The organism is Agromyces sp. Y558, assembly GCF_059445415.1.
Map to the genome: position 1 here is coordinate 268,185 of NZ_JCAIUH010000004.1, position 57,671 is coordinate 325,855.

Here is a 57,671-nt window from a genome sequence, read left to right on the forward strand (position 1 = left end):
TCGCGAACTGGCCGGAACCACCGGTCTGCTTCTTGTGGGTGAAGTCGTGCTTCTCGACCGCGCGCTTGATCGTCTCGCGGTACGCGACCTGGGGCTTGCCCACGTTGGCCTCGACGTTGAATTCGCGCTTCATGCGGTCGACCAGGATGTCGAGGTGAAGCTCGCCCATGCCCTTGATGACCGTCTGGCCCGTCTCGGAGTTCTGCTCGGTACGGAACGTCGGGTCTTCTTCGGCGAGCTTCTGGATCGCAGTGCCGAGCTTCTCCTGGTCGGCCTTGGTCTTCGGCTCGATCGCGACCTCGATCACAGGGTCGGGGAAGGTCATCGACTCGAGCACGACCTGGTTGTTCGGGTCGCACAACGTGTCACCGGTCGTGGTGTCTTTCAGACCGATGACGGCGTAGATGTTGCCGGCGGTCACCGAGTCGACGGGGATCTCCTTGTTGGCGTGCATCTGGAAGATCTTGCCGATGCGCTCCTTCTTGCCCTTGGTCGAGTTGACGACCTGGGCACCCGAGTCGAGACGACCCGAGTAGACGCGCACATAGGTGAGGCGACCGAAGAACGGGTGCACGGCGACCTTGAACGCGAGGGCCGTGAACGGCTCGGAGGCATCCGCGTGACGCATGACGACCTTCTCCTCGTCGCGAGCGTCGTGCGCCTCGATGGCGGGTACGTCGAGCGGCGACGGGAGGTAGTCGATGACGGCGTCGAGCATCGGCTGCACACCGCGGTTCTTGAAGGCCGAACCGCAGAGCACCGGGTAGATCTCGCTCTTGACCGTGAGGCCGCGGATGGCCGTTTTGATCTCGGCGACGGTCAGCTCTTCGCCACCGAAGTAGCGCTCCATCAGGGCGTCGTCGGTCTCGGCGACAGCCTCGAGCAGCAGCGTGCGGTACTCGGCAGCCTTCTCGACGAGGTCGGCGGGGATCTCCTCGATGGCGTACTTGGCGCCCATCTCGACGTCACCCTTCGCGTCGCCGCGCCAGGTGAGCGCACGCATCTCGACGAGGTCGACGACGCCCTCGAAGGAGGACTCCGCACCGATCGGCAGCTGCAGCACGAGCGGCTTGGCGCCGAGGCGGTTGATGATGGTGTCGACCGTGAAGTAGAAGTCGGCGCCGAGCTTGTCCATCTTGTTGACGAAGCAGATGCGCGGCACGTTGTACTTGTCGGCCTGACGCCAGACCGTCTCGGACTGGGGCTCGACGCCCTCCTTGCCATCGAAGACGGCAACGGCGCCATCGAGCACGCGAAGCGAGCGCTCGACCTCGACCGTGAAGTCGACGTGACCGGGGGTGTCGATGATGTTGATCTGGTTGTTGTTCCAGAAGCAGGTCACGGCGGCAGACGTGATCGTGATGCCGCGTTCCTTCTCCTGCTCCATCCAGTCGGTCGTCGAGGCGCCGTCGTGGGTCTCGCCGATCTTGTGGTTGACGCCCGTGTAGAACAGGATGCGCTCGGTCGTGGTGGTCTTACCGGCATCGATGTGCGCCATGATGCCGATGTTGCGGACCTTGTTCAGGTCGGTGAGCACGTCTTGTGCCACGGGTGTTCCTCCGGAGATTCAGGAAGGGGAAAGGGAGTGGGAGCGGATGCCGCGAGCGGCCCTCCGACGAGCGCAGGGCCCGCCACGCGGCATCCGCTCGCCTACAACCAGCGGGAGTGGGCCCGATCGGATGCCGGTCGCGGTACGCGATGACATCCGACTGGCCTGCTACCAGCGGCAGTGGGCCGATCGGATGCCGGTCGCGGTACGCGATGGCATCCGACTGGCCTGCTACCAGCGGTAGTGGGCGAAGGCGCGGTTCGACTCGGCCATCTTGTGGGTGTCTTCACGGCGCTTGACCGCGGCACCCAGGCCGTTCGAGGCGTCGAGGATCTCGTTGGTGAGACGCTCGGTCATGGTCTTCTCGCGACGAGCCTTGGCGTAGCTGGTGAGCCAGCGGAGAGCCAGGGTGTTGGCGCGGTGAGGCTTGACCTCGACGGGGACCTGGTAGGTCGAGCCGCCGACGCGGCGCGAACGCACCTCGAGGGTCGGGCGCACGTTGTCGAGCGCCTTCTTGAGGGTGGCGACGGCATCTTGGCCGTTCTTCTCGGCAACGGTCTCGAGGGCGTCGTAGACGATGCGCTGGGCGAGGTCTTTCTTGCCGTCGATGAGGATCTTGTTGACGAGCTGGCTGACGACGGGCGAGCCGTAGACCGGATCGGCGACGACGGGGCGCTTCGGAGCTGGTCCTTTGCGAGGCATTACTTCTTCTCCATCTTCGCGCCGTACTTGCTGCGACCCTGCTTGCGGTTCTTCACGGCCTGCGTGTCGAGCGCGCCGCGGACGATCTTGTAGCGCACACCCGGAAGGTCTTTCACACGACCGCCGCGGATGAGCACCATCGAGTGCTCCTGAAGGTTGTGGCCCTCGCCGGGGATGTAGGCGGTGACCTCACTGCCGTTGGAGAGCTTCACACGAGCGACCTTGCGGAGCGCGGAGTTCGGCTTCTTCGGGGTGGTGGTGTACACACGCGTGCATACGCCGCGCTGCTGGGGGTTGGCCTTCAGGGCGGGAGCCTTGGTCTTGGTGACCTTCGGCGAGCGACCCTTGCGGACCAACTGCTGAATGGTTGGCACTGCTTCTCCTTGTTGGTGCTGCACGGTGACAGCGTTTGATGGAATTCACATCAGACCCACCGGCACTGCAGAGCGCAGCGCCGTTTCAGTGGTGGGTATGCCGTGGGGGCGACCCGTGAGGGTGCCCATGACGTGGTCGACCTGCCGCTGCCTGCCTCGAGCGCCTTGTTCTTCGCAGAATGTCGGGGCACGATTCAAGCGCGCGTCAAAGCGCACACTCGATCTATGGTAATGCCACGTAACCTTGCGGTCAAATGGGGACGGATGCCGCAGGCCCGCGTTCGCTGTCGGCAAACCGTCAGCTCGGCCACCCGGGCGAATCGAGCTCCCGTTCGAGGTCGGCGAGGAGGTCTTCGACCTGCGGCTCGACGAACTCGATCACGGCGTCGCCGATGCGCCCGCGGTGCTGGGCGAGTTCGACGCAGATGCGCCGACCGAGCTGCTTGGCGAAGTCATCGGCGAGACGCACCTCTTCGCGGAGCGCCTCCTTCTCCTCCATCGTGAACGGGCGCGGCGCCGGCTCGAGCGCGTCAGCCGCAGCGTCGGCCTCGAGTCCGCTGAGCGTGAAGAGGAACGGCTGGTCGGGCACCGGCTCGGGGTCGAGGTCGAGACCGAGGAATTCCGGCTCGAGGCCCTCGCCCGCACGATACGGGCGCCGCGCCTTGCGCTCTTCGGCGAGCCGGATCTCACGGTGCAGCATCGGCAGGTTGCGCGCCGTGTAGTCGTCGACCGCAAGGTCGATGATGCCCTTCATGCGCATCGAGAAGGAATGCTGCACGGGGTGCGGCACATCGACGTCGAGCCCTGCGGCGGTGAGGATCGGCGACCCGAAGCACCGAGTGCAGAGCCGCACGCGGGCGCGGTGGGTGCCAGGTCGCCACCGGGGCAGCCACGCCAGCCACCGGTCGACCTCGTGGCTCACCCGCGCCTCGATCGAACCCTGCATCAGCTTCACGATAGCGCCGAGCCCCTGCCGCAAACCGATACGGCCGCCGAGTGGCGCGCCGCGGCCCCTTCGACGGGCTCGGGGAACGCCGTCACTCGTTGTCTTCGTCGCGCTCCCACGGCCACAGTGGCCGCTCCATGCCGGCGCCGCGCCCGCGCGCGACGAGCACGGCGAGTGATGCCGTCAGTACGGCCAGCGCCGGGATGAGCAACCCGAACCACCCGATGCCGAAGCCGAGGCCGAACAGGAGCGCCGCCAGCATCGTGTTCGACGTGCTCGCGAGCGCATAGCCGATGACTGCGACCACGACCGCGGCGAGCCAGCTCCACACCGCCGAGAACGCGAGGCTCGGCAGCATCCGGTCAGGCCGACGAAGGGTCAGGGCGAGGGTGAGCAGCACGGCGACGACGGATGCCCCGACCGCCGCCGGGGCGACGAAGCGACCGGCCTCGGGGTCGGTGATCACCTCGATGCCGCCGAGGAGACTCACGAACCCGTAGGCGCATACGATGAACGCGAGATCGAGTGCCGCGGCGAACGCGGCGACGATCCAGGCGGTGCGGCGCGGGTCCATGACTTCGAGACTACGCCGCGTGCTCCCCGATCAATCCGCAGCGGAGGTTCCGGCCGGATCCCAACCGGGGTAGCCGGCGCAGCCGACCGTGAGACGGATGAACCCGTCGGTCTTGTCGGTGAGGATCGCGTAGGACTTCGCCGCGTCGCCCGCGTCGACGGCCTCTTTCATGCTGTCGAGATTGCGCAGCGCCGTCGGCAGCCAGGCGAGGAACGGCCCGTCGGGCAGACCCGACGGGTCTTCGGCGAGGATGCCTCGCACGCTCGCGATCGCCTTCAGCAGCTCCGGGAGGTCTTGAGTGCGATACGCCGCCGACATGCTGGTCGCGACGAGTTCGGTGACGGGCTGACGCAGCCGATCGCACCGCTGCTCGAGGGTGTCGGCCATCAGGCGCCGCGCCCGTTCTTGTCGAGCTCGAACTTCTCGAGCGGGGTCCGCACCCCTTCGCGGAACGTCTGGAGGCCGGCGTCGAAGTCGACCGCCGAGCTGACGAACAGCACCGTCTCATCGGGCGCGACGAAGATCGTGCCGCCGCCGCGAACCGCGTGCACGACGCAGACACCGAGCCCGTCGGGCAGATCGATGATGTTCAGTTTCGGGCTGTCGGTGAGCTTGTCGAACAGCGCTCGCGCGACCGCGACGAGCCGGTCCTCGTCTGAGGCATCCATGGTCGCCTCTGCTGCGCTGTGCTCGGCCGCTGCCGTCTGCAGGTGCTGACGCACCGACGGTTGGCCGACGAGCTGCGCGATCGTCGCCAAGTGCTCGTAGAGGCCGACGAGCTGAAGGTTGCCCGGGTCGGGCGAACCGCCGAGGCCGAGCAGCGGTACGTAGCCGTAGCACTGCTCGAAACCGGGCACGCCGTCGCGATCGCGTGCCTCAGGATAGGGCTGCCATTCCCAGGCGACGTCGCGCTCTGCCGTGTCTTCGATCAACGCGACGAGCTGGTCGACGTCGACGCCCTCGATGAGGTCGATCACGCCCCAGCGCGCCTTGTAGACGAGGTAGAGCCCATTGACGTGCACGACGAGGTCGCCGAGAGCCGTGGCGAACAGCACCGTCGAGCCCTCGGGTAGTTCGAACACGTCGGCGAGCATCTGCGCGGCACGCGACGGGTCGAGGAACCGGAAGTACCCGTCACCGACCAGAACCGCGCCGTATGTACGCCAGAGATCGGCGACCTCGGTCGGGACCGCGCCGGCGAATGCGGCGATCGTGTCGTCGGAGATGGGGGCGACCGGATCAAAGCTCCGGAACCTCGTCATGCGTGACCCTTCGTCTGGCGGGAGCCGTTCGGCCCACTGTTGAAACGGATCGGCTCGATGCGGCAGGCGACGCCGAGCCGCCTCGGAGAGTCTACCGAGGCGTGAGGCGAACGACATGGGGAGGAGTCCCCATGTGCGTGATGGTCAGCCTTCGTGAGCAGGAATGTCGAGGCCGAGTTCGACAAACGGTGTGACGAGTACCGTGAACTGCTCGGGGGTGAGCCGCCGGCGCGTCTGGATCGCGCGCGCCGCCGTGGAGATCACCGTCCGGGCATCCGAGTGGAGCCCGAGGAGATGGTCGTCGAGTTCGTCGGCACGGGGAAGCAGCGCTGCTCGAATCCGATGATCGAGCTCGGCATTCGCACTCGCGGACGGACCCGCGGCATCGCTCGCTTCCTGACCGCCTTCACCCCAGAAATCGAGCTGGCGTTCGAACGCCGCTTCGAGGGTCGCCGCGGGCAGGGCCGTCGCTGCGTCGACGAACCGTGTCGTCTCCGGATCCAGCATCAAATCAGCCCTGTCTCGGTCATACGTGCACCGGCGCGATGCCGCATGCCTGCACGTTCGACGGCCAGGTGGATGCTTCGAGCATGATCATCCTCATTCCGTCGCGGGGACCGGAGTCATGCTGCTGATCTTCTCGAAGTTCGGGGTGTGGAACTCCTGACGAACAGCGCCCGTGCGCTTGTCGATGAAGATCACGACGTTGTCCCAGCGCCCATACGCCTGGTCTCCGTCGAGGTAGTACTGACGCGCCCCCCAGACCGGCAGGTAGTCCTGTTCGTCCTCGAACCACTCGTCGGCGATGTAGAGGTCCCCTGAGATCGCGGGCGGGCGTTCGGCGAAATACCGTTCGAGCGCGTGGCGTGCTTCATTCATCGTCACCATGCTTCTAGTCTCCATCCTTCAGCCCACCGGGACCGCGGCGTTCTCGTATTCCTCGTCGTCGTCTTCCTCGTAGTCGTCGCCGGGGCCATTGGTCGCGAAGTCACGCGTGATGCGCTGCCCGTTCTGGCCAGCACCCTGAGGAGCCGAGGTCTCGGGACTCTGCGGAACGAAAGTATCAGGAGCAGCATCTGGAACGTCAGGAGCCAGGGCTTCGGGACTCGCGGGAGCCGAGCCATCGGGACTCTGAGGCTGTGAGGTTTCGTGCCGGACATACGTGGCCCCAGCCTTCAACCGATCGACCTGAGCTCGAAGAGTGTCGATCTCACCCAGTAGACGGCTCGCCTCCGAAGCGCTCGTCGCCGGGTCGTGCAAGGTGACGAGCGCTTCGGCGATCAGTTCCTCGTTTCTCGCCTGCCAGCGTTCGTTGGCAGCCAACTCTCTGGCGACCAACACTCGCGGCCGATCAGACGGGGTCGGGGCGGCCTGCCAGTCGCGCAGAAGCTGCTTCTCATCGGAATTCAGAGGCGTAGCCGTCGTCACGACATCGATCGTCGGCACGAGATCGTCAACCCGGAGCACCCGGATATCACCCATGCGATCCAAATAGCGGGAAACGTCGGTGTTGTTGATCTGGCCGTCGTAGAGCTTGATGCCGTCAGCCTCCTTCACGACGGTGAAGACGTGACCACCACCGGTCTGCCACATACCGCCGATGAAGCCGCGACCGCCCACCGGCCACGAAGCAGTGAACGAATCCAGTGCATCGCGCTGCGTCGAGTGCCCGGTCAGGTCGAGCGCGCCGAAGTCACGACGGCTGCCGTCCGCCTGCACCCAGTCAGCTGCAATGGACGAAGGGAGACGCCATTCGCCGCCTGCCGGGACCACAGCGCCTGAGCTGTCGACCGTCGCCCCCAGCACGGTCGGGCTCGCCATGACGTCATAACCACGGAACCGCAGCTCCAAAGCATTCACCACGTAGTGGCAGTTGTTCATGAATCGCGTCGCGTCGGCATCCTTCCCTGTCGTGTTTACCGCTTGAACGGCATCTGCAGAGGTCTCGGGCGACGCGAGGTGAGGGAAAGCTGCATCGAGAACGGGATGGTGGGGGGCGGCCGGAACCGCGGTTGCACCCGCCGTGCCCTCAGAATCATTCGCACTGTCCGCAGGCGCATCGCTCACGGATGCTGCTTCGTCAGCAGACTCAGCAGAATCAGTACCCGACTCGGCAGGATCGGCATCAGTCGCAGTAGGGTCGGCATCGACTTGTGCAGGATCAGTACCCGACTCAGCAGGATCAGTACCCGACTCAGCAGGATCAGTACCCGACTCAGCAGGATCAGTGCCCGAGTGCGGCTCTGGAATCGAAGCAGCGTCTGCTCCTGCGCGCGTGGGCGCTCCGTTCCCTGTGCCTGCAGGCGGGCTCGCGGGGGTCGGCGACGACGAGGCCGACCCCGGAGCGGGTGCCGCAGGAGGGGCGGATGGACTCGCGGTCGAGCCTGTCCCCGATCCGGTGCCCGGTGTCGAGCCCGCGGGTGTTCCCGACGGCGAGGCGGAGCCCGTTCCCGACGGCGAGGCGGAGCCCGTTCCCGACGGCGAGGCGGAGCCGGTCACCGGCTTCGCCGAGGTGAGCGTCGCCTGAGTGGCGTTCGGGTTAACACCGGTCGAGTCGGTGGCGCCGAGGTGTACGTTCAGCCTGATGTGCGCGAGAAGGTGCGGCGGCTTGATCGTCCGTGCTACGCCGGCGACACTCGAGCTCAGACCCTGGATGCGCTTGCCCACCCACCCCGGGCCGAGCGAGCTGTTGATCGGCGAGTGACCGACGCCGTCGAAGCGGTCCGCGCGCCCTCCCGCGCTCTGGTCGGGCCCGTGAAGCACGGCAGGCTTCGAGAAGATGCTCCTGACGCCCTTGGCCGTCATCGCGTCCAGCGCGGATTGCTGCAGGGTCTTCGCCACCCGATTCCACTTGTCGTAGAACCTGATGTTGTGCCGGAACTCGGCGATCGTCAGGTCGTTCAGACCTTGCTGCTGAAGGCCGACTTGGCGCTGGAACTCAGCCCAGTCGTGATCGGAGTTCGACCGGTTGAAGGCGGTGACCGTGATCGGAACGCGGAGCGAATAGGACTTCTTATCAGGGTTGAGCTGGATCGGCGAGTCCTTCTGCTTTGCGAGCGCGTCGAGCTCCTTCCGGATCTCAGGTGTCAGCTCGGGGATGTCGTAAGCGTTGTACGTCGTTCCGGCCCCGGCGGAGCCGTCGGAGGCGAATGAGGGGTCCTTACGGTGCGCGGGCGGAGTCCACTTCGGCCTCGAGGCGCCGCGGTCGCTGCCGTCGGAGGAGTCGTTGCCGTCACTCGAATCCGTGGTCGACGAACCGTCAGTGCCGTCGACCGTGGTGGACGAACCGTCAGTGCCGTCAACCGCCGGGCTCGACCCGTCGACCGTCGGGCTCGACCCGTCGACCGTCGGGCTCGACCCGTCGACCGTCGGGCTCGACCCGTCGACCGTGGCCGGTGTCGAAGGCGTGCCTGGAGTGGAGGCCGTGCTCGGCGACGTCGGAGATGACGGGGTCGTGGCCGTTGACGGCGAGTTGGGCGCGCTGTGCGTCGGCGAGGTCGTCGTCGATGCAGGCGACGACGGGGTCGTCGGTGACGACGGGGAAGTCGGCGACGCAGGAGACGACGGAGTCGTCGTCGATACGGGCGACGACGGAGTCGTCGTCGTGGGCGACTGCCCGTCGGTGTTCGGCGCGTCGACGTTCGTCCCATCGGCCGCCGGCGTCTCGGGCTTCACGGCGTTCGGCTTCGTGCCGTCGGGGTTGGTGACGCGCTCGGGCTGGATGGAGGCGTCCCAGTTGGTCGCGCGCGGCTCGTGGGGCGGCCACGGCGAGCGAGTGCCGTTCTGCGCATCGAGCGACCACACGGTGTCGCCGTCGAAGAAGGCGTTGAACCAGTGACCTGCTACGAGACCCCGGTCGACACCGACCACGCAATGCGAGCCCGCACCCATGTCGCGCAGGGTCGCCTCGACCTGCTCTGGAGTCATCGGGGTCTGCGGGTTGCCGGTCCGCACCTCCATCTCGGGCATGTCGAGGGTTCCGATGGGTGCCTCGGAGTGGGGGTTGCCGTTCAGGAAGTCGTTGAGGTTGGCCGAAGTGTTGCCGCAGTTGTTCGAGTAGTCGCTGGCAGGGTCATTCGGGTCAAAGTTCGGATTGATCTCCGCGAGCGCCTTGTCGATCTCGTCGAGCGTGCGATCGCTGTCGTTCGATCCGCCCTCGTCGGCCTCTGGAGCCTCGGGCTGATCTTTGGCGTTGTTCTCGGGCGTTCCACCGTTCTCGGGATCCGATCCGGAGTCGGCCGTGTTCGCGTCGTTCGAATCGGCGTCGATGCCGGAGCCGTCGGCACCCGAACCATCGGCGCCGGTGTTCGGCGAACCTGCCGAGCCGTCTGCGTTCGGGCCGGCCGGCTTGGGCGCAGTCGGGGTCGAACCGCCGGGAGTGTGCGTCGGCAGGAAGCCGGGCTTGCCGATCATGACGGCCGCAGCACCGGCCGCAACCGCAGCGCCGGCCACGTCTTCCGGGGCCATCAGGCCATCGACATCGGATCCCTCGGGCGAAGTGCCCTCGCCGCCGTCACCGGACACGTCGGTCGAATCGGTCGAATCGGCGTCGCTCGAGTCGGTATCAGCGTCGTTCGAATCGGTCGAGCTGCTGTCAGCGTCGCCGTTCGAGCCATCGCCCTTCGAGCCAGTCGACGAAGCGCCACCCGCCGCACCCGCAGTCGGCGCCTCTGAGCCGTTCGAGCCGTCGCCGTCCACTGCCGGTGCCTCGATATCAGGCGTCCCGCCATTGTCAGCAGGCGTCCCACCGTTGTCGGCAGGAGTCCCACCATTGTCAGCCGGAGTCCCACCATTGTCAGCCGGAGTCCCACCATTGTCAGCAGGAGTCCCACCATTGTCAGCCGGAGTCCCACCATTGTCAGCCGGCGTCCCACCATTGTCAGCCGGCGTCCCACCGTTGTCGGCAGGCGTCCCACCATTGTCAGCCGGAGTCCCACCGTTGTCGGCAGGCGTCCCACCATTGTCAGCCGGCGTCCCACCATTGTCAGCCGGCGTCCCACCATTGTCCGCAGGCGTCCCACCGTTATCCGCCGGCGCGCTGCCGTTGTCCGCAGGAGTCCCACCGTTATCCGCCGGCGTGCTGCCGTTGTCGGCAGGAGTCCCACCATTGTCAGCAGGAGTCCCGCTGCCGTCGCCGGCACCGGCGCCACTGCCGTCGCCACTACTCGGGATGTCGACCGATCCCCCGCCGTCGCCGGCACCGCCGTCACCGCCACCGCCCATCGGGGCATCCGTCGGAATATCGACCGATCCCCCGCCGTCGCCGGCACCGGCACCGCCATCACCGCCGCCGCCCGTCGGGGCATCCGTCGGAATATCGACCGAACCGCCACCGTCTCCGACGCTGGTGCCCGCATCCCCCGCGCCCGGCTGCGGCGCGTCGTTCGAGATGTCGACCGAGCCGCCACCGCCCTGGTTCGACGAACCATCGCCGGAGCCTCCGGGCGTCGGAATGCCGTCTGGAGTGGTCACACCCGAGCCCGCACCTGCGTTCGACCCCGGCTTGAGTGCGCTGAGGCCACGGCCGCCGGCTGTCATGCCGCCACCGAGCAGGGCGCCCAGCACCATGCCCGAGATCGGATTGAACGCGGTGTCGTTCATGCCTGCTTCGACCCCGGAGCTCACGAGACCGTCGGCCGCGCCGCCGACCGATTCTGCGCCGACCTCACGCATAGCGGCCTTGAAGCCGGGCCCACCTGAACCGCCGAGACTTCGCGAAACAGGTGAGGCGATCGCACCACCCGCGAACGCGGACACGAACGCCGTGCCGACGTTCTGCTGCTGGTAGCCCTCTTCGTCGGCTCGAGCGGAGTTGACGTAGGTGACCGAGATGGTCGAGGCGAGACCCGCCTGCAGGCCCTCCTTCGCGGCGCGCAGGCCACCGCGCACCAGAATGCCCTTGACACCGCGGATACCCCTGAGAAACGTCTTCAGCCTCTGGATGAGCTGGGCGATCTTGATGCACCAGCGGACGACGGTGTGGCCGACCTTCGCGGCCGTCGCGAGCGCACCGATACCCACGGTGACGATGCTGAGCAGGCCGCCGATGGCGAGCTCCGCGGCAATCTCGATCGCCATCTGCTTCAGGAACCAGCCGAGCTCTTCGCGCATCTGACCCAGCTGGGTGCGGAAGTTTCGAATCCACTGCTCCATCGCGTCGGCGCTCTGTCGGAGCTCACCGAGGCCGGTCGACATGCTCGTGCGGCAGGCTAGCATCGAGGCCTTCTGCGGGCCGGGCAGCGTCACCGAACCGGCGTTCGTGAAGCTCGAGGCGACACTGGTGCGGGCCGAGGTGATGCTGGTGGAGAAGTCGCCCCAGGCGTCGGCCGCGGTCTGCAGCTTGTCTTCGTCGCCGGTGGGGATGACGACGCCGACCTGGGCGAGACCCCACTCGAGGAGCTCCTGGAACTCTCCGAGCGGACCGGGCCACCCCGGACCGAGTGCGTCTGCCGGGTTCGCCTTCTTCTTGTTGTCGATGCGTGCGGTCGCCTCTGCCGGCCGCGCTGTGTCGGGGTCGAGCCCGGCACCCGGCTTCTGCGCCGCGTCGTAAGCGCGTGCCGTGTTCGAGAGCGCAGCGTCGAGGATGCGCAAGGCCTTGCCCTGCGAGGTGACCGCGTCGATCGTCGGACCGGCGAGCTGGTCGTATCCATCAGGACCCTCGCAGAATTCCTCTGCGGCGTTGTCGTCGCCCGCCATGCCGCCGCAACCACTGAGCTGCGAGAGCAGTGTGTCCACCGCGCTGTCGAGCGTCGCGGCGATGCTGTAGAGGTCATCACCATCTTGCACGAGACGTGCAGGATCCAGCTTCACCTGGGTCATCAGGAGTCCTATCCGAGTGTCGGTTCTGATACGAGAAGGCGCGAGCAGGCGGTTGGCCTCGGCGCTACGCCTCGAAGTTCGATTGGATCGACGCCCACGAGGAGTCGAGTTTCTCAATGGTGGAGGAGTACGCCTTGGACGAGGCCTCCGCCTGGTTCTTGAGCGCCAGGGCGTTCGCCTCGATGGCTGAAGCGCCGACCGTCCAAGCGCTGAACGAGCCGAGGAACGCCTGCATCGCGGGGCCTTGCCACTCGGTGGGCAGCATGTAGGCGAACCCGCTCGCTCCCTGCTTGAGTGCCGAGGCATAGCCGATGAGTTCGTTCATCGTCTGCACGAGCTCGCTGAGCTCAGTGGTGTCGGCCTGCTGCTCAGCCATTCGCGCCGCCTCCCTGGAACTGTTCGAACGCCTCGACCACGGGGCCGAAGTCGGGCAGGTCGATGTCGACCTCGACGTACCCGTTCACATCAGGCTCGCCGTCGGCACTGAGGCGGAAGACGCCTTTGCCGATCGAATCGTCATCGCCGTCGCCGTCGGTGTCTCCTGAACCACCGCCTGTAGCCTGGCCGCTCGTCTTGCGCGAGCCGAGCGCGCCACCGCCGAACTGCTCGACCTCGTCGTCGCCTGCGTAGTCGCGACCGAAGAACTCGGCCATGTCCTCCGCTTTGTCCTCGCCCTTCGCCACGCGCGTGCTGAGGTTGCCCGAGGCACTGCGCACGCTGACGAGGCCCTGCTGGCGCTGGCGGAAGCCGGTGCCGATGCCCGTCTCGGTACGGGTGTAGCTGCCGTCGGCGGCGATCAGGCCCTGCTGCAAGCCCGTGAGGGCGAGCCGGACCTGCGAGGCCAAGGTCATGAATGCGCCCCAGTTCTCACTGAACTTCTCGGCGTCATCACCGACCCACGTCGTACCTGCCATGCGGCTGACGACGCTGTCGGCTGACGCGAGGTTCGCGTCGAACGTCACGATGACGTTGCCGATGAGCGCCGCGACCTCGCTCAGCGAATCGGCGCGTACTTTGAAGAAGACCATCCATGACCCCTAGCCGTGAACCGATGCCGGCGTGCGTCGCCGCACGCCGGCATCTGTTGTCCTTACGTCAGCCGTTGAACGTGCCGGCGATCGCGTTCTCGCTGTCTTCGTACGACAGCGCAGCCTGGTTGAGCAGGTCGCTGATGCCCTGAAGAGACTCCTTCAGTTGGAGACCGGCCTGGTCCCACTGCGAGTACAGCTCGTTGAAGCTCTGCGACGCGGTGCCGCCCCAGTCGCCCGAGATGAGTCCCTCGACCAGCGACTTCAGGTTCGACAGCTGCGACTCGATCGACTGCGAGCCGCTCGAGAGCTGGCCGGCGACACCGGCGAGAGAGTCGGATGTGACGCGGATCTCCGCCATGATTTCCTCCGTTGAATTGGATGCCTCGGTAGGCACCGCGCAGGAGCTTTCGCTCCGAATTGTCTGTGCTTCGAATACGCTACCTGCAAGCACCGGAAATGCCGATGGGGAGGACTCCCCTACTGGTCCCCGTCGGCTCCACGCGGCCGCCCGCCCCCGAATGCGCGACACGCTGGAGGCCGGGTAGGCTGACGGCGCGCGCGATACACCTCGTCCGCGGCAAGACATTGAGGATGCTGTGCAGGCGGACTACCGGGCCCACGTCGACCGGGCGAAGGTTGACACGACCGAGCGTCTGAATCGTCGCCTCCTCGTGGCCGGCCTCGTCACTGCGGCCGTCTTCGCCGCCCTTGTCGTCGTCGCGATCATGAAGGGCTTCGGCTGGTTCACGGTGGTCATCGCCGCAATCGCGATGCTCGCCGGCCTCGCGTCCGCGATGCTCGCACATCGACGCCGACGCGCCCTCGGGCTGCTCATCTCCGACGACGACATCGCGATCGCCGTCGGATCCACCGGTGTGCAACTCGCGTCTGCCCCGCTCATCCCATGGTCCGAGATCGTCTTCGTCGGGGTGCTCGACGACCGGCAGCGCACCGGCAGGCTGCAACGCCTGCCGGTCATCGGCTTCTTCGCGAACACCGCGGTGCGTGCCGGCAGCGGCACCCTGCTGTGCGAGCTCGGAGTGCGCGACGCGGTGGCGCTGCGCGACGCGTTCGCGGGCGCACCCGGCGGTGAACGCGTCACCGTGTTCGATGAATTCGACGGTCGGCGTCGCGGCCTCGTGCCACTCCTACTCGATGCGGTGCTCGACGACGCCAGCGCGCACCAGGCGGCACAGCTCGTCATCCGCGAGGCCGAGCGCCGAGGCATCCCGGCCCGCGCCTTCGACCGCATCTTCGACTACTTCGAATGGAAGGGGCCGATGATCGATCACAAGTGGCCCGTTCAGAAGGGAACCCAGTGACCACCGAACCTCAGGAGCAGCCGCTGCACGCGAGCCCGACCGAGGTGCGCCGCGTGCGCTCGCACGGGCAGATGATCGCCGCGGTCGTCATGCTCGTGCTCGGGCTGGCCCTCTTGATGCTCAGCATCGTCATGTACGACTCCCTCGTCGAACTGTCGAGCACATACCGCGGCCGTCGAGGCGGCCTGCGCGACGCGGTCGCCCCCGGCGCGGTGCTGCTCAGCGCCGGAGCCGCGCTGGGCGGACTCGTCTGGCTGCTCGCCTGGTCGTACCGCTGGGAGCGCGTCGCCACCGGAACGGTGCTGAAGCAGCAAGCGAGCTCGTATCTGGCGCTGCCCTCGCACGAAGCCTCCGCCGTGCTCGGCCGACTGGCCGGCGGCGACCCGCGGGTCTACCTGCCGCTGCCCCTCACGAACAAGGGAGACGTCGTCTTCAGCATCTGGCTCGCCAGGGCCGACCGCGTCGCCTACGCCGCCGTCGCCGGCCGCAACGGGCGTGACTGGCAGGCCCTGCCGCTCGTGCGACTCGAGGGGTCCTCGTACGAGGCGATCAGCCGCCTCACGGTCGACCACTACGGCGCCCGCGCCAGCCAGACGATCGTGAACGGCTTCGTCTCGGGTCTCTTCAGCGACTGACGACCGAGCGAGTGCACGCGACCCGCTGCCGCGTCAGGCAGCGTGCAGCACGAAGCTCAGATCGCCGAGCCAGATCGTATCGGCGATCTCGACCGCGACACGGGTGCCCGCGCTCTCGAGCGGCACCACCTGACCGGCGCGCTCGATCCGCGAGCCGTTCGCCGATCCGGCGTCACCCACGGTGATCTGACCGCCCTGCACCTCGAAGAAGAGGTGTACCCGTGAGACCGAGCGCGTGTCGTCGACGACTTCGACGGCCCGGGCGCCCATGGCGAGCGCGGTGTCGGCGGGCTTGCGACCGATGACCGCGGACCCCTCGACGACGATTCGCTGACCGGTCGAGAACAGCAGCTCGACCCGCTCGATCGGCGCGACGGCGGCGGGCTCTGGCGCAGGCGCCTCGATGCGTGCGCCCGGCTGCTGCCAGGGCAGCGAGCGCGGCAGCGGAACGGGCTCGAGCGGGGCGGCCGCGGCCGGAGCCGGGGTGTCGTTGCGCGGCGCCGGCTTCGGCTTCGCGACCTGGAACTGAGCGGGCACGGGCGGCGTGCTCGACTGCGGGATCAGCTGACCGCACGAGATGCAGTACATGCTGTTCGGCTGCAACGTGGCGTCACAATACACGCAACGGGCAGAAGCCACTCGGATCATCCCTTCTCGACGGGCGCGCCAACCGGTCACTCCCGGTGTCGCCCGGCTCAGTCTACGTGCGCGAGGCACTCCTTCATTGTCGGATATCGGGCACCCGCACCGGCAGCCAGCCGCTCGGCGTCGTGAGTACAGCAGAACCGGGCGTGGCGCGACCGAGCATGAACTTCGGAATCGGTGAGCCGACCGCCTGAGTGCCCATGATCGTCGACTCCGGGCGCAGGACGAGGGCACGCCTGGCGCGCTTCGCCTCGACGACCGGACCACCGAACAGCGTCGACAGCGACTCGGAATCGGCGGCCACGATGAAGACCGCACGATGCTTCGCCCCCGCGAGCGCGTGCTCGATGGGCGCGTTCTTGAGCTGCTCGGCGTCGTCGACGACGACGGTGACGAACTCACCGGCGGCGTCGAGGATCGGGTCGAGCTCTGCCGGACCGATGTCGCCACCCCTGAGGACGTGGATTCCGTGAGCGGCCGCCACTTCGGTCAGGATCGACTCGCGACCCGCGACCACGACGACCGGGGCCTTGCGCCAGGCGAGCTGGTGCACGATCGCCGCGAGCGCCGAGGAGCGACCCGACTTGCGGGGGCCGGTGACGACGAACCCGCCGTCGGCCGGCCAATCGAGCGTGAACCGCGACAGCAGGTCACCGCCGACCGCGACGACCGGGCCGTCGTCTGGCCCGGACTCGCCGAGCGGGAGGTCGTAGGAGGCCGTCAGCGCGAAGTGACCGGGCAGCGGATCGACGCGGAACGGCGAGGGCAGCGCTGCGAGCTGCGGGAACTGGTCGAAGTGGTCGCGCACCTGCTCGACGATGCGGCGCAGCGCAGTCGTCTGCGCCTCGCCGCTGGTGTCGTGCACGAGCACCGCGAGCTGGGCCTCGGCGGCGTTCGCACCGAAGAGCACGCGACCCGGCCCGAGGTTCAGCGGGACCTCACGGGCGAGGATGCCGGCCGTGCGGTAGTCGGCGATGTCACGCAGCGGCAGCACGTACTGCTCGTCGATGAACGAGATGATCTTGTCGCCCGTGATGCCACGGTCGCCGGTGATGATCACGCGCACACCCACCGCGGGTCCCTCGCGCAGGATCCGCATGAACTGGTCGCGGAAGGTGACGAGCTGGTCGGGGTTCATCGTCGAGAGCATGCGCTCCCAGCCGTCGACCGCGACGATCGCGAACGGCAGCCGCGTCTCGGGGGTCGACTGGGCCCGCTGCTCGGAGATGTGCCCGACACCGGCGCCCGAGAGCACCGACTGGCGGCGGCCGAGCTCTTCGAGTAGGCGCTGCACGAGGCGCGGCAGCCGATCGGAGTCGAGCTGGGTGACGACCGCACCGGTGTGCGGGGCGTCGACGAGCGGCAGCAGCGCACCGTTGCCGAAGTCGATGATGTACATGTGCAGGTCGGCCGGGGAGAACTCCTGCACGAGCTGCGCCAGCATCGTGCGCAGCGCCGTCGTGCGGCCCGAGAGGGCACCACCGAGGAAGAGCACGTGCGAACCCTCTGCGACGCCCCAGGTGAGGGTGCGCTGCGATTGTTCCCCGGGCACGTCTTCGAGGCCCAGCGCGATGTGGTGCTCGGGCACCCGCTGGTCCTGGAACTTCTCGAGCGGCAGCACGTTCGGCAGCGGCATGAGCCACGGCGAGGGGTTCTTCGGCACGCCGAGCTGCTGGGTGGCGGCCGTCACGAGGTTCACGAGCGCCCGCAGGTCGGTGTCGTCGTGGTCGGCGTTCTGCTGCTGGGTCGACACCGCCTTCGGATAGCGCACCGGGTAGCCGAGGTCCGCCCACTCGAGCGGCGCCTTGCGCGGCAGCACTTTCACCTGGCGCTGCGCTCCGGGACGGATGCCCGCAACTCGAGCGGTCTGGAAGGGTGCGGGCGCCGAAGCCGGCCCCGTGCGCACGAAGCCGCGGCCCGGAGTCGAAGGACTGATCATCGCCGCCTCGCCCGAGCCGAGGATGTCGGAGGAGTCGGTGCGGTCGGTGACACGCAGAGCGACGCGCAGGTTGATGTTCGACTGCATCTCGGGAGTGACGACACCAGCGGGCCGCTGGGTGGCGAGCACGAGGTTCACGCCGAGCGATCGACCGACGCGGGCGATGCGCACGAGTCCGTCGATGAACTCGGGCAGCTCGGTCTTGAGCTCGGCGAACTCGTCGATGACGATCATCAGGCGCGCGAGTCCGCGACGGGCGGCCGTGTCGGCGTCTTTCGCCCACGCGGAGTCGACGTCCTTCGCATTCATGTCGCGCAGCACCTTCTCGCGGCGCTTCAGTTCGGCGTCGAGCGAGGCGAGGGCGCGCTCGGTCTCGCGGGCGTCGAGGTTCGTCACCATGCCGACCGTGTGCGGCAGCCGCTCGCAGTCGGCGAATGCGGAGCCGCCCTTGTAGTCGACGAGCACGAAGTTCAGCGCGTCGGGCCGGTTGGCCATCGCGAGGCTGACGACGAGCGCCTGGAGGAACTCGGACTTGCCCGAACCGGTGGTGCCGGCCACGAGGGCGTGCGGGCCGTCGCGCGAGATGTCGATCGCGAACTCGCCTTCACCGGTCGCGCCGACCACGACGAAGGTGTTGCGCGGGTGGGTGGACCAGCGGCGCACGATCGGCTCGGGGTCGTCGAGGTCGATCTTCAGCAGCTCGGCGTAGCGCACGCTCATCGGCAGCATGGCGTCGTCGCCGACGCCGCTGACGTGCCGCAGCGAGCAGAGGCTGCGCGCGATCTGTTCGCAGCGCGTCACCGAGAGGCCGTCGAGCAGCACGATCGGGTAGTACTCCGAGCCGGTCTCGACGCGTGCCATGGCAGGGTCGTGGTCGTCGACGACGACGACGCTCTTGGCCTCCTCCGGCAGTCGCGCACGCTCGCTGTCGAGGGCGATGACGTGGATGCCGTGAGCCGCGCCATGCTCGAGCAACGGCACCATGCCCGGCAGCATGCGGTACTCGCGCGCACCGTCGACGACGACGAGGATGTCGTTCGACGGTGGGGCGCCGCGCTGGCCCGAGGCGCGTACGCGCTGCTCGAGCACGACGCCGAGCTCGCGCACGCGCTCGCGTCGGCTGTCGCCGGTGTTGCCGATGGCGGCCGCGGCCGAGCCGCTCTCGGTGTGGGGCAGCCATTGGGTCCACGCCCAGGCCCCGGCCGCGTCGTCGGGGCACACGATGACGATCTCGGAGTCCCGGGGCGAGCGCAGCGTCGCGAAGCTCGCGACGATCGAGCGCGAGACGCTGCGGACGGCTTCAGCTGGCCCGGCGATGCCGAGAGGCCCGCTGCGCAGCTCGGCCGCGATCGGCGCCGGCGCCACTCCGACGCGACGCGACTCACCGCGATCGCGGCCGCCACCCTCGAAGCGCACGTCGAGGGCGACCTCGGCCACGCCGACGCGCATCGACAGGGCGTCGACATCGGTACGACGCCGCTCCCAGAGGCGCGACAACGGCTTGGTCGCGATGTCGCCGATGACGACCGGGTCGGGCAGTCGATACCAGTTCTCGAGCCGCTGCACCTTGGCGAGGTCCTCGATGCGCCGCTCGGCGATGCGCACCTCCTCGATCCACTGCTGTTCGGTCTTCACGCCCTTCTTCTTCGCCAGCTTGCGGTTGGTGAGGAAGGAGCCGATGACCATGATGGGGCTCGCCGCCGCCATCAGCAGCATGATCGCGCGGCCGAACACCATCGCCATGGTCACCCCGAGCACGACCGGGATGATCGCCGAGAGCCACGGCAACGGCGACTGGTCGGGGTCGTCGGGGCGGTCACCGGGCAGCGGGATGGCCGGCTGCTCGGTCGCGGGGCGGATACGCGACGGGCGGTTGAAGCCGCGATCGCCGAGGGCGTCACGGGTGAGGTCGGCGTCGGCGGCCGGCGCGACACCGAGTCGCAGCACGCTGCTGCCCAGCTGCAACAGGTCGGCCGGCACTATCTCGCGCGCCTCTTCGAAGCGCTCGCCGTTGACCCAGACCTCCGCGTCCGGTGCCGGGGTGAGGGTCGCAACGAGGCGTGCCGGGCGACCGTCAGCGGTGGCGGCCTCGCTCAGCGCGAGGGTCGCGTGCATCGGCAGCAGCGCACCGTCGGCGACGACGATCGAGGCGCCTGATTCGCTGCCGACGGTCACGGTGGCGCCACGGGCGAGGGCGACTGCGTCGCCCGCGAATGGGCCGCCGACGAACTCGAGTCGCAGGGTGCCCGGCGGCAGCGACTGCTCGCCTCGGGTGGGCACGGATGCCCCGGACAGCAGCGTGCTCTCGGAGAGCGCGGCGGCGTCGCCGGCGAGCGGGTCGAGTACACCGCTGGGCAGGCCGAGCGTCTCGGCGACCTCGCCGACCGTCGTCGCCTCATCGACATCGAGCGCCCACGAGCCCGCGGCATCCCCACCGGTCGCCGGATCGATCGTCAGTCTCAAGCTCATCGGTCAGGCCCTCCGCCTTGGGTCATTCGTTCATCACTCATCGTTCGTCACGCGCCCACCCGATCGAACACGGACAGGAGCGGCCCGAGCAGTCCGCCGCCGGTCGTCCCGTCGTCTTCGACCGGCACCGCAGGCGGCACGAGCACGGGCACGCCCGTCTTCGGCTGCTTCGGCGGCGCTATGGGTGCCATGCCCGGTGCAGGCTCGGTCGTGCCGGCCGGCACGACCGTGACCGAACCGAAGCCGCGGCCGCCCTCGGCAGTGGCTACCTGGAACGAGAACTGATCGATGCCGCCGTCGCCGCGGTACTCGGCCGTGCCGTCGGCCGCGCAGCGCACCTGCCCGCGAATCGGATCGCCGCAGCCGACCACGATCAGCTCTCCCCCGCCGAGCGGAAAGGCGAGCGCGTTCAGATCGACGCTCGCCGCGCCCTCGGCCAGCTCGACGACGATGTCGGCGGTGGCCAGTGGTCGGACGGCCGGGTCGAGGATCGAGACGGCGAGTTTCGCATCGCCCGACCATGATCCGTAGTCGTCCGCGAAGCGGAAGACGAGTTCGACGGGGCCCCGCGCATCGGCGGCGGCCCGGAACACGAGGTGCGTGGGGGTCGCCCAGAGCGAGCCCGCGCTCTCGGGCTGCACGGCGACGGCGCGCAGGCTGCCGCCGGTGGTGCTGCACACCTGGCACTCGAGCCCGAGCTCGGAGATCGGGATCCGCAGCAGCGATCCGGCCGGCACGGGGCGCAGCTCGGTGCTCGGCATCGCCGTGGGCAGCGCCGGCGGCTCGAGCGCCACCCGGTACACCGTCGTCGTGCTGATGCGCCCGTCGCTGAGCGACAGTCGCAGGGCCACGGCCCCGGCATCGGGGTCGTACTCGGGTGCGGCGAGCGAGATCGTGTTCGCTTCGCACGCGATGACCAACGGGGTCGCGGCGAGCGGCGCCGCGCAATCGGTGATGAACCAAGGAGCCGGGATGTCGATGGACGCGGTGCCGAGGTACGGGATCTCCACGCGAGCGGGGTCGGCGTCGGGCGGTGCCTCTGCGGCATCGGCAGCGAACGGAGAGGACGCCAGGAACAGCGTCGCCAAGAGCATAGCGAAGAGCATGGCGAGCGCCGGGAGTCGTCGTCGCACGATGCCCACTCTCACCTCTCTTGCGCTCTGCCGTGGGCGCCGGGCCGAGCAGGCGCACCGATATAGCATGGTACGCGGTCGTGCGACCAGCTCTGCGCGACCGACCGAACACCGCACGTACCGAACCGCGCACCGAACACCGCGTGCACCGAAGGCAGGGAGCCGAGCGATGACCGACCGCCTGACCGGGATGCCGTCGACGGCGACGAGGACGGCGACGGTCGGTGGGGCCGCGGGCCAGCCGCAGCTCGGGGGCCGTGGCGGGGCCCGCGCACTCGGAAGCGGCGGTTCGGTGCTGCCCGAGCTCTCCGAGGCGCCCCCGCATGTGCGCCGCTGGTGGCTGCACCCCGCTTTCATCGTCTCGGTCAGCCTCACCTTCCTCGCGCTCGCCGGACTCGTCGTCTGGCTCATCGTCTCGGCCCTCACCGACTCGAGCGTGAAGGTCACCGCCCTCTCGGTGAGTACCGAGTCCGGCAACCTGCGCCTGGACTGGTCGGGTCCCGACGCCGACTACGCGCTCTTCGCCGTTTCCGGCGACGGCACCGCGAGCGACCTCACCGGCTTCGTGACCGGCACCGAAGCGTGGCTGCCCGCCGCAGCGGGGCTCTATGACGACCGCACCTGCTTCGTGGTGCGCCCCGCAGGCGATCAGGGCGAAGTCTCGCTCGAGGCCGCCACCGTCGCCGATCAGAAGGGCGCGAGCATCTGCGCGGCGGACGCCGCCTCGTGACCGCGCCCCGCAGCGCCGCGGGCCGCTCGGCGGGTGCAAGCGCGGCGAGCCGCCGAGGCATCCGGATCGCCGCCTTCGCCCTGGCCGCTCTCGCCGCTCCCGCCCTGCTCACCGCCTGCAGCGCGGCGGCCGAGCTCCCGGCCGCGCCGATCGGCATCGACGCCGAGTCCTTCGACGGCGCATCCGGCAACGGGCTCTGGCTGGCCCCCTCGAGCGAGATCGCCTCGATCATCGTCCAGTCTGTGCACGCCGCCGGACCGGTGTCGATGCAAGGCACGGTGAACGAGTTCATCTTCACCGAAGAGGGCGAGACGCTGCCCGCCCGCATGCTGACGATCGACTATGCGGGCCGGCCGTCCGGCTATCGCGCGCACTTCCTCGCGGGCGGCCTCGAAGCGCAACTGCTCGTTGACGGTGGGAGTACCCGGGTGCGAGGCAACGACGCCTACGCCGCCTCGAGCGGCCGCCCCGAACTGACGTCCGCGCAGTGCACCGTCGGCACCGATCCGGCCGCCGCCCAATGGGCGCCGTTCACCGAGCCGGCCGCCGTGCTCGACGCGGTGCTGTCCGGCGCTCAGCTGTCGGTGGCCGCTCCCGACGTCGACGACGACACCCTCGCCGTGCAGATCGGCTCGTCAGAGGCGATGGTTGGCGTGCTCACCGTCGAGCGATACGGTTCGCCGCTGCCGCGCTCGCTCAGCGTCGCCGAACTCGAGGGCGATACCGAACTCGCCTTCACGGCGTGGGGCGATGCCATCGACCTCGACGCGGCCGCCACCGAGCTGCCCTGCGGCTGAGCCGGGCTCAGCGCGCCTGCGGCCCTGCCGCGACCTCACGGTCGTAGGCCTCGAGGGCCAGGCGGTTGCGCTCGGTGACGGCGCGGCCACGCGCCGCGATCCAGCCGCCGAGCCAGATCGGGATCTCCCGGGCGATGACGGCTGCGACGATCGCGAACGGGTCGAGCCAGCGTTCGGCGATGAACTCGGAAGCCTGGTCGAGCGTGAGCGTCCACGCTTCGACGGCCAGCAGTGCACCGCCGATGTACGAGAAGTACACGAGCACCCCGACGAGGAGGCCGAACACTGCGTAGGTCCACCACGGCCCGCGATTGACGATCGCCGCGAGCAGCGCGAAGGCCAGGAAGAAGACGACTACCGGCACCCAGAAGGTCGGCTGGGCGAGGAAGTCGGCGATGCCGATGGCTTCGCCGGCCGGCGCTCCGTAGTTCAGGTAGAGCACGTATGCAATGACGGCGTAGAGCACCCCGAACAGCACTGTGCCGATGAGCGCGACGAGCACCCCGAAGCCGCGGTTGCCCCTCGCCTTCGGCGGGTTCGGAGCCTGCACGTAAATCGTCTGCGGCCCGGCCTGCGGAGCGACGTAGAGAGGTTCGGGCGTCTCGTCAGCGAGCGTCGCAGCGCCGGCGGCCGTGCCCGTCGCCACGGTCGCAGCGGGCACGTAGGTCTCGCGCCGCACGGTGCCGGCGGGAACGGGCGCGGGTACGGCCGCGACATCCGTGTCGTCGATGCCGCTGGTCTCGGATGCCGCTGCGTCGGCGTTCGCGCGCTCGACGGCCTCGTCGAGACGCGAGGTCACCGCGAGATCGTCGCTGCCGGCATCGGGCTCGATCACGGGCGCGGGTTCGGCATCGGTTCCGAAGGCCGGTTGGGCCGGGGTCGGCCCTTCACTCGCGCCGGTGGTGGCGACATCGTCCGCGTCAGTCGCATCGACCCGGGGCGCGACATCGTCCACGCCGGTCGCATCGACCGGGGGCGCGACATCGTCCGCGTCGGTCGCATCGACCACGGGCTCGACGTCGTCGACGCCGGTGCGGTCGTCGACCGGACCGGGGTGCTCGTCGTGTCGCCCAGGTTCGCTTCCGGGAGTCGTGCTGCTCATGATCGTGCTCCTTCCGGGCAACCCTCGTACCCGCGGTTGGACAACTGTAGCAACGCGCGGCCCCCGAGACCGGGAGCGCGCACGGCGCTTCGCTCAGTCGAAGATCGTGGCGACGATGTCATGCGTGTATCCGTCTGCGGCGACGTTCGACCAACGCGTGTCCGACCAGATGCCCTCCCGAAGGAGGTGCGACTCCCCCGACTCGCCCGCGTCGGATGACCGCTCGACGACGCATCGGGTGCCTGAGAGCTCTGCGTAGCACGCGAAGCCACTCGCGTCACTGGCGCGTACTGCGTCGGCCACCGGCGCGCGTTACGCTGACCACCGATTCCATCACAGACCCGGAAGGACACCGTGCCCCGCTTCGACCGCCCCTTCGACGAACTCCGCGACTATCGACCGGAGGTGGCTGAGCCCGCGGACTTCGATGAGTTCTGGGCGACGACCATCGGCGAATCCCGCTCCGTCGCCCAGCCGCCGCGTCTCACCCGGCTCGCTTCACCGCTCAGCTCGTTCGAGATCTTCGACGTGACCTTCAGCGGCTTCGCGGGAGACCCGGTGCTGGGCTGGTTCGTCGTGCCCGCCGGCACGGAGGGCCCACTCCCGACCGTGGTGGAGTACAACGGCTACGGCGGCGGCCGAGGCCTGCCGCACGAGCGGCTCGCCTGGGCGGGCGCAGGCTACGCGCACTTCATCATGGACACTCGCGGACAGGGCAGCGCTTGGGGCACGGGCGGCGGCACGCCCGACCCGCACGGCACCGGACCCTCGTTCCCCGGCTTCATGACCCGAGGCATCGACGACCCCACGGGGTACTACTACCGCCGGGTGTTCACCGATGCGGTGCTCGCCATCGACGCGATCCGCTCCCTCGACCGAGTCGACGAGACTCGCGTCGCCGTCTGCGGCGGCAGCCAGGGCGGCGGCATCGCGATCGCGGCGGCTGGCCTCACTGACGGTCTCGTCGCAGCGATGCCCGACGTGCCCTTCCTCTGCCATTTCGAACACGCCGTCGGCATGACCGATCGCGACCCTTACGAAGAAATCGTGCGCTACCTCTCGGTGCAGCGCGGCGCGGCCGAACGCACCTTCCGCACCCTGTCGTACTTCGACGGAGTGAACTTCGCCAAGCGCGCAACGGCGCCGGCGCTGTTCTCCGTCGCCGGAATGGACCCGGTCTGCCCGCCGTCGACCGTCTATGCCGCGCGCAACCACTACGCGGCCGACGCCGACATCGTCGAGTACGACTTCAACGAGCACGAAGGCGGGCAGGGCGTGCAGTGGCAGCGTCAGGCCGAGTGGCTCGCGACCCGCTTGGGCTGAGCGGATGCCGCGGCCTCCGTCGCTTCACCGGGTGACCGGATGCCGCGACCGTCGTGACACGAAACAGGGCCCCGGATTTCTCCGGGGCCCTGTTCGGTGCTCACTTCGACAGGCTCAGTGAGCGGTCACGTTCAGCTGTACGTGCCGGGGGTGAAGTCGTCGCTCGAGAACGCGTCGAAGTCGACGAAGCTCAGGTCGCCCTCGGTGAAGGCCGCGTCGTCGGTGAAGATGCGGTTCGGGTACCGCTCCGCCTTCGCCTCCTCAGTGGCCTCGACCGCGACGTTCCGGTACCTCTGCAGACCGGTGCCGGCGGGGATGAGCTTGCCGATGATGACGTTCTCCTTGAGCCCGACGAGCGGGTCGGACTTGCCCTCCATGGCGGCCTGCGTGAGCACGCGGGTCGTCTCCTGGAAGGACGCGGCCGACAGCCACGACTCGGTCGCAAGCGACGCCTTGGTGATGCCCATGACCTCCTGGCGGGCCGAGGCGGTCTTCTTGCCCTCGGTCAGCGCGGCACGGTTGATGCCGTTGTACTTCAGGCGATCGACGAGCTCACCGGGCAACAGGTCGGTGTCGCCGTGGTCGACGACGGTGACCTTGCGCAGCATCTGGCGCACGATGACCTCGATGTGCTTGTCGTGGATCGGCACGCCCTGCGAGCGGTACACGTCTTGCACACCGTTGACGAGGTGCTTCTGCACGTCGCGCACACCCTTGACCCTGAGGACTTCCTTCGGGTCGACGGTGCCGACGATGATCTGCTGACCGAGCTCGACGTGCTGTCCGTCTTCGACCAGGAGGGTCGAACGCTTGAGCACGTTGTACGCGATCGGCTCGTCGCCGTTGTCGGGCGTGAGGATGACCTTGCGCTGCCGGTCGGTCTCATCGATCGTGATGCGACCAGGGGCCTCGACGATAGGTGAAGCACCCTTCGGGGTACGAGCCTCGAAAAGCTCCTGCACGCGGGGAAGACCCTGCGTGATGTCGTCGGCCGAAGCCGAACCACCGGTGTGGAAGGTACGCATCGTCAGCTGCGTGCCGGGCTCACCGATCGACTGGGCAGCGATGATGCCGACGGCCTCGCCGATGTCGACGAGCTTGCCCGTCGCGAGCGAACGGCCGTAGCACCTCGCGCAGACGCCGACCGCCGACTCGCACGTGAGCACGGAGCGCACCTTGATCGTCTCGACCGCGGCGGCGATGAGCTTTTCGATGAGCACGTCACCGACGTCTTCACCGGCCTCGGCGACGACCTCGCCCTTCGCGTCCACCGCGTCGGCGGCGAGGCTGCGGGCGTAGACCGCGTTCTCGACGTTCGGGTCGCGCACGAGCGCCCCCGAAGCATCCGTCGTCGCGATCGGCAGTTCGAGACCCTTGGTCGTGCCGCAGTCGTCTTCGCGGATGATCACATCTTGCGAGACGTCGACGAGACGACGCGTGAGGTAACCCGAGTCGGCCGTACGGAGGGCCGTGTCGGCCAGACCCTTTCGGGCACCGTGCGTCGCGATGAAGTACTCGGCGACCGAGAGGCCCTCACGGTAGCTCGAGATGATCGGGCGAGGGATGATCTCACCCTTCGGGTTGTTCACGAGGCCTCGCATGCCGGCGATGTTGCGCACCTGCAGCCAGTTACCACGAGCGCCCGACGTCACCATGCGGTTGATGGTGTTGTCGGTCGGGAAGTTCTCCTGCATGGCCTTGGCGACCTCGTCGGTCGCCTTGGTCCAGATCTGGATGAGCTCCTGGCGACGCTCGAGGTCGGTCGTGAGACCCTTCTCGAACTGGCCCTGGACCTTGGCAGCCTGCTTCTCGTACTTCGAGACGATCTCGCCCTTGTTGGGCGGCGTCAGGATGTCGGAGAGTGCGACGGTCACGCCCGAACGGGTCGCCCACTTGAAGCCGGCGTCCTTGATTCGGTCGAGGGTCGCTGCGACCTCGGTCTTCGGGTAGCGCTCGGCGAGGTCGTTGACGATCTCCGAGATCTGGGTCTTGCCCGCCTGCGCGTTCACGTAGGGGTAGTCGACCGGCAGCGCCTCGTTGAAGAGCGCACGTCCGAGGGTCGTCTCGAGCAGGTACGGCTTGCTCGGCACGAAGTTCTCGGGGGTCTCGCCCTCGGCGAAGTGCAGCCCCTCGAGACGGATCCTCACCGTGGCACCGAGGTCGAGCGCGATCTCACCCGGACGGTTCTGGTCGAACGCGAGGATGGCCTCGGAGATCGACGAGAACGCGCGACCCTCACCGGCTGCGCCGGGCTTGCCCGTCGTCAGGTGGTGCAGGCCGATGATCATGTCCTGCGTGGGCAGGGTCACCGGACGGCCGTCGGACGGCTTCAGGATGTTGTTCGAGGCGAGCATCAGGATGCGGGCCTCGGCCTGCGCCTCCACCGAGAGGGGAAGGTGCACGGCCATCTGGTCGCCGTCGAAGTCCGCGTTGAACGCAGCACACACGAGCGGGTGGAGCTGAATCGCCTTGCCCTCGACGAGCTGCGGCTCGAAGGCCTGGATGCCGAGGCGGTGCAGCGTGGGTGCACGGTTCAGCAGAACCGGGCGCTCACGGATGATCTCCTCGAGCACGTCCCAGACCTGCGGGCGGGCGCGCTCGACCATGCGCTTGGCGGCCTTGATGTTCTGAGCGTGGCTCAGGTCGATCAGGCGCTTGATCACGAACGGCTTGAAGAGCTCGAGTGCCATCTGCTTGGGCAGACCGCACTGGTGCAGTTTCAGCTGCGGGCCGACGACGATGACCGAACGGCCCGAGTAGTCCACGCGCTTGCCGAGCAGGTTCTGGCGGAAGCGACCCTGCTTGCCCTTGAGCATGTCGCTCAGGGACTTGAGGGCGCGGTTGCCGGTACCGGTGACGGGGCGACCACGACGACCGTTGTCGAACAGTGCGTCGACCGCCTCTTGCAGCATGCGCTTCTCGTTGTTCACGATGATCTCGGGAGCACCGAGGTCGAGCAGACGACGCAGGCGGTTGTTGCGGTTGATCACACGACGGTAGAGGTCGTTGAGGTCGGAGGTCGCGAAGCGGCCACCGTCGAGCTGCACCATCGGGCGCAGCTCGGGCGGGATGACCGGCACGACGTCGAGCACCATCGCGGCCGGCGAGTTGCCGGTCTGCAGGAAGGAGCTGACGACGCGCAGGCGCTTGATCGCGCGGATCTTCTTCTGGCCCTTGCCCTCGGCGATCTGCAGGCGCAGGTCGTCGGCCTCGGCGGCCAGGTCGAACGCCAGGAGGCGCTTCTTGATGGCCTCGGCGCCCATGTAGGCGTCGAAGTACATGCCGAAGCGGTCCTGAAGCTCGTGGAACACCGAGTCCTCGGGCTTGAGGTCGCCGACCTTGAGGGTGCGGAAGTCCTCCCACACACGCTCGAGGTGCGCGATCTGCTCGTCTCCCGACTTGCGGACCTGTGTCATCTCCTTGTCGGCGGCGGCCTCTGCGCGCTTCTTCTGGTCGCTCTTGGCGCCTTCGGCCTCGAGGGAGGCGAGTTCCTCCTCCTTGCGGACCATGAGCGTCGCGATGCGTGCGTCGCGCTGGTCGCCGATGGTCTTGATCTCGAGCCGGAGCTCGTTCTCGAGGCCGGGCATGTCGGCGTGACGACCTTCGTCGTCGACGTCGATGACCATGTAGGCGGCGAAGTAGATGACCTTCTCGAGGTCTTTCGGCGCCATGTCGAGCAGGTAGCCGAGACGGCTGGGCACACCCTTGAAGTACCAGATGTGCGTGACCGGAGCGGCGAGCTCGATGTGGCCCATGCGCTCACGACGCACGGAGGACTTGGTGACCTCCACGCCGCAGCGCTCGCACACGATGCCCTTGAAGCGCACCCGCTTGTACTTGCCGCAGGCGCACTCCCAGTCGCGGCTCGGGCCGAAGATCTGTTCACCGAACAGACCGTCCTTCTCGGGCTTCAGGGTGCGGTAGTTGATGGTTTCTGGCTTCTTGACCTCACCGTAGGACCACTTGCGGATGTCCTCTGCGGTGGCCAGGCCGATGCGAAGCTCGTCAAAAGTCGTTGCGTCGAGCAATTTCTCTCCTTGGAAAGTCTCTGGAATCGTCTACTGGCCTGGCTTAGATCTCGTCGATGTTCGACGACTCGAAGCGCGCGGAGATGTTGATGCCGAGCTCTTCCGCAGCGCGGAAGGCCTCGTCGTCGGTGTCTCGGAGAGAGACCGCTGTGCCATCGGCCGAGAGCACCTCGACGTTCAGGCAGAGCGACTGCATCTCTTTCATGAGCACCTTGAACGACTCGGGGATGCCTGGCTCCTGGATGTTCTCGCCCTTGACGATCGCCTCGTACACCTTGACGCGGCCGAGGATGTCGTCGGACTTGATCGTGAGGAGCTCCTGCAGTGCGTACGCGGCACCGTAGGCCTGGAGCGCCCAGACCTCCATCTCACCGAATCGCTGACCACCGAACTGCGCCTTACCACCGAGCGGCTGCTGGGTGATCATCGAGTACGGACCCGTCGAACGCGCGTGGATCTTGTCGTCGACGAGGTGGTGCAGCTTCAGGATGTACATGTAGCCGACCGAGACCGGGTACGGGAAGGGCTCGCCGGAGCGGCCGTCGTAGAGCTGCGTCTTGCCGCTCGAGTCGATCAGCCTCTCACCGTCGCGGTTGGGGAGCGTCGAGTCGAGCAGACCCGCGATCTCCTCCTCGAGCGCACCGTCGAACACCGGGGTCGCGACCTTGGTGCCGGGCGCGGCGTCGTGGGCGTCCTTCGGGAGCTTCTTGGCCCACGACGGGTTGCCCTCGACCTTCCAGCCCTGCTTGGCGACCCAACCGAGGTGGGTCTCCAGCACCTGGCCGAAGTTCATGCGACCGGGGATGCCGAGCGGGTTCAGGATGACGTCGACGGGAGTTCCATCGGCGAGGAACGGCATGTCTTCGACGGGCAGGATCTTCGAGATGACGCCCTTGTTGCCGTGACGGCCTGCAAGCTTGTCGCCTTCGGTGATCTTGCGCTTCTGGGCGATGTAGACGACCACGCGCTGGTTGACGCCCGAGCCGAGCTCGTCGTCACCGTCTTGCGAGTCGAACACCTTGACGGCGATGATCGTGCCCTGCTCACCGTGGGGAACCTTCAGCGAGGTGTCGCGAACCTCACGGCTCTTCTCGTTGAAGATCGCACGGAGCAGTCGCTCTTCGGCCGACAGCTCGGTCTCGCCCTTCGGCGTGACCTTGCCGACCAGGATGTCGCCGGGACGAACCTCTGCGCCGATGCGGATGATGCCGCGCTCGTCGAGGTCGGCGAGCAGGTCGGGGCTGACGTTCGGGAGATCACGGGTGATCTCCTCTTTGCCGAGCTTCGTGTCGCGCGCGTCGACGTCGTACTCCTCGATGTGGATCGAGGAGAGCACGTCGTCTTTCACCAGGTTCTGGCTGAGGATGATCGCGTCTTCGAAGTTGTGACCCTCCCACGGCATGAACGCGACGAGCAGGTTCTTGCCGAGCGCGAGCTCGCCGTTGTCGGTCGCAGGACCGTCGGCGACGACCTCGCCGGCCTCGATGCGGTCGCCCGTGTTCACGAGAACGCGGTTGTTGTACGAGGTGCCCTGGTTGGAGCGGTCGAACTTGCGCAGGAAGTAGGTCTGCGTGCCGCCCTCGTCGAGCTGCACGGTGACCGAGTCGGCCGAGACCTCGGTGACCACGCCCGACTTGTCGGCGGTGACCACGTCACCCGCGTCGATCGCGGCGTAGCCCTCCATGCCGGTGCCGACGAACGGCGAGTCGCTGCGCAGCAGCGGCACAGCCTGACGCTGCATGTTGGCACCCATGAGGGCGCGGTTCGCGTCGTCGTGCTCGAGGAACGGGATGAGCGAGGTCGCCACCGACACCATCTGGCGCGGCGAGACGTCCATGTAGCCGATCTCGTCGGCTGGGAAGAGGTCGACCTCGCCGCCCTTCTTGCGGGCGAGCACGCGCTCTTCGGCGAAGTGGGCGTCTTTCGTCAGCGGGGCGTTGGCCTGCGCGACGATGTGGTCCTCTTCCTCCATCGCGGTGAGGTAGTCGATCTGCTCGGTGACCTTGCCCTTGACGACCTTGCGGTACGGGGTCTCGATGAAACCGAAGGAGTTGATGCGCGCGAACGATGCGAGCGAACCGATGAGGCCGATGTTCGGGCCTTCCGGGGTCTCGATCGGGCACATGCGGCCGTAGTGCGAGGGGTGCACGTCTCGCACCTCGACACCGGCGCGGTCACGTGAGAGACCGCCGGGGCCGAGCGCCGAGAGACGACGCTTGTGGGTCAGACCCGCGAGCGGGTTGTTCTGGTCCATGAACTGCGAGAGCTGCGAGGTGCCGAAGAACTCCTTGATCGCAGCGACGACGGGTCGCACGTTGATCAGGGTCTGCGGGGTGATCGCCTCGATGTCTTGAGTCGTCATGCGCTCACGCACGACGCGCTCCATGCGGCTGAGGCCGGTGCGCACCTGGTTCTGGATGAGCTCGCCCACGGCGCGGATGCGACGGTTGCCGAAGTTGTCGATGTCGTCGACGTCGAGGCGCAGGTCGATCGCCTTGCCGGCGCGGCGTCCGGGCAGGGTGGTGCGCTCATCGTGCAGGGCGACGAGGTACTTGATCGTTGCGACGATGTCTTGCACTGTCAGCACCGAGTCAGTGAGGGGAGCCTCGAGGCCGAGCTTGTTGTTGATCTTGTACCGGCCGACCTTGGCGAGGTCGTAGCGCTTCGGGTTGAAGTAGAAGTTGTCGAGGAGCGCACGCGCGGCCTCGGCAGCGACCTGCTCGCCCGGACGGAGCTTGCGGTAGATGTCCTTGAGCGCCTCTTCCTTCGTGAGGATGTTGTCCTTCTCGAGGGTGAGGGCGATGGACTCGTAGCCGGCGAACTCTTCGAGGATCTCCTCGGAGGTCAGGCCGAGGGCCTTGAGGAACACCGTGACCGACTGCTTGCGCTTGCGGTCGATGCGAACGCCGACCTGGTCGCGCTTGTCGATCTCGAACTCGAGCCATGCGCCACGGCTCGGGATGACGCGAGCCGAGTAGATGTCTTTGTCAGAGGTCTTCTCGGCGGTGCGGTCGAAGTAGACACCCGGCGAACGCACGAGCTGCGAGACGACGACACGCTCGGTGCCGTTGATCACGAACGTGCCCTTGGGGGTCATCAGCGGGAAGTCGCCCATGAAGACGGTTTGCGTCTTGATCTCACCCGTGAGGTGGTTCATGAACTCCGCGTTCACGTACAACGGTGCTGAGAAGGTCTTCGACTTCTCTTTGCACTCGTCGATCGTGTACTTCGGAGGCTCGAGCTCAGGGTTGGTGAACGAGAGCTGCATGGTCTCACCGAGGTCTTCGATCGGGGAGATCTCTTCGAAGATCTCCTCGAGACCGGTGGTCTCAGGCAGGTCTTCACGACCGGCTGCCTTGCCATCAGAGAGGCGTGTCTTCCACGCTTCGTTGCCGACGAGCCAATCGAAGCTCTCGGTCTGAAGGGCGAGCAGGTCGGGTACCGTGAGGGTATCGGTGACCTTGGCGAACGAGAGACGGCTTGCACCGCGTCCGTTCTTGGGGGTGGGCGTGGTTGCGTTGCGCGCAGCGGCCAAGTGAAAAACCTCCATGGCCCCGTCGGGCCGGTTCACTGTCGGTAGCGGAGAGTGGAACCCCTCAGACGAATGCGGGCGAATATCCCAGCGGTGAACCGCACAGAATCTCGACACGTACACGAAGCCGACCGCAATATGAAGGCATGGTGGGTCTGGGAGCGCAAAGGTTAACTATATGCCGCCAGGCGCGCCGTGTCCAGTCGATTCTTGATTTGTCTGCGATTCTCCGGTATAACCCGATTTCGCGTCCACTCAACACCGGGTTTCGGACCGGGCGAGGCCCTCTGCCAGGCGGCGTGCGAGGCATCCGTGACACCATGCGTGAATGGAGCCGCGCATCGAATTCGAGGCCGACGTGTTCTCGTCGAACGGCTTGACCCTGCTCGTCGACGGCACGGCCCAGTCGCACGTCGACGCGGTCGATCCGACCCGATTGTTCTTCGAGTACACGCGTCGCATCGGTCACATCGTCGACGCCCTCGCCGCGCCTGGTACCCCGCTTCGCGTACTGCACCTCGGCGGTGGCGCCCTCACGCTCGCCCGCTACGTGGCGGCGACCCGGCCCGATTCCGAGCAGCTCGTCGTCGAGCTCGACCGCGAGGTGCTGGACACCGTGCTCGCGCGCCTCCCGCTGCCGACCGACGCGCTGGTCGAGTTCGTCATCGGCGACGCGGCATCCGTCATCGACACCCTGCCCGGTCCGTTCGACCTCGTCATCGTCGATCTCTACAGCCGGCTGGAAGCACCCGCATTCGTCGACACCCGGGCATTCATGAGCGGATGCCTCGGACTCACCTCGCCCAGCGGCGTGCTCGCCGTGAACGTGGCCGACGCGGCCGGACTCGTCCGCCTGCGGAGCCAGACGAGTGCGGTGAGCCGCGCCGATCCTTCGGCTGCGCTCCTCGTGGCGGGCGACCCTGGTGTGCTCTCGGGCGCGGAGGAGGGCAACGCCGTGCTCGTCGCCGCTCCCGGCGCGCTGCCGGATGGGCTCCGCGAGCGGCTGCTCGCGCTCGGCCCGCATCCCGCCGCGGTGCTCGACGGCGCGCGGCTCGACTTCGTACTCTGGGGCGCCTGTTGAGCGGGATGCCTGCTGACCGGCGCCTGGCGAACCGGCGGCGGCGCGCAAAAGCGTGGCATCCGCGCTCTGGGGCGCCTGCTGAGCGGACCGAGACGAACCGGCAGCGGCGGGCGGTAGCGTGGCATCCGTGTCAGAGCTCGAACGCCGCCTCGCCGTCAGCGGCCACCTCGCCCGACTCGAGGAGTCGCGCCAAGCGCCGGGCTCGTGGACCCTCTACGTCGATGGCACGCCGCAATCGCACGTCGAGCTGGAGCGGCCCGACTGGCTCGGCTTCGAGTACGTGCGGCGAATCGGCCACGCAATCGACCTCGTACGCCCCGACCGGCAACCGATCACCGCGGTGCACCTCGGCGGCGGCGCACTCACCCTGCCGCGGTACGTCGCGGAGACCAGGCCCGGCTCGCGCCAGCAGGTGATCGAACTCGAGTCCGAGCTCGTCGATCTCGTGCGCGAGCACCTGCCGCTCCCCCGCGGCGCACAGGTGAGGGTGCGTCACGGCGACGCCCGCGAGGTGCTCGCGAAGCTGCCTGCCGGACTCGACGGCGCCGTCGACATCGCGGTCGTCGACATCTTCTCGGGCGCGCGCACGCCCGCGCACGTCACGAGTGCGGAGTTCTATGCGCTCGTGTCACCGCGGCTCGCGCCCGGCGGCATCGTCGCCGTGAACGTAGCCGACGGCGCCGGCCTCGGGTTCGCCCGATCGCAGGCGGCTACCCTCGCCCACGTCTTCCCGCACCTCGCGATCGCGGCCGACACCTCGATGCTGAAGGGTCGCCGGTTCGGCAACATCGTGATGTACGCCTCGCACGACGAGCTGCCCTTCGACGGCCTGCCCCGGCGCCTCGCGAGCGACCCGGCCCCGGCGAAGCTCGTCGACGGCGACGAACTCCGGCGTTTCATCGCAGGCGCACCCGTCGTGACGGATGGCACTGCGGTGCCGTCGCCCCCGCCCGCCCGGTCGGTGTTCCTCTCGAAGCCCGGCGCCTGACGCGGCATCGTTCCTCTCGAGGCGCGGCGCCTGTCGCGGCATCCCCTCACCGTCAGCGGGTGGTGCGCACCCGGCTCGGCGGCGTCTCGTTCCAGACCCGATCGAGCGCGGTCACCGCGTAGCTGTATCGGACGTCGGCGGCTGCCGTCGCGTCGATGAATCGCTGCGCCACGCCGTCGGCGGAGCGAACCGTCGCGATGAGGTTGCCGGCGTCCTCGACGTCGATCTCGTCGACGCGACCGTCGACCCGGTAGATCGCGAACGAGGTGGCTCGGCGCCGGGGCGGCCCGGCGTCGAGCCAGTGCAGCGCGACCCCGCCCTCGGCCTGAAACGCTGTCGCGAGCACCGGAGTGCGCACCTCGGTCGCGGGCAGCCACGACATCGCCGGCACGATCGCGGGCCGCGAGTAGTGATCGGCCAGCACCCGCGACATCGAGCCCTGCGGGTCGGCCGGCACGTGCTTGGCCGAGAAGTACACGTTGCCGTGGACGGGCGCCTGGGTGGCGTCCACCTCGCGGTCGAACGTGAGGTGGTTCGACAATTCGGCGGGGTCGGTGAACACGCCGGACGTCACCTTGTAGAGCGCCTCGCCGATATAGAGGTGCGTTCCGGATGCCTCGGCGACATCGGCCCACCAGGGCACGAGCTTCGCGTAGTCGGCGACCGCGAGGCCGAACTGCCAGTAGATCTGCGGGTTGATGTAGTCGAGCCAGCCCTCGAGCACCCACTTGCGGGTGTCGGCGAACTGCAGGTCGTACGACTGCGAACCGCCGGTCTCCGAGCCGAGCGGGTCGGTCGCCATGTTGCGCCAGATTCCGAACGGGCTGATGCCGAACTTGACCCAGGGCTTCAGCGCCTTGATGCGCTCCGAGACGGAGCTCACGAAGGTGTCGACGTTGTGACGCCGCCAAGCGGCGATGTCGTCGAAGCCGGCGCCGTGAGCGGCGTAGGTCGCGGCATCCGGAATCGACTGCCCGGCCACCGGGTACGGGTAGAAGTAATCGTCGAAGTGCACGCCGTCGAGGTCGTAGTGCTCGACCGAATGCAGGATCGCCTGCTGGATGTGCTCCTGCACCTCGGGCAGTCCGGGATCGAAGTAGAGCTTGCCGCCGTACGCCCAGACCCATTCAGGATGCACCCGCGCGGGGTGCTCGGGCACGAGTGCGGCCGGATCGACCCCCATCGAGACGCGGTACGGGTTGTACCAGGCGTGCAGCTCGAGGTTGCGGCGGTGCGCCTCTTCGACGATGAAGGCGAGCGGGTCGTAGCCGGGGTCTTGTCCCTGCACGCCCGTGAGGTATTGCGACCACGGTTCGAGCGGGCTCGGCCAGAACGCGTCGGCGGTCGGCCGCACCTGCACGAAGACGGCGTTGAGGTTGAACTGCTCGGCGACATCGAGCCAGTGCAGGAACTCGGCGCGCTGCTCGACGGCGGTGAGTCCGGTACGCGACGGCCAGTCGATGTTCACCACCGAGGAGATCCACATCGCGCGGAGCTCGCGCTTGCGGGATGCTAGCGCGGCGGCTTCGGCACCGGCGGCTGCGTCGCCGGTCACGGACGATGCGATCGCGGGAGGCGCAGCGAGCGTGCCGACGGTCACGGTGAACGCGGACGCCGCGGCTCCGGCGACCGCGAGAGTGAGGAACCCCCTGCGGTGGAGCGCGGGCGAGTTCTGGGCGCGGTTCGAAGTCTGGGCGGCGGGCGGTGTGCGGTCGAGGGGCATCGTTGATCCTCCGAGTCGGTCCGTTTTGGAAGATACTTCCATGCCTGACACCTGATGTGAAGAGTTGTATCCACATGTCAGGCGTGACGGAATCGTTCGAGAGCTGGCTGGAACGACGGCTCACAACCTCCGGCCCCCTCACGGTTTCTTCGGCAGAGAACCGATTCGCGAGTCGTGAGCGAACTGCGCTGGATCATGGATCAACCGAGATCCACTCATCCGTAGAACTCACGGTATCGTTCGACCGCCGCCGGGTGCAGGCCCACGGGGGTTGCGTCGAGGAGCGTCCCGGGAACGAGGAATTGTAGACCGGCCTCGGGGAGCGGTATGAGCGCCGTCGGGTCGGTGACCATCAGGTCGATGATCATACGCACAGCGGCGTCAGAGATCGTATCCCCCACCACCAGGTGGGTACCGACGCCGACCGTCGTGACGTCGTGGTCCTGGCTGTAGATGCTGGCCGCGAGTCGCACCGGGCGGAATACGCCGGGTAGGCGGAGTTCGAGTGGCGCCGTCGCATCGGAAAGGTCGACGGCTCGCAGGCGGGAGAGCGACCCCAGGGCTCGTACCTCCGGCGGCGGTAGCCCTCCGACCCAGATCATTGCATCGACCAACCCCGCCGTAAGTCGCTTTGCGCCCGTGGCAGCCGACATCGGGCGTATCAACGAAGTGCCGTTCGGAGGGTTGCCGAGGTCGGTGAAGGGAATCTCGAGCGCCCGAAGAACGCGGGCCGCAGTCGCCATCCCGTCGGAGCCGGCGAGCCCGACTGCGATCGACCGAGCGCGAAGGTCAGCCCCGGTTGCCATGTCACTGTCGTCACGGACGATGCAATGCACGGCGCTCTGATACAAGCGCGCCAGCCCCATCGGACGCTTCGCCAGATCCGCCAGACCGGTGTCCGCCAGCTCATCCGCCGCGGCTGTCGCCACGAAGGCTGACCCGCGGCGCAGGATCACGAGGTTCTCGCTGGTGCCGGTAGTTCCGACGACCTCGGCAGGAACCCCGACGCGGTTGAGCTGGCGTCGCAGCAACCGTGAGAACGCATAGGCCGTCTCCTCAGGAGCACCGCCGGCGATGATGAGTGGCTCCGGAGCGTCGGGCCAAAGCAGTGGGCGTGCGACTGCAACACCGGCCGCACCGGCCGCCCCCGCGGCGAGTCCCACGAGGACAGTGCGCCGCGAGACTCGGGGTCGCCCACTCACGATACGACCTCCGGGAATTCCAACCGGACGCTCAGCCCGCCGCGGGCGGAGTCGGAGACGGTCATCTCGCCTCCCGACGACTCGGTCATCTCGCGCACGAATGCGAGCCCGAGCCCCGTGCCAGGAATCGAGGTATGGGTCGGGGAACGCCAGAAGCGGCGGCCGGCCTGCGCAAGTTCCTCGCGCGGCAAGCCGGGCCCATCATCCCGGACCGTGATGGCGACGCGACCCCCTGACACGGAACCATCGACATGGATCGTCGCGCCGCGCCCGGCGTAGGTCATCGCGTTGACTATCAAGGTGTCGAACATTGCCGTTGCGTCGCTTTGCTCGACGGGAACCGGAATGCTCCTCAGCCCTGTCGAGAGGATCCGCAAACCGGCGCGCTGCACCGGCACGCGCCAGCGCTTGATCATGTCGGGCGGCCGGATGATCGTCGACACCAGGCGGCCCGCCGCACCGGCGTCGGCCACCCGGTGCTCGACCTCGGCCAGCTGCAGGATGCGGTCGACCGTATGCGAGAGTCGATCGAGTTCGTCGTTGGCGGCCGTGAGGTTGTCATCGGATCCTGCCGTGCTCTCGCCGAGGAGGTCCAGACGCAGCCGGAGGGCAGCGAGCGGATTGCGGAGCTGGTGCGAGGTGCTCGCGACCAGATCAGACTGCTGGCGTAACGAGGTCGCCACCTGGATCGACATGTCACGCACGGTCGAGGCGAGCTGCCGAAGCTCTGGAGGCCCGAGGAATACGACTGCAGGGCGAAGGCCGCCGCTCCCCACCTGCTTGACTTCGTCTTCGAGCACGTGAAGCGGGCGGGTGATCCAGCGGCTCGCCTGGCGCGCGACAGCCACGCTGAGGACCAGTGCGATAGCGGCACCGAGACCCAGCAACGCCCATGCGGTGCGCACATCGGCGACCGCGTCAGACTGGTCGACTCGTAATAGGGCGAGACCGCCACTGAGGTCGTCACCGACGTCCACCGGCGCAGAGACCATCACGGTGTCCGGACTCCACGGCCACACCGTGTTCAGTTGACTGGAGAGCGGGTCGGAAGTCGCGCGGCGGCCCAACGATTGCAGCGATGCATCGACCTGTGCCGGGTCGCCGGTTGCAGTGACGACGTTGCCTGCAGCGTCGATAATTGCCGCTTCCTCGCCGTACACTGCGAGGTGCCTGGCTAGGTAGTCGCGCAAGACCTGGCTCGCATCACCGTCTTCCACCGATCCACGAGCCAACGCCGTCAGTGTGTCGAGGGCCACCTCGCGCTGTAACACCAACTGGGTGGTTCTCTCACGAGAGGTGAGGTCCAGGAGCGGCAACGCGAGGCTCGCCACGGCCATGACGATCACCACAACCAAGGCAGCGAGGATGCGCGTGTACATCAGTGACCAGGCGCGTCACCGCTAGAGCCGAGTCGATAGCCGAAGCCACGGATGGTCGAAATTGGGCTGGGTTCGCCAATCTTCGCCCGCAATTGCGTGACATGGACGTCGAGGGAGCGCGACACCGCCGCGAATGCGTCGCCCCACACCCCATCCAGGATGGCCTCGCGGCTCACCGGCTCACCGCCGCGCCGCGCGAGCACAGCCAGAATGTCGAACTCAGTGCGAGTCAGGCTCACGTCGACGCCACTCCGCGACACGTGGCGCGAACGCATATCGACGATCAATCCGCCCGTCTCGACCCGGTCCGGTGCCGAGTCGATGACTCGCTTGCGCATGCGAGCCGCGTCGAGGCGCGCGATCAGTTCTTGCATCCGAACAGGCTTCACGAGGTAGTCATCGGCGCCCAACCGGAGGCCGCGCACCACGCAACGCTCCTCACCGCGCGCCGTCACCACCAGCACGGGGATCGATGTCACTTTCCGAAGCCGATGCAACACTTCGAAACCGTCCATGTCCTCAAGCCCCAGGTCGAGGAGGACCGCGTCGTTCCGATGGACGCGAAGCAGAGCGTCGCTGCCGCGCGACGTCACATCGCATTCGTGTCCCACACTGCGCAGCACTTGCGCTAGCGCAGCAGACACGCTCGGGTCATCCTCAACAACGAGAACCTGCATGGTGCGATCGTAATGGGCCGCGACCCTAAGGGAATGTAAATCTTCCGGCCTTGACGTCATCGGCGGGAGGCCGGGTCATTACTGTGAACCCATCCCCAACGGGTACTCAGTTTCAATGACGAACGGAGACCACCAATGACCCCCACAGCACCACGCCTGACTCCCGCAGCACGACGTCTTTCCCTCGTCGCGGCCGGCGTTGTAGCCATGGTTGCCCTCGCCGCTTGCTCCAGCGCCGACGAGGGCGGCGACGCCTACCCGAATGACAATATCGAGATCATCGTGCCGTTCTCGGCAGGCGGCCCCACCGACACCGTGACGCGTCTGCTTGCGGAGCCCATGGGCGAAGACCTCGGTGTCCAGGTCATCGTCGAGAACCTCGGCGGTGCCGGCGGCACAATCGGCGCGGGCGAAGTTGCACGGGCCGACGCCGAAGGCTACACACTCCTCGTGCACCACATCGGGATGTCGACCGCTCCGGCGCTCTACCCCGAACTCGCTTTCGACCCGATCGAAGACTTCGAGCCCATCGGGCTGATCACAGAAGTACCGATGACGATCGTAAGCCGTGCCAACCTCGAGGTCGACACACTCGAAGAGCTTGCGGACTACCTGATCGAGAACCAGGACACCGTGACCCTCGCGCACGCGGGCGTCGGGTCGGCCTCGAACCTGTGTGGCATGCTGCTGCAGCGCGAGCTCGGAATCGAGATCCAAGAGGTTGCCTACGACGGATCCGGCCCCGCGATCACCGATGTCGTCGGCGGCCAGGTCGATGTGCTCTGCGACCAAACCACCAACACCACCAACCTGATCGAGAGCGGCGACGTCAAGGCCTTCGCCGTCACCACGCCGGAGCGCGTGGCCAGCCTCCCCGAGCTTCCGACGACAGCCGAAGCCGGACTCGCGGGCCTCGAGGTGTCTGTGTGGCACGGTCTCTACGCCCCCGCCGGCACTCCACAGGCCGTCATCGACCGACTCGCAACTGCGCTGCAGGTAGGGCTAACCGACGACAATGTCAAAGAGAAGTACGCCGAACTCGGGACATCGCCGGTCGCGGCAGAGCAAGCCACGCCTGAGTCGCTAGCCGAGCGGCTGTCGAGCCAGATCGTGGTCTGGGCCGAGGTCGTCGGTACCCCGTGAAAGAGGGGCTCCTCACCGGAGCCCGCGCTGACGACGTGGCATCGGGCGCGATCTTTATCGCGTTCGGTGTCACGTTCGCCGCGGGCTCCCTGACCTACGACCTCGGCTCGCTCCTCGAGCCCGGCCCGGGTCTGTTCCCATTCGGCACCGCACTTGTGCTCGTCGCGCTCGGGGTGCTCATCCTCGGCAAGCCCGTGCTCGCCCTTCTTGTCGAGCGGCGCGCCGCGTCCACGGACCCGCTCCCGAGCGAGTCCGACTCGGGCGCACCGCGCCCGAAGCTCACCGCGCGGCGTCTGTGGGACACGGCGCGTCCCTTCGTTCTGATCTTTGGCGCGATCTTCTTCTTCGCGTTCGGGATCGAGGCCCTCGGATTCCTGGTAACCACCTTCGTCACCTCGACTCTCGCGGCCCTCGGTTGGAAGGGCAGTTCGGCAGTGAGGGTGCTCATAACCGCTGCCGTGCTCACCCTCGTGACCTACGTCATATTCGTTGTCCTCCTGCGGCTGCGGGTCGACTTACTCCCCTTCGGTTGGTAGGCCATGGACTTCTTGGACAACCTCGCGCTCGGCTTCGAGGTGGCACTGCAGTGGCACAACGTGCTGTTCTGCCTGCTCGGTGTTGCCCTGGGCACTGCCGTCGGCGTGCTGCCCGGCATCGGCCCGACGGCGACCGTCGCGATGCTTCTGCCGCTCACCTTCGTCTTCGACGAGCCGGTGACTGCGATCATCATGCTGGCCGGCATTTACTACGGTGCTCAGTACGGTGGGTCCACTACCGCGATTCTGGTCAACCTGCCGGGTGAGTCCTCCTCGGCGGTGACCGCGATCGATGGCTACAAGATGGCGTTGCAGGGCCAGGCGGGCCACGCCCTCGCGGTTGCAGCAATCTCGTCGTTCGTGGCAGGAAGCGTGGCGACCGTCGTCCTGGCAGTCGCGGCACCACCGCTCGCGCGCGCTGCCCTTGCCTTCGGCCCCGCCGACTACGCCTCGCTAGTGGTTCTCGGCCTCATCGCCTCCATCGCCCTTGCCAGCGGGTCAGCATTGAAGTCGCTCGCAATGATCGTGCTCGGGCTGCTGCTCTCGATGGTCAAGCAGGACACGTACACCGGAGTTCCGCGGTTCACCCTGGGCATTCCCGAGCTCTACTCCGGCATTGGGTTCGTTGCGCTTGCGGTTGGAGTGTTCGGAGTCGCGGAGATCATTCGCAACGTTCGTAACCCTCCGACCAGCAGTCCGATTGTGGGCAAGATCACCTCCCTTTTCCCGTCGAGACGTGAACTTCGGCAGATCGTGGGCCCCATCGCCCGCGGCACGGGGATCGGTTCGTTGCTCGGTGTACTGCCCGGCGGCGGGCACATCCTCGCGTCCTTCGCCTCCTACGTCACCGAGAAGAAACTCAGCAAGACGCCGGAGCGCTTCGGCAACGGCGCCATCGAGGGGGTGGCCGGACCCGAAGGCGCGAACAACGCGGCAGCCCAGACATCGTTCATCCCGATGCTAACCCTCGGGATTCCCGCCCATCCGGTTATGGCGCTACTGGTCGGTGCGTTCATCATCCAGGGCGTCGTGCCCGGACCGAATGTCATGACCGAAGAGCCGGTGCTGGTGTGGGGCCTCATCGCTTCAATGTGGATCGGCAACCTGCTGCTAGTGGTGCTGAACCTGCCGCTCATCGGCCTGTGGGTCAAACTGCTGCGAGTCCCGTACTCGGTGCTCTTCCCGACGATCATCGTTTTCGCGTGCATTGGGAACTTCGCTATCAACCGCTTCTCGATCGATGTCATCATGGTGGCCCTGTTCGGCTTGCTCGGTTACGTGCTGATCCGTTTCGGCTGCGAGCCCACGCCGCTGCTGCTCGGCTTCGTGCTCGGCCCGCTGCTCGAAGACAATGTGCGGCGCGCGCTACTGATATCGCATGGCGACCCCTCGACCTTCGTCACGCGCCCAATCTCACTGACGTTGCTCGCGATTGCCCTGGCGGCGTTGGCGTTCGCACTCCTGCCCGCGATCCGCATGAAGCGAGAGAAGGTCTTCGTCGAGGACGACTGAGGCCTGGAGGCGCCCGAACGACTGCCCGACCATCGCCAGAGCCTCAGGAACGCTGTTCCCATCGTTCGCGGCGGGCATGCTCCCATTCTGGCGCGGACTCGCGCAGACTGGGGTGGGGAGGTCGGATGCCACGCAGTCATGCTCGAGACGACCGGCGTCTGCGCGCAGCATCCGTCGCCCTGATCGCGCTCGTCGTGCCGTTGGCCGGCCTCGTCGGCTGCACACCGGAACCACCCCTGCCGACCCCGACCCCGCTCGCATCGACGGATGCACCGCCGTCGGCGTCTCCGCCCGCGACGCCTGTTCCCCCGCCTCCCGTGCTGCAGCCGGCCGGCACCCCGGAGGCGATCGCGTCGGGCCTCGACGCGCCGTGGTCGATCCTGCAGCTGCCGAGCGGCGGCGTGCTCGTCAGCGAACGCGACAGCGGCGACATCGTCGAGGTGCTGGCCGACGGCTCACTTCGGGTCGCTGCAACGGTGCCCGGCGTCGCGTCGGGCGGCGAGGGCGGGCTGCTCGGCCTCGCGTTCCTCGCTGGCGACGGGGAACGGCCCGATCGCGTCTACGCCGCCCACACCGCGGCATCCGACAACCGGGTCGTGCGGATGTCGCTGACCGGCGCACCCGGCGCGCTCGCCCTCGACGCGCCGGAGCCCGTCGTCACCGGCATCCCGCGGGGCGGGGCCAACCACAACGGCGGCCGAATCGCGTTCGGGCCCGACGGCCTGCTCTACGTGACCACCGGCGACGCCGGCAACCGCGATGCCGCGCAAGACCCGGCCTCACTCTCGGGCAAGATCCTGCGGGTGACCCCCGACGGCGCGGCGGCACCCGGCAACCCCTTCGGGAACGCCGTCTGGACGCTGGGCCACCGCAACCCCCAGGGCATCGCGTGGGACGCGCGCGGTGACATGTGGGCCGCGGAGTTCGGGCAGAACACGTGGGATGAGCTGAACCGCATCTCGCGCGGCGGCAACTACGGCTGGCCGATCGTCGAGGGCCAGGCCGGCGACGCGCGATTCCTCGACCCCGTCGCGCAGTGGTCCACCTCCGAGTCGAGTCCGAGCGGGCTCGCGGTGATCGGCGACACGCTCTTCCTAGCTGCGCTGCGCGGCGAACGCGTCTGGACCGTGGCCCCTGCGACGAGCGGCGGCGCACTCACCGCGACTCCCTGGTTCGCGGGCGAGCTCGGGCGCATCCGCGACGTCACCGCCGGCCCCGACGGCTCGCTCTGGCTGCTCTCGAACAACACCGACGGGCGTGGATCGCCGGGTGACGGTGACGACCGGTTGTATCGCGTGCCGCTCGCGCCGACGGGCTAGGCGGGCGCTGGCGCCCGGAATCTGCACCCGATCGGGGGTCGCCGCCTCCTCGCCGGTGTCGCCGGTCAGCGCTATTGTCTGTTCCATGGCGGATCTCGAGCGCGTGCGGCGGTGGGCCGAGGCCCTCATCGTGCTGCATCTCGACACTGCCACCTGGACGTTCGGGTTCGACAACGCGAAGAAGCGCGCCGGCCTCTGCAACTACACCGACAAACGCATCTCGGTCTCGCGCTACCTCGCCGCCCGCTACGACGACGACGAGGTCCACCAGATCCTGCTGCACGAGGTCGCGCACGCCCTCGCCGGGCCGCGCGCAGCACACGGGCCGAAATGGGCGTCGATCGCATCGAGCCTCGGGTACGTCGGCCGTCGCACCCATGACGGCGAAGTGGCCCACGAACTCGCGCCCTGGATCGGGCAGTGTCCGGCCGGCCACGAGCACTTCCGCTACCGCGAGCCTCAGCGCCAGTTGAGCTGCGGGCTGTGCCGGCGAGGCTTCGACCGCGCGAACCTCATCGTGTGGCACCGTCGCGAGATCACCGCCGCAGTGCGGCGCAAGGCGGCGAGCGCGGCGAGCGGCTGAGTGGGAGGCGCACACGCCGCCTGCAGGTCGTCTCGCGACGTGCGAATCGACCGCGCACCCGTGAGGTTCGAGAGAGCCGACGGATGCCTCCTGCCGCGCACCACCTCGGACTGCCCGCTTCGTCGGCGTGAACCTCACTGACTCATCCTCCACAGGGTCGCATTCGCCAAGTTCTCCACAGGCAGTTTTCGCAGATCAGGTTTGTTTTCCGACCCGCTCCGAATGTCGGTGGGTGGGTGCAGGATCGAAGCATGGAAGAACACCCGCGACCGCTGCAGGCGCTCGAGCGCGACCTCGATGCCTTGCGCGCGAGGTGGGCAGACGGCCTGCCGGCGTTCGGTGCGACCACAGGTTCGACGCAAGGCGAGCTCGAGCAAATGAGCGACGCGGCCTTGATGCGAGTGACCGAGACGCTCGCGCAGGTCCGCCGCGACGCCGACGCGTTGCTGACCCGGGTTGCCGCCGAAGTCGCCAAGCGCTCGGGCAGCACGTTCGGCAACGACGGTCTCGCGAAGGCGCAGGGCTTCCACAACCCGAGGCGCTCGTCAGCGACGTGTTGCGCCGACGTGAGCCCAAGCCCGACGAGACGGGTGCCGTGATCGAAGATGCACGGTCGATCCCGCAGATCCAAGCCGACGCACTCGCCGCTCTCGCCCGGCACACCCTCGGCTGCACGCAGACCCTCACCCCGCTTGCCAAGACGTCCGTCGTGATCCGCCTCGACCTGCGCACGCTCACCGACGGGCTCGGGCATGCCGACATCGATGGCATCGAGCAACCGATCTCCGCCGGCACCGCCAGGCGCATGGCCGCCGATGCCGAGCTCATTCCCGCCGTCCTCGGCGGCCAGTCCGTGCCACTCGACCTCGGTCGCACCGCTCGCCGCTTCACGAAGGCGCAGCGTCTCGCTCTCGCTGAGCGCGATGGTGGCTGCGCCTCGTGCGGGCAGAACATCGGCTACGTCGACGCCCACCACATCCGCTGGTGGAAGCGCGACGACGGGCCGACCGACCTCGCCAACGGCGTCATGCTGTGCAGCTTCTGCCACCACATGATCCACCGCGAGGCCTGGGAGATTCGCGCGACCGCGAGTCAGGTGTGGTTCATCCCCCCACCGCACGTCGATCCGCACAGAACACCCCGACTCGGCGGCAAGGCGCGCTTCGCTCTGCCCAGAGGTCAGCACGCTGCGGCCTGACTCGTCGTCAGCCGACATCGACCGGCCTCGGTCGACCATCATGCCGTTCGCCGCATACATCCCCGAGCCACGCCGTCGATGAGGGGTCTCGTAAGCCAGTACCTTGGTTGTATGCCCGTCTCCACCGTCTCGATCGCCGTCGGGCAATGGTTCACCGGCGGCGAAGGCACTCGCTGGTGGTTCGATTCGGGTTCGTTCGCGCTCGACTTCGCGTACACCGGTCAGATCGGCGGCCTGCAGTCGGGCGAGCGACTCCACGCACCCGACGACCTCACGCGGTGGCTGCACGAACGGTTCCCGGTGCCCGTGGGCGCAGCGCGCTCCCGCGATCTCTTCGACGCGATCGCCCTGCGCGATGCGATCAGCCGTATGGCAGTGGCGGCGAGCCGCGAAGAGCCGCTGCGCGCCGCCGACGTCGACCTCGTGAATCTCTATGCGGCCACTCCAGACATCCCGCCGACGCTCGCAGGCGGCACCCGGCAAGCCGGCCGCTCGGTGCAGACCGTGCCGCAGTCGCTCTCCACCATCGCGCGCGACGCCGTCGACCTCTTCGCGCCGGCGAGCGTCGAGCGCATCCGCTGCTGCTCGGGCGCCGACTGCGAGATCGTCTACCTCGACACTTCAAGGGCGGCGAGTCGCCGATGGTGCTCCATGCAGCGCTGCGGAAATCGCGCCAAGGTTCGCGCACACCGGGCGCGGAAGGCCGTGCGCCCCGCCGCGTGAGTGGTCACCACGGCGACCGCGAGACGAGACGCAGGCGCTGAGTTCGGTCGACGGATGCCTCGTCGGATGCCCCGCTAGCGCCCACGACGGCCGCACTGCGCCGGGAGGAGTGCGCCGAGATCGGTCGACGGATGCGCCAGCGCCCACGACCGCGCAGCGACGAGACGCGGGCGCTGCGATCAATCGACGGATGCCTCGGCGACCGCCCCGCCCGAGCGCACGACTCGCACCGTCTGGATCGAGTCGAGCGCGGCGACTCCGTGCAACTCACCCGCGCTCATGCCCGCGGCTGCGGCTGCACGGCCCGAGACCGACGCCGAGGTGAGGTGGCGCACCGCTCGACGCAGACCCCCGAACGCCGCGGTCGCGACCGCTGCCTCTGGCGAGGTGTCGTCGATGCCGAGCGATGCCAGCGCATCGATGATGGCTCCGGCACCGAGCAGGTCTTCGGCGGTGAATCCCTCGTCTGCATCGCCCGCGGCGATGATCGCGATGAATGCGCGACGGCCCAGGCGCTCCTGTTCGGCGAGGATCCAACGCGCGGTCGCGGTCGCATCGACGAATCCCGCGGCGAGCACGGCGGCATCGACGGGCGCGAGTGAGACGACACCCTCGGGCAGGTCCGGCGCCGAAGCATCCGCCGACACCGCAGCATCCGGCACCACATCGACCCAGACGAGCAGGTCGACCCCCTCGCCAATGCGCGCCGCACCGCGGCGGCCCCAGTCGAACCGCACCTGATACTTCGATTGGGCATCGGGGCTCGGGTTCTGCTCGTTCACCCGCACAGGCTATCCCGTGCGGCGGCGACCCCTTCGCCGGATGACGGTGATCACTTGCTCATGCCGGCGGTCAGCCCCGAGACGATCTGCTTCGTCGCGATGAGGAACAGCACCACGAGCGGAATCGTCGCGAGCGTCAGCCCCGCGAAGAGCGTCGCCCAGTCGGTCTGGTACTCGCCGAAGAATCGAGTGATGCCGACCGGAAGGGTGTATGCGTCCTGATCGCGGATGAGGATCAGTGGATAGAAGAAGTCGTTCCACACCGGCACGAAACGGAACACGATGACCGTGGCGATCGCCGGCTTGACGAGCGGCAGGTGCACTCGCCAGAAGGTCGCGAACGGGCCGGCGCCGTCGAGCCTGGCCGCCTCGTCGAGCTCGATCGGAAGCTGGCGGAAGAAGCTCGCCAGCACGAACGTGGAGAACGGGATGCCGAGGGCGCCGTAGACGAGGATCAGGCTCCACAGGTTGCTCACCATGCCGAGGCTGTCGAGCAAGAAGAAGAGGGGCAGGATCGCAAGGAACACGGGCAGCATGAGGCCCGAGAGGAACGTCGCCTCGAGCACGCCGAAGAGCTTCGAGCGGGTGCGCGCGAAGGCGTACGCCGCGAGCAGCGAGACCGCCGTCGAGAGCAGCACCGAGGTGACCGTCACGAAGATCGAGTTGAAGAAGTAGGTGTCGAACGACGCCGTGATCCACGCCTTCTGGTAGCTCGCGAAGTTCGGAGGCAACGGCAGGCCCAGCGGGTTCTGCGCCATGTCGGGCGTCGTGCGCAGCGAGTTCGACACCATCAGCAGGAGCGGCGCGATGGAGACGAGCGCGTAGATCCACAGGAAGGTCGACGCGGCGGCGCCGCCGAACGTGACCGGCTTGCGGCGTCGCGGCTCGCGGCCGCGCCCGTGACGGGTCGCGGCCGACTCTTCGGAGTCGGTCGCAGCGCCGGAGGCGAGCGTCGTCATCAGTACAGCCGCCGTTCAGCGCGGCGCATGAGCCAGGTGATGAGCATCGAGACTCCGAAGATGAAGAGGAAGAGCAGGGTCGCGATCGCCGAGGAGGTGCCGATCGCGTTGGAGGAGCCCGACTCGAACGCGGTGCGGTAGAAGAGCAGGCTCAGCACGTCGGTCGCGCCGGCCGGACTGCCCTGGGAGCCGCCGAGGGCGTACGGAATCGGGAAAGCCTCCATGGCGCCGATGAAGGTCAACACGCTCACCGTGCCGATCGCGGGCACCAGCATGGGCAGCGTGATCGAACTGAACCGCTGCCAGGGGCCGGCGCCGTCGAGCGAGGCCGCCTCATCGATCTCCTCCGGGATACCCCCGAGCGCCGCGCCGTAGAGCAGCACCGGGAAACCGATCCACTGCCACGCGGTCACGAGCACGACGACCCAGATCGCCGTCGCCGGGTCGCCCAGCCACGGTTGCGCGAGGTCGCCCAGCCCGATGGCGCGCAGCACCGAGTTCACCGGACCGAACAGCGGCGACAGCATGAGCGACCAGAGGTAGCCCACGACGAGGGGCGACACGAGGTAGGGCAGCGTGTACATCGTCTGGAAGAAGCGCTTGAAGCGTCGCATCCGGTGCAGCAGGATCGCGAGCCCGAGACCGACGGTGTTCTGGAACACCATGGCCCCGATGAAGAGCATCAGGTTGTGCACGAAGGCGTTCGGGATGTCGGTGCTGTACGGGAGCTGCGTGAACAGGGTGACGTAGTTCTCGACCCCGACGAACCCCTCGCGCAGGATGCCGGTCCACCCGAAGAACGAATAGCTGAGGGCGGTGAGCAGCGGATAGAGGATGAAGACGGCGAAGAGGATAAGGGCTGGGAGGACGAAGACCATGCCCGCCCGTCGCGACAGGGTGATCCCCGTGCGGGTGGCGCGTCGCGGCGTCGCGCGTCGCGTGATGACGGACATGGTCTTCATTCCTCTTCGGGCTTCGGGGATGGGTGCTGGGCGACTGCTACTCGACCAGCTCGATCATTCGCCGGGCACGAACCACTGCGAGACACCCGTCTGCAGCGCGTTCGCGACGCCGGCGGGGTCGGTTTCGCCGAGGAACATCTTCTGCACCTGCTCGCCGAGCACCGCGGTGCCCTGGGGCTCGCCGTACCGGAAGTCGACGAGGAGGAGGTACGGCGCCTCGCCCTCCTGGTAGTTGTCCCACGCCTCCTTCATGACCTCGTCGGAGTACTCGACCCCGGGGATCGCCGAGAACTGGTTGAGCTCATCGGCGACGAGCTGACCGAACTCGGGAGTCGCGAGCCAGTTGAGCAACTCGAACGCGGCGTCCTGGTTCTTCGACTTCGAGTTGATCGCGAAGTTGCCGTCGGCGTACGCCGGGCTGACCGGCGCCTCCGAGACGGCGTTCGGGGGCAGCGGCACCTGGTACGACCCCAGTTCCAGGTCGGGTGCCTGCGTGCGGAACGTGGCGATCTCGAACGAGCCGCCAGGGAACTGCGCTGCCTGCCCCGAGGTGAACTGGATCTGGCTGTCGGTGTAGCTGACGCCGACGACGTCGGGGGTCAGGTACTTCTGCATGTCGGAGACGATCTGCAGGGAGTCGACGTAGTCGGGGTCTTCGAACGTCGTCGAACCGTTGAGGATCTTCTCCTCGAAGGCCGTGCCGCCGTAGCGCGCAGAGCCGAAGATGTCCGAGAAGATCGGTAGCATCCAGGCGTCTTTCGCGCCGAGCGCCATCGGGGTCACGCCGGCCGCGAGCAGCGACTCGTTGAGCTCGATGAAGTCGTCCCACGTCTTCGGCACCTCGAGGTCGTGCTCCTCGAAGATCGCCTTGTTGTAGAACACCTGCAGGGTCTGTGTCGCAAGGGGAACAGCGTAGAGCTCGCCGTCGGCCTTGCCCTTCGCGCCCGCGAGCACGCTCGGCGCGATCTCGTCGACGCCGTCGACCTTGCCGTCGATCGCCTCGAGTTGGCCGGCCTCGATGTTCGGCTGGAGCTGCCCGTATGCGCGAACCATGGGCACGTCCGGCCCGTCGGAGCCGGCGAGGCCGGTCGTCAGGATCTGGTTGTACTCGGTGTTCTGGAACGCCTCGAACTCGACAGTGATGCCCGGGTGCGCCTCTTCGAAGACGTCGAAGATCGAGTTGTACGCCTCGACGTCTTCGGTGCGCCACGACCAGACCTTCAGTGTGACGTCTTCGCCGGCCGTCTCCGACCCGCCGCTCGGCGCGCTCGGCGCGCAGGCGCTGAGCACGAGGACCGAGCCGAGAGCCGCGGCAGCGAACGTCAGTGTGCGTCGCCTCATGTGTGTACTCCTTCGGTGTGGTGATGGGATTGCGGTGCGGTGGTGCGGTGATGCGTATGTGCGGTCGGTGTTCGCGGCCGTCAGCCGCGCTCACTCGGGCGAAGCGCTGCGACTGCGTCGCGCACGGAGTCGGCATTGCCGCCGAGCGCCGCGCGCGCCTCGCCGATGTCGACGCCCGCGAGGCTCGCGACGATTGCGGTCTTCAGCTCGCCGTCGGCGTCGGCGAGCATTCGCGCCGCCGCATCCGGCTCGACGCCCGTGGCCTCGCCGAGGATGCGCACGGTGCGCCGGCGAAGCTTGTCGTTGGTGGCGACGACGGAGACCATGAGGTTCGACCAGGTGCGCCCGAGCGCGACCATGAGGGCCGTCGAGAAGCCGTTGAGCACGAGTTTCTCGGCGGTGCCCGCCTTCAGCCGGGTGGATCCGGTGATGACCTCTGCGCCGGTCTCGAGCACGATGTCGCGGTCGACGAGGCCACCGAATGCGGAGTTCGGGTTGCAGGAGACGAGCGCCGTGTACGCGCCGGCCCGCTTCGCTGCGGCGAGCGCGCCACCGACATACGGGGTGTTCCCGGATGCCGCGAGGCCGATGACGAGATCACGGTCGGTGATGCCCGCGGCCGCCGCCCGACCCTCATCTGCCGAGTCCTCGGCATCTTCGACCGCACGCACGAGGGCGGGTGCACCGCCTGCGATGTGCGCGACGACGACGCCGTCGTCAAGGTTGAAGGTCGGCAGGAGTTCGGCCGCGTCGAGCACGCCCAGCCGCCCGGAGGTGCCCGCACCGAAGTAGTGCACTGCGCCGCCGCGGCGCACCCGATCGGCGGCGTGATCGACGAGCATCGCGATCTCGGGCAGTACCTTCGCGACCGCGTCGACGGCGATCCGGTCGTGGACGTTCAGGAGTCGGAGGAGCTCTTCGGTCGACGCGTCGCCGAGGTCGATCGATTCATCGAGCCGCCCCTCGGTCGGGGAGGTGTCGATCGCGCCGGCTGCGGCGTCGGCATGCGATGGGGAGAGTTCCATGGAACGAAGCGGTCCTTTTCAACCTGCGGATGAATCGTGTTTCCGACAGTATGGACAAAACTGTCAGTGAATGGAAGAGAGCTGGTCATTTTTTCCAATGATCGTGAGGAGCCCCGAGGGATTGGGTTCGATCGGTAGTATTCCTAGCCAACCGAGTCCACCCGGTGCGGACGTCGACCGCGCGCCTGTCGTTGCGCCGACGTGTCACCGACGCCGCCTCCTCGGGAAAGGGACAGCATGACCAGCGACGTGTTCATCGCCCTCCGCCAGCGCATGCCGGCGCTCAGCAAATCCGAACGGCGCATCGCCGAGATGGTGATCGACGACCCCGCGATCGTCGTCGACTCGACGATCACGCGACTCGCCGAACTGTGCGGCACATCGCAAGCGAGCGTCGCGCGATTCTGCCGCGCGGCAGGCTTCGGCGGGTACAAGGAGTTCCGCATGGCGATCGCGGCCGCGCAGAGCCGTGAGGCCGCCGCCCAGGAGTTGTTCCGCGTCTCGGACGCCGAGATCGATCCCGACGACAGCGCCCTCGACCTCGTGACGAAGGTCGCCTACCAGGAGGTGCGTGCGATCGAGGAGACTGCCCGCAGCCTCGACCTCGTCGCGCTCGACGCGGCGGTGGCGGCGATCAGGGCGGCGCCGCGCATCGAGATCTTCGGCGCGGGCTCCAGCGGCCTCACCGGCGAAGACCTGCACCAGAAACTGCACCGGGTGGGCTTCACGAGCTACTGCTGGTCCGACGCACATCTCGCACTCACCTCGCTCGCGCTCGCTCGCCCGGGGTGGGTGGCCGTCGGCATCTCGCACTCGGGGCTCACCATCGAGACCAACCAGATGCTCGAGCTGGCACGGCTGGGCGGCGCGACGACCATCGCGATCACGAACTACCCCGCCTCGCCGCTCGGCACGAGCGCCGACCTCGTGCTCGCGACCTCTGCGCGCGAGTCCCGTTACCGCACCGGGGCGATGTCGAGCCGACTCGCCCAGATGGCCCTCGTCGACTTTCTGGTCGTGCGCCTACTGCAGGGCGATTTCGAACGCGCGAGTGAATCGCTGCGGCGCACCTACGACGCGGTGCAGGCACACCGACTCGACGCGGGCCGCGGCGCCTGAACACTCACCTGGCGCGGCGCCTGAGCGCGCACCTGGCGCGCCAGAACCCTCACCCGGTGCGCCGGAACCCTCACCTGGTGCGATAGAGCGCCAGGGCCTCGGCGTCGCTCGCCCGCGACGTCGCCCGGCGCGCCGCGTCGAGCGCCGCCACCGGGTCCGGCTCCTGATGGACGATGACGAGCTGGCGTTCGGCCTCGGCGAGCCTGGTGCGGGCATCCGCGCCGACCGCGTGTCCGCCCCGATCGATCGCTGCACGGGCGACCCGCAACTGGCTCTCGGCGATGGCGATCGCACCGCCCAACGCCCCGCGGGCGCCGTCGAGTCGGCCCTGCGCGTTGCGGGCGGCAGCGCGTGCGACCTCAAGCCGGTCGCGACACGCCCGGAGCCGGTCGCGGTCGGTGAACGGGTCGCCGGCCAGTTCGGCACGCTCGGCCATCGCAGCCGAGCCGTCCCCGATCGCCGAACCGAGCGCCTCGGCAGCGTCGGGATCCTCCTGGGCATCGCGCTCGCGCCGCGCCGCCACGAGCTCGCGGTCGAGTGCGGCGGCCTCGCGCGACGCATCCGATTGCGCGGCCGCGAGGGCCTGCTCGACGGCGTCGATCTCCGCTAGGTCGCGGGTCGCGCGTGCGAGTGCGTCCTCCGCGGATCCCAAGCGATCGGCCGCCGGCTCGGCACGTGCAGAGCTCGCCTCGGCCTCGTCGAGCGACACGGTCGCCTCGGCGAGCGCGGCGTCGACCCGGGTCGCTGCACCTCGCCCGGCGGCGAGCGCCGACGGCGCGAACCTCGTGCCGAGTCGCTCGAGCATCGCCTCGGCCTCGAGACGACGGCGGCCGAGCCGTTCGGCCTGCTCACGCAGCGCAGGCAGCTCGGTGTGCACCCCGCGTTCGCTGCGTCGACGGGATGCGAGAGAAGACTCCGCGTCATCGAGCACCCCGATCACAGAGTTGCAGAGTCCTTCGATTCGGCTGCTCCAGGTCCGTCGTTCGGCCGCAGTATCCGCCTCGGCGTCATCGAGGCGCTGCTGCAGGATGAACGCCTCCCGCAGCCAGCTCCGCGCCGAATCGAGCGCCATGTGCATCGCCCGCGCCTGCTCCGAGCCGAACTGCGCCTCTGCGTAAGCGACTTCGCGTTCCGCATCGCGCACGGCGTTGTCTGCCTGCACGATGAGCACCTTCGCACGCACCTCAGCAGCGGCGCCCGAGGCGAGCGCCGTGCGCTCCCGGCGTGCACCGCTCCGGCGCAGCGCCACCACCCCAGCCACGAGCGCCGCGGCAGCGGCCGCGAAGACGAGGAGGGAGGGCAACCACCAGAGTCCGTCGGGCATGAGCGGGAGTCTAGGCGTTCGTGGTCCGAGTGAGCCGTGCAACGCCTCGAATCCGGCGCGGCACTTGGCAGGGGCATCCGAGCGCCCTACTCTCGGCTCATGCGGGTGCTGTTGAAACTCAAGCTCGATTGCACTCCGGATGCCGCATGGCGGGCGCTCCGGAGTCCGGCCGTGCTGCGCGAGGTCGTCGCGCCGTGGCTCGACTTCGACTCGCTCGAGCCGGGCGGCCTGCCGACGGTCTGGCCGGAGGGGCCGCACCGCTTGCGGGTGCTCGCCTTCCGCCGCTACCCGATCGGCGAGGAGCGCGTCGAGCTGAGCTGCCCCGGCGGCCTGCCCGTCGGGGTGCGGATGCTGCGCGACGGTGGCGGCGCCGAGACCGGGCCGTTCGCCGCGTTCGAGAGTTGGGATCATCGCATGGCCGTTTCGGCCCTTCCCGACGGTCGCACCCTCTACCGTGACCAATTGCTCGCGAGCGCCGGCGCCCTCGACGCGCTCGCCTGGTATCCGACGTGGGTGTTCTGGCAGTGGCGCGGTATGCGGTTGCGGCAGCTCGCGCCCGGCTGGCGCTACGACCCGCCGGGCACCGCGGATGCCGCGGCATCCGAGAGCGCCGCAGCGGCGGCGCACGCCCCCATGGGGGCGGCGGCATGACCGACTCGATCGGCGCGCTCCAGCTGGCCGACTGGCGGCGACGCGTTTTCGGGCTCTACTCGGGCGTGCGTCAGTTGAGCGTGCACTCCCCTGCGGCCGGCCACGAGCTGTGGAAGTCCGCGCGGGACGAGCTCTTCGCGGGGCATCCGCAATCGCCGTTGCTGCCCGACGACCGGGCCAGCTTCACGGGACTCACGGTGGCCAGGTACGACCCTGAATGGCGATTCGAACTGGAGGTTCGACGCGCCGCCGAGCCCGTGCGCATCGCCGTCGACAGCGCGACCGACGGCGTGATCCCGTTCTCGCTCGTCGGCGACGTGCGCATCCCCTACCTCGGCACCCTCGACGTGTGGCGGCTCACCGGCTACGGCGGCGGGCTCTTCGTGCCCGTCAAAGATCGGCTGGCCGGCACTCCCGGTGGCACCTATGGCGGCGGCCGATACCTGCTCGACGCGGTGAAGGGCGCCGACCTCGGGCCGGGGGCCGAGCCCGACTCCCTCGTCATCGACTTCAACTTCGCCTACAACCCGTCGTGCGCCTACGATCCGTCGTGGTCGTGCCCCCTCGCCCAGCCCGGCAACACCCTGCGCGAAGACGTGCCCGTCGGCGAGCGGATGCCCCTCTGACGGCGGTTGCACAGGGTCATCAGCTAGAGTGATCGATGGCGGCCGCGATGAACGCGCCGCTTGCGTCGTAGAAACGCTTCCGGGCACTGCACATCGTGCAGTGGCCCGTTGACTCTCATACGGCGAACGGATGCGCCGACCGGCGCCTTCGCCACAACACCCACCGCCGGGCCGAGAACCCTCCGCAAGCCGGAGCTCGAACCAGCGGTGTGCTCTGCCCTGAAAGGCACCAGTGACCGACATCACCTTCAGCACGCTCGGCGTGCCGGCCCCCCTCGTCGCGGCCCTCGCCGCCGACGGAAAGACCACCGCGTTCCCGATCCAGGTCGACACGCTTCCCGACACGCTCGCCGGACGAGACGTGCTCGGCCGCGGCAAGACCGGCTCGGGCAAGACCATCGCCTTCGCGCTGCCCATGATCGCGCGCCTCGGCACCACGCTCGCCGGCGGACGTCGCCGCCCGGGCCGCCCCCTCGCCCTCGTGCTCGCACCGACGCGTGAACTCGCCACCCAGATCGACGCGGTGCTCGCGCCGCTCGCCGCCGCCTACGACCTGAAGACCACGACGATCTTCGGCGGCATCAGCCAGAAGCGCCAGGTCGACGCGCTGCGCGCCGGCGTCGACATCGTCGTCGCCTGCCCCGGTCGCCTCGAAGACCTCATGAAGCAGGGCTTCGTCACGCTCGACGCGATCGAGATCACCGTGCTCGACGAGGCCGACCACATGGCCGACCTCGGCTTCCTGCCCGTCGTCACGCGCATCATGGACAAGACCCCTTCCGGCGGACAGCGTCTGCTGTTCTCCGCGACGCTCGACAACGGTGTGGACAAGCTCGTCAAGCGCTTCCTCCACAACGAGGTGCTGCACTCGGTCGACGAGGCCACCTCGCACGTCGCCGCGATGACCCACCACGTGTTCGAGGTCTCCGACGTCGACGCGAAGAACGAGCTCGTGCGCACCCTCGCCTCGGGCACCGGCCGTCGCTTGCTGTTCATGCGCACCAAGCACCACGCGAAGAAGCTCGCGAAGAAGCTCACCGAGCAGGGCATCCCCGCGGTCGACCTGCACGGCAACCTCTCGCAGCCGCAGCGCGACCGCAACCTCGCCGCGTTCTCCGACGGCTCCGCCAACGTCATGGTCGCCACGGATGTCGCGGCGCGCGGCGTGCACGTCGACGCCATCGAGCTCGTGATCCACGTCGACCCGCCCATGGAGCACAAGGCGTACCTGCACCGCTCGGGCCGCACCGCCCGCGCCGGCAGCGAGGGCGACGTCGTCACCATCAGCCTGCCTGCGCAGAAGCAAGACCTGAAGACGCTGCTCCGCAAGGCCGCGATCACCGTCACCCCGCAGCAGGTCACCGCGACCTCGCCCTCCGTGACCACCCTTGTCGGCGACGTCGCCCCCTTCGTGAAGCCGTCGCCTCGTGCGGCAGTGCAGCAGCAGGGCGGCGGCGGTCGCTCGCAGGGCGCCAACGCGCAGCGCAAGCGCACCGCTCGCGACGAGCGCGGCGCCGGCGAAGGCCGCACGAGTGCCGGTCAGGGCCGCGCTCGCGGTCGCGGCGGCAACGGCGACGGCCAGTCGGATGCCGCGGGCGCACCCCGCCGCGACCGCTCGGGCCGCCCGGCCGAGGCGCGTGCGAACGCTCCGAAGCAGGGCGGCGGCCAGGGCCGCGGCGCGCAGACGACCGGCGCGCAGCGCGGGTCATCCGCTCGCTCGGGCGCGAAGGCGCCGCTTCGTGTCGGCAGCCTCGTCTCGCCCTCGGCCAACTCGCGCGGCAACCGGCGCGCACAGGGCTGACGCCCGAACACTCAGCCGAACGGCCCCGACGAGCTCGCTCGTCGGGGCCGTTCGCGGTCGGTGCAGCCGACCGTTTCTCAGTTCTGCGGCGCCTCCTGCAGGGCC

At 68.2% G+C, this 57,671-nt stretch carries 50 protein-coding genes (2 of these 50 cut by a window edge); 19 read left to right on the top strand and 31 right to left on the bottom strand.

What is annotated here, in order from left to right:
* The 13 genes from fusA to AC1C2T_RS18860 all read right to left on the bottom strand — a co-directional run.
* Window positions 1-1,549: the 5' portion of an elongation factor G gene (fusA, locus tag AC1C2T_RS18800; protein ID WP_495363000.1), read on the bottom strand. 566 nt of this gene lie to the left of the window's left edge; the window shows 1,549 of its 2,115 coding nt (coding positions 1-1,549); it begins with the start codon at window positions 1,547-1,549; its stop codon lies beyond the left edge, outside the window.
* Window positions 1,550-1,780: 231 nt separating this feature from the next.
* Window positions 1,781-2,251 carry a 30S ribosomal protein S7 gene (rpsG, locus tag AC1C2T_RS18805; RefSeq protein ID WP_495363001.1) on the bottom strand — a complete coding sequence of 157 codons (471 nt, stop codon included), beginning with the start codon at window positions 2,249-2,251 and terminating at the stop codon, window positions 1,781-1,783.
* On the bottom strand, window positions 2,251-2,625 hold the full coding sequence (gene rpsL, locus AC1C2T_RS18810; RefSeq protein ID WP_108596013.1) for a 30S ribosomal protein S12: 375 nt from the start codon (window positions 2,623-2,625) through the stop codon (window positions 2,251-2,253). The genes rpsG and rpsL overlap by 1 nt, the downstream gene beginning before the upstream one ends.
* Window positions 2,626-2,923: 298 nt before the next feature.
* A complete protein-coding gene (locus AC1C2T_RS18815; protein ID WP_495363002.1) occupies window positions 2,924-3,571 on the bottom strand; it encodes a spermidine/putrescine ABC transporter substrate-binding protein in 648 nt (215 codons plus the stop codon).
* 91 nt (window positions 3,572-3,662) lie between these two features.
* On the bottom strand, window positions 3,663-4,145 hold the full coding sequence (locus AC1C2T_RS18820; RefSeq protein WP_495386281.1) for a DUF6121 family protein: 483 nt from the start codon (window positions 4,143-4,145) through the stop codon (window positions 3,663-3,665).
* Window positions 4,146-4,175: 30 nt separating this feature from the next.
* Window positions 4,176-4,532, bottom strand: coding sequence for a hypothetical protein (locus tag AC1C2T_RS18825; protein WP_495363004.1), 357 nt, complete (start codon window positions 4,530-4,532; stop codon window positions 4,176-4,178).
* Window positions 4,532-5,407: a T6SS immunity protein Tdi1 domain-containing protein gene (locus AC1C2T_RS18830; protein WP_495386282.1), complete on the bottom strand. Its 876-nt coding sequence runs from the start codon at window positions 5,405-5,407 to the stop codon at window positions 4,532-4,534. The genes AC1C2T_RS18825 and AC1C2T_RS18830 overlap by 1 nt, the downstream gene beginning before the upstream one ends.
* Window positions 5,408-5,551: 144 nt before the next feature.
* Window positions 5,552-5,914 carry a hypothetical protein gene (locus AC1C2T_RS18835; protein ID WP_495363006.1) on the bottom strand — a complete coding sequence of 121 codons (363 nt, stop codon included), beginning with the start codon at window positions 5,912-5,914 and terminating at the stop codon, window positions 5,552-5,554.
* 93 nt (window positions 5,915-6,007) lie between these two features.
* Window positions 6,008-6,286 carry a hypothetical protein gene (locus AC1C2T_RS18840; protein ID WP_495386283.1) on the bottom strand — a complete coding sequence of 93 codons (279 nt, stop codon included), beginning with the start codon at window positions 6,284-6,286 and terminating at the stop codon, window positions 6,008-6,010.
* Window positions 6,287-6,313: 27 nt separating this feature from the next.
* Entirely contained in the window at window positions 6,314-12,226 is a 5,913-nt protein-coding gene (locus AC1C2T_RS18845) for a polymorphic toxin type 15 domain-containing protein (RefSeq protein WP_495386284.1), read from the bottom strand.
* 64 nt (window positions 12,227-12,290) lie between these two features.
* Complete coding sequence (locus AC1C2T_RS18850; protein WP_495363009.1) at window positions 12,291-12,602, bottom strand: hypothetical protein; 312 nt, start codon at window positions 12,600-12,602, stop codon at window positions 12,291-12,293.
* Window positions 12,595-13,254 carry a WXG100 family type VII secretion target gene (locus tag AC1C2T_RS18855; protein ID WP_495363010.1) on the bottom strand — a complete coding sequence of 220 codons (660 nt, stop codon included), beginning with the start codon at window positions 13,252-13,254 and terminating at the stop codon, window positions 12,595-12,597. Before AC1C2T_RS18855 ends, AC1C2T_RS18850 begins: the two co-directional genes overlap by 8 nt.
* A 67-nt stretch (window positions 13,255-13,321) precedes the next feature.
* A complete protein-coding gene (locus AC1C2T_RS18860) occupies window positions 13,322-13,615 on the bottom strand; it encodes a WXG100 family type VII secretion target (RefSeq protein WP_168197117.1) in 294 nt (97 codons plus the stop codon).
* Window positions 13,616-13,853: 238 nt separating this feature from the next.
* On the opposite strand from AC1C2T_RS18860, the gene AC1C2T_RS18865 reads away from it, so the two are divergent.
* Window positions 13,854-14,579, top strand: coding sequence for a hypothetical protein (locus AC1C2T_RS18865; protein ID WP_495386285.1), 726 nt, complete (start codon window positions 13,854-13,856; stop codon window positions 14,577-14,579).
* Window positions 14,576-15,214, top strand: coding sequence for a hypothetical protein (locus AC1C2T_RS18870; RefSeq protein WP_495386286.1), 639 nt, complete (start codon window positions 14,576-14,578; stop codon window positions 15,212-15,214). The genes AC1C2T_RS18865 and AC1C2T_RS18870 overlap by 4 nt, the downstream gene beginning before the upstream one ends.
* Window positions 15,215-15,247: 33 nt before the next feature.
* Here AC1C2T_RS18870 and AC1C2T_RS18875 read toward each other — a convergent pair whose 3' ends face one another.
* The 3 genes from AC1C2T_RS18875 to AC1C2T_RS18885 form a co-directional block, all read right to left on the bottom strand.
* Window positions 15,248-15,817, bottom strand: coding sequence for an FHA domain-containing protein (locus AC1C2T_RS18875; RefSeq protein ID WP_495363013.1), 570 nt, complete (start codon window positions 15,815-15,817; stop codon window positions 15,248-15,250).
* A 118-nt stretch (window positions 15,818-15,935) separates the two neighbouring features.
* The gene (locus AC1C2T_RS18880; RefSeq protein ID WP_495386287.1) at window positions 15,936-20,267 is read right to left on the bottom strand and encodes an FtsK/SpoIIIE domain-containing protein; all 4,332 of its coding nucleotides are present in this window, start codon (window positions 20,265-20,267) and stop codon (window positions 15,936-15,938) included.
* A gap of 47 nt (window positions 20,268-20,314) precedes the next feature.
* Window positions 20,315-21,400, bottom strand: a complete 1,086-nt coding sequence (locus tag AC1C2T_RS18885; protein ID WP_495363015.1) for a hypothetical protein — start codon at window positions 21,398-21,400, stop codon at window positions 20,315-20,317.
* A 169-nt stretch (window positions 21,401-21,569) separates the two neighbouring features.
* Between AC1C2T_RS18885 and AC1C2T_RS18890 the strand changes: the two genes are divergently transcribed.
* Both AC1C2T_RS18890 and AC1C2T_RS18895 read left to right on the top strand, forming a co-directional pair.
* The gene (locus AC1C2T_RS18890) at window positions 21,570-22,130 is read left to right on the top strand and encodes a hypothetical protein (RefSeq protein WP_495363016.1); all 561 of its coding nucleotides are present in this window, start codon (window positions 21,570-21,572) and stop codon (window positions 22,128-22,130) included.
* Complete coding sequence (locus AC1C2T_RS18895) at window positions 22,127-22,927, top strand: hypothetical protein (protein ID WP_495363017.1); 801 nt, start codon at window positions 22,127-22,129, stop codon at window positions 22,925-22,927. The genes AC1C2T_RS18890 and AC1C2T_RS18895 overlap by 4 nt, the downstream gene beginning before the upstream one ends.
* 7 nt (window positions 22,928-22,934) lie before the next feature.
* Here the strand turns inward: AC1C2T_RS18895 and AC1C2T_RS18900 are convergent, their stop codons facing one another.
* Window positions 22,935-24,029, bottom strand: a complete 1,095-nt coding sequence (locus AC1C2T_RS18900; RefSeq protein WP_495386288.1) for a hypothetical protein — start codon at window positions 24,027-24,029, stop codon at window positions 22,935-22,937.
* Window positions 24,030-24,122: 93 nt separating this feature from the next.
* Entirely contained in the window at window positions 24,123-24,332 is a 210-nt protein-coding gene (locus AC1C2T_RS18905) for a hypothetical protein (RefSeq protein WP_495386289.1), read from the bottom strand.
* A 51-nt stretch (window positions 24,333-24,383) separates the two neighbouring features.
* Between AC1C2T_RS18905 and AC1C2T_RS18910 the strand changes: the two genes are divergently transcribed.
* Complete coding sequence (locus AC1C2T_RS18910) at window positions 24,384-25,352, top strand: acetylxylan esterase (RefSeq protein WP_495386290.1); 969 nt, start codon at window positions 24,384-24,386, stop codon at window positions 25,350-25,352.
* A 131-nt stretch (window positions 25,353-25,483) separates the two neighbouring features.
* Here the strand turns inward: AC1C2T_RS18910 and rpoC are convergent, their stop codons facing one another.
* Window positions 25,484-29,380 (bottom strand): DNA-directed RNA polymerase subunit beta', encoded by a 3,897-nt coding sequence (rpoC, locus tag AC1C2T_RS18915; RefSeq protein WP_495363021.1) that lies wholly within the window; start codon window positions 29,378-29,380, stop codon window positions 25,484-25,486.
* Between the two features lie 43 nt (window positions 29,381-29,423).
* Entirely contained in the window at window positions 29,424-32,915 is a 3,492-nt protein-coding gene (gene rpoB / locus AC1C2T_RS18920; RefSeq protein WP_495363022.1) for a DNA-directed RNA polymerase subunit beta, read from the bottom strand.
* 325 nt (window positions 32,916-33,240) lie between these two features.
* On the opposite strand from rpoB, the gene AC1C2T_RS18925 reads away from it, so the two are divergent.
* Window positions 33,241-33,993 carry a spermidine synthase gene (locus tag AC1C2T_RS18925; protein ID WP_495386291.1) on the top strand — a complete coding sequence of 251 codons (753 nt, stop codon included), beginning with the start codon at window positions 33,241-33,243 and terminating at the stop codon, window positions 33,991-33,993.
* A gap of 127 nt (window positions 33,994-34,120) precedes the next feature.
* Window positions 34,121-34,981, top strand: a complete 861-nt coding sequence (locus tag AC1C2T_RS18930; protein WP_495363024.1) for a spermidine synthase — start codon at window positions 34,121-34,123, stop codon at window positions 34,979-34,981.
* A gap of 52 nt (window positions 34,982-35,033) precedes the next feature.
* Here AC1C2T_RS18930 and AC1C2T_RS18935 read toward each other — a convergent pair whose 3' ends face one another.
* From AC1C2T_RS18935 to AC1C2T_RS18950, 4 genes are all read right to left on the bottom strand, one after another.
* Entirely contained in the window at window positions 35,034-36,704 is a 1,671-nt protein-coding gene (locus tag AC1C2T_RS18935; RefSeq protein WP_495386292.1) for a glycoside hydrolase family 10-like protein, read from the bottom strand.
* A 215-nt stretch (window positions 36,705-36,919) separates the two neighbouring features.
* Complete coding sequence (locus tag AC1C2T_RS18940; RefSeq protein ID WP_495386293.1) at window positions 36,920-37,906, bottom strand: TAXI family TRAP transporter solute-binding subunit; 987 nt, start codon at window positions 37,904-37,906, stop codon at window positions 36,920-36,922.
* Window positions 37,903-39,285, bottom strand: a complete 1,383-nt coding sequence (locus AC1C2T_RS18945; protein WP_495386294.1) for a sensor histidine kinase — start codon at window positions 39,283-39,285, stop codon at window positions 37,903-37,905. The genes AC1C2T_RS18940 and AC1C2T_RS18945 overlap by 4 nt, the downstream gene beginning before the upstream one ends.
* On the bottom strand, window positions 39,285-39,962 hold the full coding sequence (locus AC1C2T_RS18950) for a response regulator transcription factor (protein WP_495386295.1): 678 nt from the start codon (window positions 39,960-39,962) through the stop codon (window positions 39,285-39,287). Before AC1C2T_RS18950 ends, AC1C2T_RS18945 begins: the two co-directional genes overlap by 1 nt.
* Before the next feature lie 135 nt (window positions 39,963-40,097).
* On the opposite strand from AC1C2T_RS18950, the gene AC1C2T_RS18955 reads away from it, so the two are divergent.
* From AC1C2T_RS18955 to AC1C2T_RS18990, 8 genes are all read left to right on the top strand, one after another.
* Window positions 40,098-41,105 carry a tripartite tricarboxylate transporter substrate-binding protein gene (locus AC1C2T_RS18955; protein ID WP_495386296.1) on the top strand — a complete coding sequence of 336 codons (1,008 nt, stop codon included), beginning with the start codon at window positions 40,098-40,100 and terminating at the stop codon, window positions 41,103-41,105.
* Window positions 41,102-41,641 (top strand): tripartite tricarboxylate transporter TctB family protein, encoded by a 540-nt coding sequence (locus AC1C2T_RS18960; protein WP_495386297.1) that lies wholly within the window; start codon window positions 41,102-41,104, stop codon window positions 41,639-41,641. Before AC1C2T_RS18955 ends, AC1C2T_RS18960 begins: the two co-directional genes overlap by 4 nt.
* 3 nt (window positions 41,642-41,644) lie before the next feature.
* Window positions 41,645-43,153 carry a tripartite tricarboxylate transporter permease gene (locus AC1C2T_RS18965; RefSeq protein ID WP_495386298.1) on the top strand — a complete coding sequence of 503 codons (1,509 nt, stop codon included), beginning with the start codon at window positions 41,645-41,647 and terminating at the stop codon, window positions 43,151-43,153.
* Between the two features lie 125 nt (window positions 43,154-43,278).
* The gene (locus AC1C2T_RS18970) at window positions 43,279-44,472 is read left to right on the top strand and encodes a PQQ-dependent sugar dehydrogenase (protein WP_495386299.1); all 1,194 of its coding nucleotides are present in this window, start codon (window positions 43,279-43,281) and stop codon (window positions 44,470-44,472) included.
* Window positions 44,473-44,557: 85 nt separating this feature from the next.
* Window positions 44,558-45,055, top strand: a complete 498-nt coding sequence (locus AC1C2T_RS18975) for a SprT-like domain-containing protein (RefSeq protein WP_495363028.1) — start codon at window positions 44,558-44,560, stop codon at window positions 45,053-45,055.
* Between the two features lie 251 nt (window positions 45,056-45,306).
* Window positions 45,307-45,654 (top strand): hypothetical protein, encoded by a 348-nt coding sequence (locus AC1C2T_RS18980; protein ID WP_495386300.1) that lies wholly within the window; start codon window positions 45,307-45,309, stop codon window positions 45,652-45,654.
* Window positions 45,651-46,253, top strand: coding sequence for a DUF222 domain-containing protein (locus AC1C2T_RS18985; RefSeq protein ID WP_495386301.1), 603 nt, complete (start codon window positions 45,651-45,653; stop codon window positions 46,251-46,253). Before AC1C2T_RS18980 ends, AC1C2T_RS18985 begins: the two co-directional genes overlap by 4 nt.
* A gap of 111 nt (window positions 46,254-46,364) precedes the next feature.
* A complete protein-coding gene (locus AC1C2T_RS18990) occupies window positions 46,365-46,976 on the top strand; it encodes a CGNR zinc finger domain-containing protein (protein ID WP_495386302.1) in 612 nt (203 codons plus the stop codon).
* A gap of 179 nt (window positions 46,977-47,155) precedes the next feature.
* On the opposite strand, the gene AC1C2T_RS18995 is transcribed toward AC1C2T_RS18990, so the two are convergent.
* The 5 genes from AC1C2T_RS18995 to AC1C2T_RS19015 form a co-directional block, all read right to left on the bottom strand.
* Window positions 47,156-47,758, bottom strand: a complete 603-nt coding sequence (locus tag AC1C2T_RS18995; RefSeq protein WP_495386303.1) for a 2-phosphosulfolactate phosphatase — start codon at window positions 47,756-47,758, stop codon at window positions 47,156-47,158.
* Between the two features lie 50 nt (window positions 47,759-47,808).
* Window positions 47,809-48,717 (bottom strand): carbohydrate ABC transporter permease, encoded by a 909-nt coding sequence (locus tag AC1C2T_RS19000; RefSeq protein ID WP_495386304.1) that lies wholly within the window; start codon window positions 48,715-48,717, stop codon window positions 47,809-47,811.
* Complete coding sequence (locus tag AC1C2T_RS19005; RefSeq protein WP_495386305.1) at window positions 48,717-49,670, bottom strand: carbohydrate ABC transporter permease; 954 nt, start codon at window positions 49,668-49,670, stop codon at window positions 48,717-48,719. Before AC1C2T_RS19005 ends, AC1C2T_RS19000 begins: the two co-directional genes overlap by 1 nt.
* Window positions 49,671-49,733: 63 nt before the next feature.
* Window positions 49,734-51,020, bottom strand: coding sequence for an ABC transporter substrate-binding protein (locus AC1C2T_RS19010; RefSeq protein WP_495386306.1), 1,287 nt, complete (start codon window positions 51,018-51,020; stop codon window positions 49,734-49,736).
* 80 nt (window positions 51,021-51,100) lie between these two features.
* Window positions 51,101-52,045 (bottom strand): N-acetylmuramic acid 6-phosphate etherase, encoded by a 945-nt coding sequence (locus AC1C2T_RS19015; protein WP_495386307.1) that lies wholly within the window; start codon window positions 52,043-52,045, stop codon window positions 51,101-51,103.
* Window positions 52,046-52,282: 237 nt separating this feature from the next.
* On the opposite strand from AC1C2T_RS19015, the gene AC1C2T_RS19020 reads away from it, so the two are divergent.
* Window positions 52,283-53,164 (top strand): MurR/RpiR family transcriptional regulator, encoded by an 882-nt coding sequence (locus AC1C2T_RS19020; protein WP_495386308.1) that lies wholly within the window; start codon window positions 52,283-52,285, stop codon window positions 53,162-53,164.
* A 70-nt stretch (window positions 53,165-53,234) separates the two neighbouring features.
* Here AC1C2T_RS19020 and AC1C2T_RS19025 read toward each other — a convergent pair whose 3' ends face one another.
* On the bottom strand, window positions 53,235-54,488 hold the full coding sequence (locus AC1C2T_RS19025; RefSeq protein ID WP_495386309.1) for a hypothetical protein: 1,254 nt from the start codon (window positions 54,486-54,488) through the stop codon (window positions 53,235-53,237).
* Between the two features lie 99 nt (window positions 54,489-54,587).
* On the opposite strand from AC1C2T_RS19025, the gene AC1C2T_RS19030 reads away from it, so the two are divergent.
* From AC1C2T_RS19030 to AC1C2T_RS19040, 3 genes are all read left to right on the top strand, one after another.
* Window positions 54,588-55,139: a hypothetical protein gene (locus tag AC1C2T_RS19030; protein WP_495386310.1), complete on the top strand. Its 552-nt coding sequence runs from the start codon at window positions 54,588-54,590 to the stop codon at window positions 55,137-55,139.
* Window positions 55,136-55,765, top strand: a complete 630-nt coding sequence (locus tag AC1C2T_RS19035; protein WP_495386311.1) for a DUF1684 domain-containing protein — start codon at window positions 55,136-55,138, stop codon at window positions 55,763-55,765. Before AC1C2T_RS19030 ends, AC1C2T_RS19035 begins: the two co-directional genes overlap by 4 nt.
* Before the next feature lie 232 nt (window positions 55,766-55,997).
* Window positions 55,998-57,566 carry a DEAD/DEAH box helicase gene (locus AC1C2T_RS19040; protein ID WP_495363040.1) on the top strand — a complete coding sequence of 523 codons (1,569 nt, stop codon included), beginning with the start codon at window positions 55,998-56,000 and terminating at the stop codon, window positions 57,564-57,566.
* A 77-nt stretch (window positions 57,567-57,643) separates the two neighbouring features.
* Here the strand turns inward: AC1C2T_RS19040 and AC1C2T_RS19045 are convergent, their stop codons facing one another.
* Window positions 57,644-57,671, bottom strand: partial view of a YciI family protein gene (locus AC1C2T_RS19045; protein WP_495363041.1) — the 3' end only. The gene runs 347 nt beyond the window's last position; only the last 28 of its 375 coding nucleotides appear in the window; its start codon lies beyond the right edge, outside the window — the gene reads right to left on this strand; it ends in the stop codon at window positions 57,644-57,646.

Excerpts from the sequence above, each read along its gene's own strand:
- rpsG (WP_495363001.1), bottom strand. The coding sequence starts at position 2,251 with ATGCCTCGCAAAGGACCAGCTCCGAAGCGCCCCGTCGTCGCCGATCCG.
- AC1C2T_RS18815 (WP_495363002.1), bottom strand. The coding sequence starts at position 3,571 with ATGCAGGGTTCGATCGAGGCGCGGGTGAGCCACGAGGTCGACCGGTGG.
- AC1C2T_RS18820 (WP_495386281.1), bottom strand. The coding sequence starts at position 4,145 with ATGGACCCGCGCCGCACCGCCTGGATCGTCGCCGCGTTCGCCGCGGCA.
- AC1C2T_RS18825 (WP_495363004.1), bottom strand. The coding sequence starts at position 4,532 with ATGGCCGACACCCTCGAGCAGCGGTGCGATCGGCTGCGTCAGCCCGTC.
- AC1C2T_RS18830 (WP_495386282.1), bottom strand. The coding sequence starts at position 5,407 with ATGACGAGGTTCCGGAGCTTTGATCCGGTCGCCCCCATCTCCGACGAC.
- AC1C2T_RS18835 (WP_495363006.1), bottom strand. The coding sequence starts at position 5,914 with ATGCTGGATCCGGAGACGACACGGTTCGTCGACGCAGCGACGGCCCTG.
- AC1C2T_RS18840 (WP_495386283.1), bottom strand. The coding sequence starts at position 6,286 with ATGAATGAAGCACGCCACGCGCTCGAACGGTATTTCGCCGAACGCCCG.
- AC1C2T_RS18845 (WP_495386284.1), bottom strand. The coding sequence starts at position 12,226 with ATGACCCAGGTGAAGCTGGATCCTGCACGTCTCGTGCAAGATGGTGAT.
- AC1C2T_RS18850 (WP_495363009.1), bottom strand. The coding sequence starts at position 12,602 with ATGGCTGAGCAGCAGGCCGACACCACTGAGCTCAGCGAGCTCGTGCAG.
- AC1C2T_RS18855 (WP_495363010.1), bottom strand. The coding sequence starts at position 13,254 with ATGGTCTTCTTCAAAGTACGCGCCGATTCGCTGAGCGAGGTCGCGGCG.
- AC1C2T_RS18860 (WP_168197117.1), bottom strand. The coding sequence starts at position 13,615 with ATGGCGGAGATCCGCGTCACATCCGACTCTCTCGCCGGTGTCGCCGGC.
- AC1C2T_RS18880 (WP_495386287.1), bottom strand. The coding sequence starts at position 20,267 with ATGAGCTTGAGACTGACGATCGATCCGGCGACCGGTGGGGATGCCGCG.
- AC1C2T_RS18890 (WP_495363016.1), top strand. The coding sequence starts at position 21,570 with ATGACCGACCGCCTGACCGGGATGCCGTCGACGGCGACGAGGACGGCG.
- AC1C2T_RS18900 (WP_495386288.1), bottom strand. The coding sequence starts at position 24,029 with ATGAGCAGCACGACTCCCGGAAGCGAACCTGGGCGACACGACGAGCAC.
- AC1C2T_RS18925 (WP_495386291.1), top strand. The coding sequence starts at position 33,241 with ATGGAGCCGCGCATCGAATTCGAGGCCGACGTGTTCTCGTCGAACGGC.
- AC1C2T_RS18935 (WP_495386292.1), bottom strand. The coding sequence starts at position 36,704 with ATGCCCCTCGACCGCACACCGCCCGCCGCCCAGACTTCGAACCGCGCC.
- AC1C2T_RS18945 (WP_495386294.1), bottom strand. The coding sequence starts at position 39,285 with ATGTACACGCGCATCCTCGCTGCCTTGGTTGTGGTGATCGTCATGGCC.
- AC1C2T_RS18950 (WP_495386295.1), bottom strand. The coding sequence starts at position 39,962 with ATGCAGGTTCTCGTTGTTGAGGATGACCCGAGCGTGTCTGCTGCGCTA.
- AC1C2T_RS18955 (WP_495386296.1), top strand. The coding sequence starts at position 40,098 with ATGACCCCCACAGCACCACGCCTGACTCCCGCAGCACGACGTCTTTCC.
- AC1C2T_RS18965 (WP_495386298.1), top strand. The coding sequence starts at position 41,645 with ATGGACTTCTTGGACAACCTCGCGCTCGGCTTCGAGGTGGCACTGCAG.
- AC1C2T_RS18970 (WP_495386299.1), top strand. The coding sequence starts at position 43,279 with ATGCCACGCAGTCATGCTCGAGACGACCGGCGTCTGCGCGCAGCATCC.
- AC1C2T_RS18975 (WP_495363028.1), top strand. The coding sequence starts at position 44,558 with ATGGCGGATCTCGAGCGCGTGCGGCGGTGGGCCGAGGCCCTCATCGTG.
- AC1C2T_RS18980 (WP_495386300.1), top strand. The coding sequence starts at position 45,307 with ATGGAAGAACACCCGCGACCGCTGCAGGCGCTCGAGCGCGACCTCGAT.
- AC1C2T_RS18990 (WP_495386302.1), top strand. The coding sequence starts at position 46,365 with ATGCCCGTCTCCACCGTCTCGATCGCCGTCGGGCAATGGTTCACCGGC.
- AC1C2T_RS19000 (WP_495386304.1), bottom strand. The coding sequence starts at position 48,717 with ATGACGACGCTCGCCTCCGGCGCTGCGACCGACTCCGAAGAGTCGGCC.
- AC1C2T_RS19005 (WP_495386305.1), bottom strand. The coding sequence starts at position 49,670 with ATGTCCGTCATCACGCGACGCGCGACGCCGCGACGCGCCACCCGCACG.
- AC1C2T_RS19010 (WP_495386306.1), bottom strand. The coding sequence starts at position 51,020 with ATGAGGCGACGCACACTGACGTTCGCTGCCGCGGCTCTCGGCTCGGTC.
- AC1C2T_RS19015 (WP_495386307.1), bottom strand. The coding sequence starts at position 52,045 with ATGGAACTCTCCCCATCGCATGCCGACGCCGCAGCCGGCGCGATCGAC.
- AC1C2T_RS19020 (WP_495386308.1), top strand. The coding sequence starts at position 52,283 with ATGACCAGCGACGTGTTCATCGCCCTCCGCCAGCGCATGCCGGCGCTC.
- AC1C2T_RS19025 (WP_495386309.1), bottom strand. The coding sequence starts at position 54,488 with ATGCCCGACGGACTCTGGTGGTTGCCCTCCCTCCTCGTCTTCGCGGCC.
- AC1C2T_RS19030 (WP_495386310.1), top strand. The coding sequence starts at position 54,588 with ATGCGGGTGCTGTTGAAACTCAAGCTCGATTGCACTCCGGATGCCGCA.
- AC1C2T_RS19035 (WP_495386311.1), top strand. The coding sequence starts at position 55,136 with ATGACCGACTCGATCGGCGCGCTCCAGCTGGCCGACTGGCGGCGACGC.